This is a genomic window from Paenibacillus sp. SC116 (assembly GCF_024733555.1).
Lineage (GTDB): Bacteria > Bacillota > Bacilli > Paenibacillales > Paenibacillaceae > Paenibacillus_B.
Genome location: NZ_JANIOF010000001.1, coordinates 909,225 through 966,895 on the forward strand (window position 1 = coordinate 909,225; position 57,671 = coordinate 966,895).

At 41.8% G+C, this 57,671-nt stretch carries 58 protein-coding genes, 1 pseudogene and 1 riboswitch (1 of these 60 only partly in view); of the genes and pseudogenes, 11 read left to right on the forward strand and 48 right to left on the reverse strand.

The genetic code is table 11. The features are described from left to right. Positions 1-817 (reverse strand): collagen-like repeat preface domain-containing protein (locus NQ117_RS24010; protein WP_309137844.1); only part of this gene is annotated, 817 nt, incomplete at its 3' end. Positions 818-1,089: 272 nt separating this feature from the next. Here NQ117_RS24010 and NQ117_RS03660 point away from each other — a divergent pair. The 3 genes from NQ117_RS03660 to NQ117_RS03670 are packed head-to-tail and all read left to right on the forward strand — an operon-like array spanning position 1,090 to position 4,370. Next, a complete protein-coding gene (locus NQ117_RS03660) occupies positions 1,090-2,688 on the forward strand; it encodes a glycosyltransferase family 2 protein (RefSeq protein WP_258276645.1) in 1,599 nt (532 codons plus the stop codon). 20 nt (positions 2,689-2,708) lie between these two features. Continuing rightward, complete coding sequence (locus NQ117_RS03665; RefSeq protein ID WP_258276646.1) at positions 2,709-3,581, forward strand: glycosyltransferase; 873 nt, start codon at positions 2,709-2,711, stop codon at positions 3,579-3,581. 30 nt (positions 3,582-3,611) lie between these two features. After that, positions 3,612-4,370: a class I SAM-dependent methyltransferase gene (locus NQ117_RS03670; RefSeq protein ID WP_258276647.1), complete on the forward strand. Its 759-nt coding sequence runs from the start codon at positions 3,612-3,614 to the stop codon at positions 4,368-4,370. A 121-nt stretch (positions 4,371-4,491) separates the two neighbouring features. Here the strand turns inward: NQ117_RS03670 and NQ117_RS03675 are convergent, their stop codons facing one another. The 7 genes from NQ117_RS03675 to pdhA all read right to left on the reverse strand — a co-directional run bounded on the left by NQ117_RS03675 (position 4,492) and on the right by pdhA (position 12,640). Further along, positions 4,492-5,979 (reverse strand): glutamate synthase subunit beta, encoded by a 1,488-nt coding sequence (locus tag NQ117_RS03675; protein ID WP_258276648.1) that lies wholly within the window; start codon positions 5,977-5,979, stop codon positions 4,492-4,494. Between the two features lie 214 nt (positions 5,980-6,193). After that, positions 6,194-6,679: a dihydrofolate reductase gene (locus NQ117_RS03680; RefSeq protein ID WP_258276649.1), complete on the reverse strand. Its 486-nt coding sequence runs from the start codon at positions 6,677-6,679 to the stop codon at positions 6,194-6,196. Between the two features lie 39 nt (positions 6,680-6,718). Next, complete coding sequence (thyA, locus tag NQ117_RS03685) at positions 6,719-7,513, reverse strand: thymidylate synthase (RefSeq protein WP_258276650.1); 795 nt, start codon at positions 7,511-7,513, stop codon at positions 6,719-6,721. Positions 7,514-7,768: 255 nt separating this feature from the next. Beyond that, positions 7,769-9,178, reverse strand: a complete 1,410-nt coding sequence (lpdA, locus tag NQ117_RS03690; protein ID WP_258276651.1) for a dihydrolipoyl dehydrogenase — start codon at positions 9,176-9,178, stop codon at positions 7,769-7,771. Between the two features lie 2 nt (positions 9,179-9,180). Beyond that, entirely contained in the window at positions 9,181-10,467 is a 1,287-nt protein-coding gene (locus NQ117_RS03695; RefSeq protein WP_258276652.1) for a dihydrolipoamide acetyltransferase family protein, read from the reverse strand. 39 nt (positions 10,468-10,506) lie between these two features. Further along, positions 10,507-11,484 carry an alpha-ketoacid dehydrogenase subunit beta gene (locus NQ117_RS03700; protein WP_258276653.1) on the reverse strand — a complete coding sequence of 326 codons (978 nt, stop codon included), beginning with the start codon at positions 11,482-11,484 and terminating at the stop codon, positions 10,507-10,509. A gap of 88 nt (positions 11,485-11,572) precedes the next feature. Continuing rightward, positions 11,573-12,640: a pyruvate dehydrogenase (acetyl-transferring) E1 component subunit alpha gene (gene pdhA, locus NQ117_RS03705; RefSeq protein ID WP_144991751.1), complete on the reverse strand. Its 1,068-nt coding sequence runs from the start codon at positions 12,638-12,640 to the stop codon at positions 11,573-11,575. Between the two features lie 325 nt (positions 12,641-12,965). On the opposite strand from pdhA, the gene NQ117_RS03710 reads away from it, so the two are divergent. Next, on the forward strand, positions 12,966-13,700 hold the full coding sequence (locus NQ117_RS03710) for an alpha/beta hydrolase (protein ID WP_258276654.1): 735 nt from the start codon (positions 12,966-12,968) through the stop codon (positions 13,698-13,700). Positions 13,701-14,007: 307 nt separating this feature from the next. Here the strand turns inward: NQ117_RS03710 and NQ117_RS03715 are convergent, their stop codons facing one another. Then, the gene (locus NQ117_RS03715) at positions 14,008-14,481 is read right to left on the reverse strand and encodes a low molecular weight protein-tyrosine-phosphatase (protein ID WP_258276655.1); all 474 of its coding nucleotides are present in this window, start codon (positions 14,479-14,481) and stop codon (positions 14,008-14,010) included. A 164-nt stretch (positions 14,482-14,645) separates the two neighbouring features. Between NQ117_RS03715 and NQ117_RS03720 the strand changes: the two genes are divergently transcribed. Next, complete coding sequence (locus NQ117_RS03720) at positions 14,646-15,332, forward strand: thiamine diphosphokinase (protein WP_258276656.1); 687 nt, start codon at positions 14,646-14,648, stop codon at positions 15,330-15,332. 255 nt (positions 15,333-15,587) lie between these two features. Here the strand turns inward: NQ117_RS03720 and NQ117_RS03725 are convergent, their stop codons facing one another. From NQ117_RS03725 to metH, 28 genes are all read right to left on the reverse strand, one after another. Then, positions 15,588-16,280 (reverse strand): polysaccharide deacetylase family protein, encoded by a 693-nt coding sequence (locus NQ117_RS03725; protein WP_258276657.1) that lies wholly within the window; start codon positions 16,278-16,280, stop codon positions 15,588-15,590. A 520-nt stretch (positions 16,281-16,800) separates the two neighbouring features. Next, positions 16,801-17,460 (reverse strand): thiamine phosphate synthase, encoded by a 660-nt coding sequence (gene thiE / locus NQ117_RS03730; RefSeq protein WP_258276658.1) that lies wholly within the window; start codon positions 17,458-17,460, stop codon positions 16,801-16,803. A gap of 2 nt (positions 17,461-17,462) precedes the next feature. Further along, a complete protein-coding gene (thiD, locus tag NQ117_RS03735; protein ID WP_375163017.1) occupies positions 17,463-18,422 on the reverse strand; it encodes a bifunctional hydroxymethylpyrimidine kinase/phosphomethylpyrimidine kinase in 960 nt (319 codons plus the stop codon). After that, entirely contained in the window at positions 18,419-19,192 is a 774-nt protein-coding gene (locus NQ117_RS03740) for a thiazole synthase (RefSeq protein WP_258276659.1), read from the reverse strand. Before NQ117_RS03740 ends, thiD begins: the two co-directional genes overlap by 4 nt. Positions 19,193-19,197: 5 nt before the next feature. After that, positions 19,198-19,401, reverse strand: a complete 204-nt coding sequence (thiS, locus tag NQ117_RS03745; protein ID WP_258276660.1) for a sulfur carrier protein ThiS — start codon at positions 19,399-19,401, stop codon at positions 19,198-19,200. 62 nt (positions 19,402-19,463) lie between these two features. Continuing rightward, a complete protein-coding gene (thiO, locus tag NQ117_RS03750) occupies positions 19,464-20,618 on the reverse strand; it encodes a glycine oxidase ThiO (RefSeq protein ID WP_258276661.1) in 1,155 nt (384 codons plus the stop codon). Positions 20,619-20,639: 21 nt separating this feature from the next. After that, on the reverse strand, positions 20,640-21,290 hold the full coding sequence (locus tag NQ117_RS03755) for a thiamine phosphate synthase (protein ID WP_258276662.1): 651 nt from the start codon (positions 21,288-21,290) through the stop codon (positions 20,640-20,642). Between the two features lie 333 nt (positions 21,291-21,623). Next, positions 21,624-21,730: riboswitch (TPP riboswitch) on the reverse strand. Positions 21,731-21,835: 105 nt separating this feature from the next. Then, a complete protein-coding gene (locus NQ117_RS03760) occupies positions 21,836-22,807 on the reverse strand; it encodes a hypothetical protein (RefSeq protein WP_258276663.1) in 972 nt (323 codons plus the stop codon). Then, entirely contained in the window at positions 22,794-23,345 is a 552-nt protein-coding gene (locus NQ117_RS03765) for a hypothetical protein (protein WP_258276664.1), read from the reverse strand. Before NQ117_RS03765 ends, NQ117_RS03760 begins: the two co-directional genes overlap by 14 nt. An 11-nt stretch (positions 23,346-23,356) precedes the next feature. Next, complete coding sequence (locus NQ117_RS03770; RefSeq protein WP_258276665.1) at positions 23,357-23,737, reverse strand: hypothetical protein; 381 nt, start codon at positions 23,735-23,737, stop codon at positions 23,357-23,359. A gap of 55 nt (positions 23,738-23,792) precedes the next feature. Beyond that, entirely contained in the window at positions 23,793-24,263 is a 471-nt protein-coding gene (locus NQ117_RS03775; protein ID WP_258276666.1) for an ABC transporter permease, read from the reverse strand. Between the two features lie 48 nt (positions 24,264-24,311). After that, positions 24,312-26,408, reverse strand: coding sequence for a GTPase SAR1 (locus tag NQ117_RS03780; protein ID WP_258276667.1), 2,097 nt, complete (start codon positions 26,406-26,408; stop codon positions 24,312-24,314). Further along, positions 26,395-28,347 carry an ATPase, T2SS/T4P/T4SS family gene (locus NQ117_RS03785; protein WP_258276668.1) on the reverse strand — a complete coding sequence of 651 codons (1,953 nt, stop codon included), beginning with the start codon at positions 28,345-28,347 and terminating at the stop codon, positions 26,395-26,397. Before NQ117_RS03785 ends, NQ117_RS03780 begins: the two co-directional genes overlap by 14 nt. Beyond that, a complete protein-coding gene (locus NQ117_RS03790) occupies positions 28,335-29,258 on the reverse strand; it encodes a hypothetical protein (RefSeq protein WP_258276669.1) in 924 nt (307 codons plus the stop codon). Before NQ117_RS03790 ends, NQ117_RS03785 begins: the two co-directional genes overlap by 13 nt. Beyond that, positions 29,245-29,979 (reverse strand): hypothetical protein, encoded by a 735-nt coding sequence (locus NQ117_RS03795; protein ID WP_258276670.1) that lies wholly within the window; start codon positions 29,977-29,979, stop codon positions 29,245-29,247. Before NQ117_RS03795 ends, NQ117_RS03790 begins: the two co-directional genes overlap by 14 nt. A gap of 18 nt (positions 29,980-29,997) precedes the next feature. Beyond that, positions 29,998-31,323: an RcpC/CpaB family pilus assembly protein gene (locus tag NQ117_RS03800; protein ID WP_258276671.1), complete on the reverse strand. Its 1,326-nt coding sequence runs from the start codon at positions 31,321-31,323 to the stop codon at positions 29,998-30,000. Next, positions 31,280-32,803, reverse strand: a complete 1,524-nt coding sequence (locus tag NQ117_RS03805) for a serine/threonine-protein kinase (RefSeq protein WP_258276672.1) — start codon at positions 32,801-32,803, stop codon at positions 31,280-31,282. Before NQ117_RS03805 ends, NQ117_RS03800 begins: the two co-directional genes overlap by 44 nt. A gap of 200 nt (positions 32,804-33,003) precedes the next feature. Continuing rightward, complete coding sequence (locus tag NQ117_RS03810; protein ID WP_258276673.1) at positions 33,004-34,098, reverse strand: SAM-dependent methyltransferase; 1,095 nt, start codon at positions 34,096-34,098, stop codon at positions 33,004-33,006. Between the two features lie 22 nt (positions 34,099-34,120). Next, positions 34,121-34,888, reverse strand: coding sequence for an ABC transporter ATP-binding protein (locus tag NQ117_RS03815; RefSeq protein ID WP_258276674.1), 768 nt, complete (start codon positions 34,886-34,888; stop codon positions 34,121-34,123). After that, positions 34,872-35,255, reverse strand: coding sequence for a thioredoxin family protein (locus NQ117_RS03820; RefSeq protein ID WP_258276675.1), 384 nt, complete (start codon positions 35,253-35,255; stop codon positions 34,872-34,874). The genes NQ117_RS03815 and NQ117_RS03820 overlap by 17 nt, the downstream gene beginning before the upstream one ends. Next, positions 35,256-35,591 (reverse strand): cyclic-phosphate processing receiver domain-containing protein, encoded by a 336-nt coding sequence (locus tag NQ117_RS03825; protein ID WP_258276676.1) that lies wholly within the window; start codon positions 35,589-35,591, stop codon positions 35,256-35,258. A gap of 103 nt (positions 35,592-35,694) precedes the next feature. Continuing rightward, positions 35,695-36,603 (reverse strand): deoxyribonuclease IV, encoded by a 909-nt coding sequence (locus NQ117_RS03830; protein WP_309137845.1) that lies wholly within the window; start codon positions 36,601-36,603, stop codon positions 35,695-35,697. Next, positions 36,566-37,408: a DNA-formamidopyrimidine glycosylase family protein gene (locus NQ117_RS03835; protein ID WP_258276677.1), complete on the reverse strand. Its 843-nt coding sequence runs from the start codon at positions 37,406-37,408 to the stop codon at positions 36,566-36,568. Before NQ117_RS03835 ends, NQ117_RS03830 begins: the two co-directional genes overlap by 38 nt. After that, positions 37,409-38,266 (reverse strand): HAD-IIA family hydrolase, encoded by an 858-nt coding sequence (locus NQ117_RS03840; RefSeq protein WP_258276678.1) that lies wholly within the window; start codon positions 38,264-38,266, stop codon positions 37,409-37,411. It abuts the gene before it with no gap. Then, complete coding sequence (locus tag NQ117_RS03845; RefSeq protein ID WP_258276679.1) at positions 38,226-39,161, reverse strand: DMT family transporter; 936 nt, start codon at positions 39,159-39,161, stop codon at positions 38,226-38,228. The genes NQ117_RS03840 and NQ117_RS03845 overlap by 41 nt, the downstream gene beginning before the upstream one ends. Positions 39,162-39,197: 36 nt before the next feature. Next, a complete protein-coding gene (locus tag NQ117_RS03850; RefSeq protein ID WP_258276680.1) occupies positions 39,198-40,286 on the reverse strand; it encodes a Gfo/Idh/MocA family protein in 1,089 nt (362 codons plus the stop codon). Between the two features lie 257 nt (positions 40,287-40,543). Next, positions 40,544-41,485 carry a ribonuclease Z gene (gene rnz / locus NQ117_RS03855; protein ID WP_258276681.1) on the reverse strand — a complete coding sequence of 314 codons (942 nt, stop codon included), beginning with the start codon at positions 41,483-41,485 and terminating at the stop codon, positions 40,544-40,546. A 146-nt stretch (positions 41,486-41,631) separates the two neighbouring features. Further along, the gene (gene metH / locus NQ117_RS03860; protein ID WP_258276682.1) at positions 41,632-45,069 is read right to left on the reverse strand and encodes a methionine synthase; all 3,438 of its coding nucleotides are present in this window, start codon (positions 45,067-45,069) and stop codon (positions 41,632-41,634) included. Positions 45,070-45,246: 177 nt separating this feature from the next. On the opposite strand from metH, the gene NQ117_RS03865 reads away from it, so the two are divergent. Further along, on the forward strand, positions 45,247-45,786 hold the full coding sequence (locus NQ117_RS03865; protein ID WP_258276683.1) for a 1,2-dihydroxy-3-keto-5-methylthiopentene dioxygenase: 540 nt from the start codon (positions 45,247-45,249) through the stop codon (positions 45,784-45,786). 76 nt (positions 45,787-45,862) lie between these two features. Here NQ117_RS03865 and NQ117_RS03870 read toward each other — a convergent pair whose 3' ends face one another. From NQ117_RS03870 to NQ117_RS03890, 5 genes are all read right to left on the reverse strand, one after another. Continuing rightward, entirely contained in the window at positions 45,863-46,300 is a 438-nt protein-coding gene (locus NQ117_RS03870) for a FixH family protein (protein ID WP_258276684.1), read from the reverse strand. Between the two features lie 241 nt (positions 46,301-46,541). Beyond that, entirely contained in the window at positions 46,542-47,357 is an 816-nt protein-coding gene (locus tag NQ117_RS03875; RefSeq protein ID WP_258276685.1) for an HAD family hydrolase, read from the reverse strand. Positions 47,358-47,371: 14 nt separating this feature from the next. Then, positions 47,372-47,887 carry a methyltransferase gene (locus NQ117_RS03880; protein ID WP_258276686.1) on the reverse strand — a complete coding sequence of 172 codons (516 nt, stop codon included), beginning with the start codon at positions 47,885-47,887 and terminating at the stop codon, positions 47,372-47,374. A 74-nt stretch (positions 47,888-47,961) separates the two neighbouring features. Beyond that, positions 47,962-48,177: a DUF896 domain-containing protein gene (locus NQ117_RS03885; RefSeq protein WP_258276687.1), complete on the reverse strand. Its 216-nt coding sequence runs from the start codon at positions 48,175-48,177 to the stop codon at positions 47,962-47,964. A 120-nt stretch (positions 48,178-48,297) separates the two neighbouring features. Further along, positions 48,298-48,660 carry a LysM peptidoglycan-binding domain-containing protein gene (locus NQ117_RS03890; protein WP_258276688.1) on the reverse strand — a complete coding sequence of 121 codons (363 nt, stop codon included), beginning with the start codon at positions 48,658-48,660 and terminating at the stop codon, positions 48,298-48,300. 238 nt (positions 48,661-48,898) lie between these two features. Here NQ117_RS03890 and lexA point away from each other — a divergent pair, with 238 nt between their 5' ends. From lexA to NQ117_RS03905, 3 genes are all read left to right on the forward strand, one after another. Continuing rightward, complete coding sequence (lexA, locus tag NQ117_RS03895) at positions 48,899-49,528, forward strand: transcriptional repressor LexA (protein ID WP_258276689.1); 630 nt, start codon at positions 48,899-48,901, stop codon at positions 49,526-49,528. 361 nt (positions 49,529-49,889) lie between these two features. Continuing rightward, positions 49,890-50,177: a phosphatidylinositol kinase gene (locus tag NQ117_RS03900; protein ID WP_258276690.1), complete on the forward strand. Its 288-nt coding sequence runs from the start codon at positions 49,890-49,892 to the stop codon at positions 50,175-50,177. Between the two features lie 663 nt (positions 50,178-50,840). Beyond that, entirely contained in the window at positions 50,841-51,338 is a 498-nt protein-coding gene (locus tag NQ117_RS03905) for a DUF4352 domain-containing protein (RefSeq protein WP_258276691.1), read from the forward strand. Positions 51,339-51,783: 445 nt separating this feature from the next. Here NQ117_RS03905 and NQ117_RS03910 read toward each other — a convergent pair whose 3' ends face one another. From NQ117_RS03910 to NQ117_RS03920, 3 genes are read right to left on the reverse strand one after another with little or no spacing between them, the layout of a single operon-like run. Then, entirely contained in the window at positions 51,784-51,912 is a 129-nt protein-coding gene (locus NQ117_RS03910) for a hypothetical protein (RefSeq protein WP_258276692.1), read from the reverse strand. Then, on the reverse strand, positions 51,909-52,430 hold the full coding sequence (locus NQ117_RS03915; RefSeq protein WP_258276693.1) for an accessory gene regulator ArgB-like protein: 522 nt from the start codon (positions 52,428-52,430) through the stop codon (positions 51,909-51,911). The genes NQ117_RS03910 and NQ117_RS03915 overlap by 4 nt, the downstream gene beginning before the upstream one ends. Then, entirely contained in the window at positions 52,378-53,073 is a 696-nt protein-coding gene (locus NQ117_RS03920; RefSeq protein ID WP_258276694.1) for a hypothetical protein, read from the reverse strand. The genes NQ117_RS03915 and NQ117_RS03920 overlap by 53 nt, the downstream gene beginning before the upstream one ends. Positions 53,074-53,242: 169 nt before the next feature. On the opposite strand from NQ117_RS03920, the gene NQ117_RS03925 reads away from it, so the two are divergent. Continuing rightward, the gene (locus NQ117_RS03925) at positions 53,243-53,551 is read left to right on the forward strand and encodes a hypothetical protein (protein ID WP_258276695.1); all 309 of its coding nucleotides are present in this window, start codon (positions 53,243-53,245) and stop codon (positions 53,549-53,551) included. 1,517 nt (positions 53,552-55,068) lie between these two features. Then, positions 55,069-55,182, forward strand: a pseudogene (locus NQ117_RS03935) (excalibur calcium-binding domain-containing protein); the annotation flags it as partial. A gap of 472 nt (positions 55,183-55,654) precedes the next feature. Here NQ117_RS03935 and NQ117_RS03940 read toward each other — a convergent pair. The 3 genes from NQ117_RS03940 to glnA form a co-directional block, all read right to left on the reverse strand. Beyond that, on the reverse strand, positions 55,655-55,942 hold the full coding sequence (locus NQ117_RS03940; RefSeq protein WP_375163018.1) for a sigma factor-like helix-turn-helix DNA-binding protein: 288 nt from the start codon (positions 55,940-55,942) through the stop codon (positions 55,655-55,657). Positions 55,943-56,248: 306 nt separating this feature from the next. Next, complete coding sequence (locus NQ117_RS03945; RefSeq protein WP_258276696.1) at positions 56,249-56,710, reverse strand: hypothetical protein; 462 nt, start codon at positions 56,708-56,710, stop codon at positions 56,249-56,251. Positions 56,711-57,165: 455 nt separating this feature from the next. Continuing rightward, positions 57,166-57,671, reverse strand: partial view of a type I glutamate--ammonia ligase gene (gene glnA, locus NQ117_RS03950; RefSeq protein WP_258276697.1) — the final stretch only. Its footprint extends 823 nt past the window's final position; only the last 506 of its 1,329 coding nucleotides appear in the window; the start codon falls outside the window, past its right edge; it ends in the stop codon at positions 57,166-57,168.

Below are 57,671 nucleotides of genomic sequence, written 5' to 3' on the forward strand. Positions count from 1 at the left end.
CCGTAACTCCGGTCGGGCCGGTTAACCCCGTAGCTCCCGTTGGACCCATCACTCCAGTGGCTCCTGTCGCCCCGGCTCCCGTAACTCCGGTCGGGCCGGTTAACCCCGTAGCTCCCGTTGGACCCATCACTCCAGTGGCTCCTGTCGCCCCGGCTCCCGTGACTCCGGTCAGGCCGATTAACCCCGTAGCTCCCGTTGGACCCGTCGGACCCGTGGCCCCTGATGCTCCGGTAACGCCACGAATTTTACATTTATTCTCAATTTTTTCAAGTATCTTTTCTAAAACAATAATGGCTGATTTTATAACACTAATAAGTTCTTTATGACATCCTTTTAAACATGCAACTACTGCAAGTAATTGTTCGAGCAGAATCAACAATTTTTCAATTAACGCCTTCACGGAAAAACAATCCTGATTAATTAATGTTTGAATGATTCTAATCGTCTTTCGTAAATTAGCCTTTAAGGCGTCATGTATACACAAGTCGATGACAAAACTGTTTAATCTATTCAGTAGGTGATTCAATTGCTCTACGTATTTATTTTCGGGATTCAATATGCATTGTTGGATGTAAGATACCAAACTTTGAAGTTGACTTATGAGAACAGAAGATTGTTGAGGTGTCAGCACACCATTACAACATTTTTTATTTCGCAAAACATGCTTTCTTTTTTTCTTAGTTGTCTCTTTCCTTTTCCTTACTGTTGTCTTGCCTAAGCGCTTTAACAATTTTCTTTTTGCATATTCAAATTGCGTAGAGCCTTCTGACAATTGCTCCTTCGTTCTACTCCCTTTATTTTTAGCTATGTGAATCACCTCCTCTACCTACACCATATGTAGTTATTCCTAATATGGATTGTAAAAATGGAGAGATAGCACTCGTCCAGTGTAAAAATGAGCTCTGAGAGCTTTTTCAAGCCAACAAACGATGCTTGATTCATAATTCAGTATCTTTTGCAACATGATCTTCATAAGATGCTGTATAGGCATGTGATTACACAAAAGCTCCTCTGTCACCTCGCTATTTCCAAATGATTTAACACATTAATTTTTCACCCCGCTAAATAAAAAAGAACAAGGTGAATGTGATGAACAAACATAACTACCGCATATTAATCGGCAGCCCCATACATCAGAAACCTCAAATATTAACAGAGTTCCTCCAATCGTTACTTCAATTAAACGATCAGAAAATTGAATTTCATTACTATTTTATCGATGATAATATTGATCCAAAATCCCAAGAACTTCTTATCGAATTCCAGCAAAAAAAAGAACATTCTCGTATCACGCGTTCTGATGAGCAAAAACATTATGAATGCAATGATACGACCCACTATTGGCATTCTGATTTAGTCTGGAAAGTAGCTGCGTTCAAAAACAGTATCATGCAATACGCAATTGATTATAAATTTGATTACGTGTTTCTTATTGATTCCGACCTGATCCTACATCCAAATACGGTAGAACAGTTAGTCAAAGCCGATAAACCAATTGTCTCGGAAATTTTTTGGACGAAATGGGTACCCGAAGCCGTTGAGCAGCCGCAAGTATGGCTATATGACGAATACACCCAATGGGAACACCACCCCGATGAGCTGCATGTATCTGAAGAAGAGCAGGTCAATCGATTCTCGCAATTTACGAATAAAATGAAAATACCCGGATTATACGAAGTCGGCGGGCTCGGAGCCTGCACATTAATTCGTCACGATGCATTGCAAGCTGGAGTATCATTTACTCGCATCCCGAACATTTCATATTGGGGTGAAGATCGCCATTTTTGTATCCGTGCTGCAGCATTAGGTATTCCTCTATATGTAGATACGCATTATCCTGCCCTTCACCTATATCGGGAGTCCGATCTTGAGCAGTACCTTCAAAGTAAACATCAAACAAACGTATCCCATACAAAATACGAAAACCCTCCTCCCATGGAAAACATCAGTCATATCCCATCTTCTACTATGAGCGTTCGTGAGCGTCCAAAACTTACGTTGACTATGGTTATCCGAAATGAAGCCAATCGTTATCTCCACCAAACGTTAAGTGAACATCAAAAATACATTGATGAGGCTGTCATTATTGACGATGGCAGTACCGATAACTCTTTAGAAATTTGCAAGGAACTGTTAACAAACATCCCACTTCGCCTCATTCGAAACGAACATTCCAAATTCAGCAACGAAATTCAGCTACGGCAGCAGCAATGGGCAGAAACGATCCAGACAAAGCCTGATTGGATTTTGAATTTGGATGCCGATGAGCAGTTTGAATCAAGTTTCGGCGACGATATTAACGATATGCTCAAAGCCAATTCTATCGATTGCTATTGTTTCCGTTTATTCGATCTATGGAATGAGACACATTACCGTGAAGATCAATATTGGCATGCACATCTCTATTACCGTCCATTTTTGATTCGCTATCGTGAAGACTTTCAACCCGCATGGAGAGAAACACCGCAGCATTGCGGCAGATTTCCGATGAATGTACTAGAGCTTAGACATCAACTTTCCCCTCTTCGGCTGAAACATTTTGGCTGGGCAAAACATGAACATCGAATAGAGAAATACAACCGCTACTTGGAATTGGACCCGGGTGCACGATATGGCTGGAAAGAACAGTATGACTCTATCTTAGATCAGAAACCCCTGCTCATTCCTTGGGACCAATCTCAATTTTAGAGAAATGGAGACTTACTAATATGTCAACAATCATTCATACACTTCCACTACTTATTCGTAGTTCACCATATGATGAACTTGACCGCAGCATGTTAAAGCAGTGCTTGCAAAGCTTAAGCTTCAGTGAACAGCCAGTTGTCGTCATATACAACCAAGGTAGTATGAGCAATAGTGAAGTGGACCAACTTTGTCAATCGATTGGACTGCCCTTTCATCTTCTCGGCTCGGAAAATAATATTGGTATTGCACAAGCTCGTCAGAAGTGCTTTGAATTTATATGGGAAAATTACCCTGAAACTGATTTCATTTCTGAAATTCACGTTGACATGATTTTTCCTCCTAACTGGTATCAACCTCTAATCAATTATTTAAAAGAGTCCGAAGAACCCCTTATATCTCCAGGAATACTTACTGCAGAAGGAGTCCTTCAACCACTTGGTACTCACTCAGAAGTTCCCACTTCCTATGATCAAATGTGTTCGCTGCTGCATAACTGCTCACAAACTGGCGTAATCAATGCTTTTGTTCATCCTGTTATACATCGTGCAACCGTTCTACGCACAATTGGTGGGTATGATATTCGTTTTCTCCGTGGCAAGCAAGGGTATGAGGACGATAGTCTACTACTAGGGTATTTGTATTACATGGGTCTCCGGAGCAATTGGCGTCCAAAATGCTGCCTGGCTTCATGGGTGTATCATGCTACCTTGGCTCAGCGTATGAGTTTACCTGATAAACATTTGCATTTTTCACAGAACGAGCAAGGTTTGATCGAACAATACGGAGCAAATGGTTTGCAGCATCTCCAACGTATATACCCTGATTCAACCATATTTCAGCAGCTACTAAATACATGGCTTGAAGCGAGAGATAATACACCCACTACAAGATGATCATTACGGACAGAAATAGGAGTTGTGAAGATGAAACAAGATCAGAAAGAAATATGGGATCGATTATGGTCACACGAAGTGTCCTATCAATGGGATCCATTAAGCCAAACCATTTTAGAATCCCTAACGAATTCAATGGGAACCGTATCTGGACGCTCTATGTTTGAGGCGGGATCAGGAACAGGAAAAATATCTCTCCGACTTTGCCAACTTGGAGCAGATGTGACTTTAGCAGATTATTCCCAAATTGCATTAGACAACAGTCGAGCTGCCTTTGATCAGCATCTATGCAAAGCTAACTTCCTATTAACAGACATTAGGAGTATTCCATCTGAAAATAATAGCTATGACGTTGTTTGGAATGCAGGTGTACTTGAGCACTTCACTTACGAGGAAAAAGTACAAATACTGAAGGAAATGCGAAGGATTACGAAGCCTGATGGCATGGTAATTATTTTCACACCAAATGCACAATGTCTTCCATATCGCGTAGGGAAACATTACGCAGAACAATCTGGAACATGGATGTATGGTGTGGAAGAACCTGTCTTGTCTTTGCAAGACGAATTTCAGGACAGTAATATTACGTTGCTGAATGAGCATTCTATTGGCTTTATAAATAGTCTGGACTTCCTTGATTTTGTACCTAATGCAGGTATTCTTAAGACGCAATTACGAATATGGTACGAGCAACTGGATAGCGTGGAACAAAGCTGGTTTCCAGGTTATTTACTTGCAAGTATTGGTAGAGTAACAAAAAGTAACAAAAAACTAATCGATGTCATCTAACTTAACCTGACCTAATTTAAAAAAGCTGCGACTAGCCAAACTAGTACGCAGCTTTTTATATTTTATATTTATGAATTGATCCACCAAGCTTATTATTATAATGAAAAAAGTGCAAACTTGATTATGGCAACATGGATGAACCCATCAAATACTTATCTACTTCACGCGCAGCTTCACGACCTTCATTGATTGCCCATACTACCAAGCTTTGACCACGGCGCATATCACCAGCTGTAAATACTTTATCTACATTTGTCTTGTAAATTCCATATTTCGCTTTTACATTCGACCAACGATCTGTTTCCAAGCTTAATTGCTCTGGGATCGTCTGCTCTGCTCCATCGAAGCCGATAGCGATCAGTACGAGATCTGCCTTGAATTCACGTTCCGTTCCCGGGATTGGCTGATAAATTTTACGTCCTGTCTCATCGACAATACGTTCAATTTGAACCGTTTCAAGTGCAGTAACACGACCGTTCTCACCACCGATAAACTTGGTTGTCATGATAGAGAATTCACGCGGGTCACGTCCGTAAAGAGCCTTTGCTTCTTCTTGTGCATAATCAAGCGTATATACGTTCGGGAATTGCGGCCAAGGGTTATTTACTTCATCGCGCTCAAGTGGTGCTTTGGCATGTGTACCAAACTGAGTAACACTTGCGCAACCATGGCGGAGTGCTGTTGCTACACAATCTGTACCGGTATCACCACCACCGATTACGATTACATTTTTATCTTTAGCATCAATATATTGGCCATCTTCTAAATTACTATCCAGATAGCTCTTGATCGTTGAGTTCAGGTAATCCATTGCATAATGAATACCTTCAAACTCACTGCCTTCGATCTTAAACTGACGCGGTCTTGTAGCTCCACCACAAAGTACAACCGCATCATAGTCATTTACAAGTTGATCAGAAGAAATATCCTTGCCTATTTCCGTATTAGTAATGAACTGTATGCCTTCTGCAGCTAACAAGTCAACTCGACGCTGAACAACACCTTTACTCAGTTTCATGGTTGGAATGCCATAAGTGAGCAATCCGCCGATCCGATCCGCCCGCTCATATACCGTTACGAGATGACCAGCTTTATTCAACTGTGCCGCAGCTGCTAGACCAGCAGGCCCTGAGCCAACAACCGCTACCTTTTTGCCTGAGCGCTTCTCTGGTGGTTGTGGAGTAACCCAACCTTCGCTAAAACCTTTGTCGATAATCGCTTGCTCGATCGTCTTAATCGTTACTGGCTTGCCAATCAGTCCTACGGTACAGGAACCTTCACATGGCGCCGGGCACACACTTCCCGTAAACTCTGGAAAGTTATTTGTCTTATGCAAACGGTCAAGTGCTTCTCGCCATAATCCACGATAGATTAAGTTGTTCCATTCAGGAATCAAATTATTAACCGGACATCCTGAAGTTCCGCCTGTAAGCTCTATTCCAGTATGGCAATAAGGTGTACCACAATCCATACAACGAGCGCCCTGTGTACGGAGCTCTTCTTCGGACATATGCTTATGGAATTCTTCCCAGTCTTTAATTCTCTCTAGTGGATCACGATCAGCGGGAATCTGTCGTGTATACTCCATAAATCCTGTAGGTGTTGACATGCTAGCTCCTCCATCCGTTCGTATGCGTATCTATTTATTGAAATTTTATACATCAATATAATACGTAATCCCTAACACATGCAAGAAGGAAATACATTGTCCGACAAATAATTATGTAAAGTTTAGCGTAAATAAACAAAAAACCATATAGAGAAAATATCGTTTAGTTTGCACTGCTTTACACTAATAAAGGGGCATATGAAATAAGCCCCTACTATTTGTTACGCTCATATACGCTGAAACGATGAGGAACAGGATTTTTCTCATCCACTGTTCCTTCTGTTTCCTCAACAAGCAGCCAATCAGTCTGCTCAAAGTTAGGAAAATAATCGGTTCCTTCATATTCAGCATCAATAAAAGTAATAAGCAATCGATCTGCATGCGGCATAAAGAGGTGGTAGATCTCTGCACCGCCCATAATCATTACTTCTTCCTGCTCTGCAAGTTTCAGGACAACTTCCAAATCAGTAATCGTTTCTGCACCTTCAGCGCTCCATTTTGCATTGCGCGTCAGCACAAGATTACGCCTATTGGGAAGCGGACGTCCGATAGAATCATACGTTTTGCGCCCCATAACGACAGTCTTTCCGCTCGTTACACGACGGAAATACTTCATATCATTAGGCAGGTGCCACGGCAAAGCATTATCTCGGCCAATAAGGTTGTTTCGATCCATTGCCCAGATCATATTGATACTCATTCCGGCATGCCTCCTTACTACTAAAGAATCATTAAAGTATTAAATAGCTACGGTTGCCTTAATTCCCGGATGATACTCATACCCTTCGAATTCGAAATCCTCATAGCGATAGTCAAAGATGGATTCTGGCTTACGCTTAATCACAAGCTTTGGCAATGCAAGCGGCTCTCGAGACAATTGAGTCTGTACTTGCTCCATATGGTTAGAATAAATATGCACATCGCCGCCAGACCAAATAAACTCTCCCACTTCCAAGTCACATTGATGCGCAATCATATGTGTTAGCAAAGAATAACACGCAATATTAAATGGAAGCCCTAAGAACGTATCTACGGAGCGCATATTCAACATACAGCTGAGTTTACCGTCTGCTACATAGAACTGAAATGCATAGTGACATGGCGGCAACTTCATGTTGTCAACTTCGCCCACATTCCAAGCCGATACAAGCAAGCGACGGGAATCCGGATTCGTCTTAATCTGTTCGATCACCTTTGTAATCTGATCAATAACACGTCCGTCTGTTGCTTCCCATTTTCTCCATTGAGAACCGTATACAGGTCCGAGATCACCGTTCTCATCAGCCCACTCGTTCCAAATTCTAACTCCGTTCTCTTGCAAATACTTTATGTTCGTATCGCCGCTAAGGAACCACAACAGCTCATGAACAATGGACTTCAAATGCAAACGTTTCGTCGTAACAAGTGGGAATCCTGCCTGTAAGTTAAAACGTAACTGTCGCCCAAAGACAGATACTGTACCTGTACCTGTACGATCTTCCTTTTTAACACCGTTATCTAATACTTCTTGTAGTAGGTCTAAATAATTTCTCATGCTGATTAATTCCTCCGTTCTTCACCTAACTATCTTAACAGTGTACCACTGCAAGGCAAAAAAATCACCATTGCAACACTTTACTTGCCATACGAAAAATTTCTCAATCCTAATAAAGATTCCTATCATCATCGAACTGAACTATTGAGTCGCAATAATAAAAAAAAGTCCCTGTTATCCATAAGACAACAGGGAAAAACAAACCATATAGAACCGTAACAAATAAAACAGAAATTAATTAGAGAATAAAGTTACTTAACTGTGGATCGGATGACCCAATACAACCTCAGCAGCTTCCATTACGATCTCACCCAAAGTTGGATGAGCGTGAATAGTCAATGCCAAGTCTTCCAATGTAGCTGCCATTTCAACAGCCAAGCCCAATTCTGCAATCAAGTTAGACGCTTCAGGACCCACGATTTGGGAACCTAGAACGATACCTGTCTCAGCATCAGCAACGATTTTAACGAAGCCATCAACGCTTCCGCCAAGGGACAACGCACGACCGTTAGCTGCATATGGGAACTTACCAGATTTAACGTTCAAGCCTTTACCTTTTGCTTCGGATTCAGACAAGCCTACGCTTGCGCACTCTGGATCTGTGAAGCAAACAGCTGGCATAGCTTTGTAGTCAACAACGCTAGGCATACCTGCGATTGCTTCAGCAGCCACTTTACCTTCGTAAGAAGCTTTGTGAGCCAATGCAAGACCAGGAACGATATCACCGATAGCGAAGATATGCGGGATGCTAGTGCGACCTTGGTGGTCAACTTCGATCAAACCGCGGTCAGTCATTTTAACGTTGATCATGTCAAGGCCAAGCTCACCGTCAGTGTTCGGGCGACGACCAACTGTAACAAGCAAGTACTCTGCCGTTACTTCTTTCGTCTCTCCGCCAACTTTGAACTTAACAGTTACATCATTGTCTGTTTGCGCAGCACTTTCAGCTTGTGCACCAGCAAAGATTTCAACGCCTGTTTTCTTCATGTTTTTGGACACAATTGTAGTCATGTCTTTATCAAATCCAGGAAGAACCATGTCTGCGCCTTCGATGATTGTTACTTTTGTACCGAACTTGGAGTACATTTGGCCAAGCTCTGCACCGATGTATCCACCACCGATAACGATCATGCTTTTCGGAATTTCAGGCAATTCCAACGCTTCTGTGGAAGACAAAATGCGTCCGCCGAACGGGAATGCTTTCAATTCGATTGGGCGAGAACCTGTAGCGATGATACAGTTTTTGAACATGTAACGAGGTGCTTCTTGATCGTTGAACACACGTGCTTCGTTTTCATTGATGAACATTGCTTCACCTTTGAATACTTGTACTTTGTTCTTTTTAAGAAGCGCACCAACGCCGCCTGTAAGCTTTTTAACAACGCCGCCTTTGAATTGCTGAACTTTGGAGAAGTCAACTTTAACGTTCTCTGCAGTAATACCAATTTCAGAAGCGTGTTGTGTTACTTCATATTGATGAGCTGCGCTAATAAGAGCCTTGGAAGGAATACAACCACGGTTCAAGCACACGCCGCCAAGCTCAGACTTGTCGACGATCAATACGCTTTGTCCTAGCTGAGCAGCACGAATTGCTGCTACATAACCACCAGGACCTGCCCCGATTACTAGTGTATCAATGTTTAAAGACGCGTCTCCTACTACCATTGTTATACCTCCATGACTAGCAGTTCTGGGTTAGCCAACAACTGCTTGATATAGTTCATAAAGTTTTGAGCTGTAGCGCCATCGATTAGACGGTGGTCGAAGCTCAAAGACAATGCCATAACAGGTGCTGCAACAATCTCGCCGTTCTTCACAACTGGCTTCTCAGAAATACGTCCTGTACCCAAGATCGCAACTTCAGGGAAGTTGATGATCGGAGTGAAGAACATACCGCCTGCGGAACCGATGTTAGTGATTGTGATTGTAGAGCCTCTCAATTCGTTAGGAGCAAGCTTGCCATCACGGCCGCGAGCTGCCAAGTCACGAATATCGTCAGAGATCATCCAGATGCTGCGGCGATCTGCATCCTTAATAACAGGAACGATCAAACCGTTGTCTGTATCTGCTGCGATACCGATGTTGTAATACTTTTTGTACACGATTTCTTGTGCTGCTTCGTCGATCATTGCGTTCATAACAGGGAATTGACGTACCGCTGCTACCAACGCTTTCACGATGAATGGCAAGTAAGTAACTTTCTTACCTTTTTGCTCCATAACTGGCTTCAAGCGGTTGCGGAATGCAACAAGTTCTGTAACGTCCACTTCGTCCATGATTGTAACGTGTGGTGCCGTGTAAGCGGATTTAACCATAGCGTTGGAAATCGCTTTACGGATACCTTTGAACGGTGTGCGCTCTTCTTCTTGTAAGCGATCAGCTGCTGGTGCTGCTGCTTTCTCAGCTTTCGCTGCTGGTGCTGCAGTAGTTTCAGCTGCTTCTGCCTTAGGAGCTGCCGCTGGTGCGCCGCCTTTGGAGAATGCTTCAACATCTTCACGAGTGATTTTTCCGTTGTTGCCTGTACCTGGAACATCAGCGATGTTTACGCCAAGTTCACGAGCGAACTTACGAACGCTAGGTGTTGCCAACACTTCACGGCTAGGAGCTGCTGGAGCTGGAGCCGCTGCTGCTTCTGCTTTAGGAGCTTCAGCTGCTGGTGCCGCTGCTTCTTCCTTAGCTTCTTCAGCTGGAGCAGCTTGCTCAGGAACGTCGCCTTCAGCATCGATAATAGCTACAACTTCGCCCATGTGCATTACTTGACCGTCTTTTGCAAGAACTTCAAGTACTGTTCCGTTCACTGGACAAGGAACTTCTACGATCGCCTTGTCATTTTGTACTTCCATGATAATGTCATCATCTGTTACTTTGTCGCCTGGCTTGATAAGTATTTTGATAATTTCGCCTTCATGCAAACCTTCACCAAGCTCTGGGAAACGATATTCAAACTTTGCCACAGGTAGGTACCTCCTTCACTCATATAACGGTTCTATCTATTAGAAATTCAATACTTTTTTAACATTAGCAATGATGCGCGCAGGAGATGGCAACCATTGGTCTTCGATCTGTGCAAATGGATAGATCGTATCAGGACCTGCAACGCGAAGCACTGGTGCTTCAAGGTGAAGAATTGCTTTCTCGTTGATTTGAGCAATAACTTCTGCTGCAACACCGGATGTTTTTTGAGCTTCTTGAACAACGATAGCACGGTTTGTCTTCTTAACAGACTCAACGATTGTATCGATATCAAGTGGCAACAAAGTACGAAGGTCGATAACCTCAGCTTGTACGCCTTCTTTTTCAAGCTCAGCAGCTGCTTTCATTGCTGTGTGAACCATAAGTCCGTAAGCCAAGATTGTTACATCTTTACCTTCGCGAACAACTTTAGCTTTACCGATCTCAACTGTGTACTCACCTTCAGGTACTTCATCACGGAATGCATGATACAAGTTCAAATGCTCCATGAAGAATACAGGATCGTTTTCACGGATTGCAGAGATTAGCAAACCTTTTGCATCGTACGGGTTGGAAGGTACGATAACTTTGATACCTGGAGATTGAACAAGCAAACCTTCCAAGGAATCAGTGTGAAGCTCAGCTGCTTTAACGCCGCCACCGAAAGGTGTACGGAATACGATTGGCGAGTTGTAACGTCCACCAGAACGGTAACGCATACGAGCTGCTTGAACAACCATTTGGTCAAGTGCTTCATAGATGAAGCCTACGAATTGGATCTCAGCAACTGGACGGAAGCCAGTTACACCAAGACCTACTGCCATACCACCGATTGCAGATTCTGCAAGCGGTGTATCGAATACGCGCTCTTCACCAAATTCTTTTTGCAATCCTTCTGTCGCACGGAATACGCCGCCAACATGACCTACGTCTTCACCGAAAACAAGGACGTTAGGATCTCGTTTCAACTCAACGCGCATTGCGTCGCGAATCGCTTCTTTCATATTCATTTGTGCCATTGATTCGTATCCTCCTTACATCGTCGCAAAGAAATCTTTGCCTGTCCGCTCATCGAATTATTTCGAATTCATCTATAGTAATGAAATCTTATTGAAAGTCTGCTTTTTGCTCTTCAAGGTGCTGTGGCGTTACTTCGAACATTGTGTCGATTAGGCCAACAACAGTCATTTTCTCTGTTTGCTCTGCACGCTTGATTTCTTCGTTTACTTTCGCTTTTGCTTCTTCTTTTACGCGAGCTGTATCTTCTTCAGTCCAAAGACCTTTGCTCTCAAGGAATTTACCAAAGCGAACGAGTGGATCTTTAACAGACCATTCAGCTTCTTCATCTTTAGTACGGTATTTAGAAGTGTCATCCGCCATGGAGTGTGGACGGTAACGGTATGTCAACGCTTCGATCAATGTAGCGCCTTCACCGTTGCGGCCACGCTCAGCTGCGATTTGAACTGCTTTAATAACTGCCAATACGTCCATACCGTCGATTTGCATGCCGTGGATACCAGCTGCAACCGATTTGTGAGCAATAGACTTAGCAGCCGTTTGCTTCGAGAATGGCGTTGTAATTGCATAACCGTTGTTTTGTACAAAGAAAATAACAGGTAGTTTGTAAGCACCTGCGAAGTTCAAACCTTCGTAGAAGTCACCTTCGGAAGAACCGCCGTCACCTGTGTAAGTAATTGCAACATTTTGTTGCTTTCTAAGTTTGAAGCCTTTAGCGATACCCATTGCGTGCAAAATTTGTGCACCGATGATGATCTGTGGCATCAATACGTTAACACCCTCAGGAATTTGTCCACCGTGTTGGTGTCCGCGAGAGTACAAGAATGCTTGATAAAGTGGCAAACCGTGCCATACGATCTGTGGCATATCACGGTATGCAGGTACTACGAAGTCTTCTTTGTTAAGTGGGTATACACTACCTACCATGGAAGCTTCTTGACCAGATACCGGCGCATAGAAACCAAGACGACCTTGACGACCAAGGTTGATCGCACGATCATCCCACGCACGAGTAAATACCATACGGTACATAATTTCTTTCAGTTGGTCATCGCTCAATTCCGGCATCATGTCCGGGTTCACGACTTGACCTTCTGGTGACAAGACAGATAGAGTTTGGACATCTTCCGTCTGAACTTCAAATGGGAACTTGCTCATCATATTCACCTCAATAAAAGTTTGAAGATTTTGTTTCTCTGTTATAGAATTATTATACACCTGTTCTACTCGATTGGTCAAAAGAAATAGCGGAAAAAGTGAATATTTTGTTCTCTTGTAGCTATAACAGTTTCTTTTAACTACTATAACAGGATAAAACAAATCAGTCTAGTTCCAGCGATATTCAGCACATACATTTCGATATGTATTGTGTTCAACTTCTAGATCCATTACGCTCGATACTTTCAAGAATAATGAATAAAGACAGTTGATTCGTTCTTAGTGTTAACCAATTTCGATAAAATTTTGCATGGTGGTGTTGTGAATGTCAGATTCCGCATATTTTAAACGCACTATTGTTAAACACGATATCTCTTCATCTATATTGCCTACTGGTAGTCGCTCGTTGCGAGTCTATTTGCCTCCAGGTTTCAACGAGATTGTCAGCTACCCTGTCGTTTACTGTCAAGATGGCGAAGACTTCTTCAACTTTGGCCGCATCGCTACAATAGCTAACAAGCTGATACTTGATGGCGAAATTGAACCTATTATTATTGCAGGTGTGGATGTGGACAAAAAAGTCCGTACCGAAGAATATTCACCAGATGGAGCATTGTTTGAAACGTATACACAATCATTTATGGAAGAAATCGTTCCTTTTATAGAAGCGACATACCCTGTACGCACAGATTGGAACGACATTGTATTAGCAGGAGATTCATTAGGCGGCACGGTGTCTTTGCACATTGCTCTTAAGCAACCTGAGAAGTTCAAGCAGGTCATTTCTTTATCAGGTGCGTTCTATTCCGCATCCTACGGAATCTTAGCTGCTCAACCAGATTTCAGTTGGCTGCGCATCTTTATGATTGTTGGCTTGCAGGAGACTGCTTATGAAACAGATCGTGGCGTGTTTGATTTCTTACAAATTAATCGCGACACCCATCAGCTGCTTTCCGAGCGTGATGCTCATGTTCATTATGAAGAACATGATGGACAACATCTATGGGGCTTCTGGCAAAAACATATTCCAGACGCGCTTAAGTATTATTTTGAAGTCTAAAACAGCTATCAAACTGTACCAGACTGAACGGCACAGGACTAGCTGTTTCAATACAGTTATTCGTTATTCAATAACTGCTTTTACCTAATTGCTCAGAACATAAAGAAAGAAGTGACATCCAGATAGCATGTCACTTCTTTTGTACTATTTACTGCTCTATAAGTTTCTTACCTTAGCAGCATGATTTGCAATTAAATCAACCAAGCACTTCCGGCCCTTGCCTCCGCATTTATATACCATGAAAAACAATGAAGGTAGCTCTCGCAAATATGCAGATAAATCGCACTTCTACCTCATTTGAAATATATTACAATGAGTGATCTGCGCGAATTCGCTGAAGCAATCGCTCACAACCTACTTCAACTAAACGATAGACCTCCTCGAAGTTACCCGTGTAATACGGATCAGGTACGTCAGCAATCTCTTCCTCAGGCAGCATTGTCATAAATCGCAACACCTGTCCTGAAGCGTTCGACGCGCCCTCCCAAGCGAGTACATTCCGTTCATTGCTTGTATCCATACAAACTATATACGTAAATTGCTTAAAATCTTCGGCTGCGATTTGTCGCGCTTTTTGACCTTGATAAGAAATATTTCGCTTATCTAATAACTGGCGAGTACCCTCATGAGGTTGGTGGCCAATATGCCAGTCACCAGTACCAGCACTATCAATGGATATCACATTAGATAATCCTGCTTCAGATACTTTCTGTCGCATAACAGCTTCCGCCATCGGTGATCGACAAATGTTGCCCAAACATACAAACAAAACAGATACCATAATCCTATATCCTCCTTCTCTTGCTACAATTGTAGCCGCATCATTTCTTCATTTCAACAATTGTCGACTTTGAAGCTAACAGCTTGGTCCAAATACAACTTTTCGATATACTAGTTATAGAAAATACATATCGATATTTGAGCATTCAAGAAGGAGATAAGAAAATGGTACAACAAAAGCCGCAGCTTTCTCAGGAAAATAAAGAAATAGTACAGGAGCTGCACGCTGTAATCGTTGCTGGCGGCGAACAGCCGGCATGGATTATAAATGAACTTCAAACAGCAGATATCATTATAGGGGCAGATCGTGGTGCTTTATTTCTCGTAGGGAATGGTATTAAGCCAACTCTCTCGCTCGGTGATTTCGATTCCGTGAATGAGCATGAAAAGCAATTCATAAAAGAAAACAGCAACCGAATGTTGGGTTTTGATGAAATAGACAAAGATTACACAGATACGGAGTTAGCTCTCCAATATGCCATGCAATACGGGGCAAAAACCATTACGATATATGGAGCAACAGGAACACGACTCGACCATACACTCGCCAGTATTCATCTGCTCCGCCAAACCTATGAAGCAGGCATACGTACGAAAATTGTCGATGAACACAATTCAATCCAACTGACTGGGGATTATTTGGAAATATCTAAAGAAAGATATACGTACATGTCACTCATCCCTTTAAGTATGAGTGTTACTGGTATTTTTCTGGAAGGATTTGTTTATCCTCTAACAGACGCAACCTTAACAATAGGACAATCTTTGGGTGTAAGTAATAGATGGGAAGCAGAGTGCGGCACGATAAAGGTAAAGAGCGGATTAATTCTCATTATTTGCAGTCGAGATTAATGGCAAAATAATAATATATATGAAACGAACCTGTATACTCACCAATCACCTACTATATACAGACATGCGGTCTTTATCTTTTGTTCAATTATATAATCAATTACCTAGATAACAAAAATAGCTCTTTGCCGTAACTCACCACAGCAAAGAGCTATACTAGGAATTGATAACCCAAGTGTTACTTCATATCATTTACGAACCTCGTAGTACCACATTTTCTTACTTATTAATGATAAGCAATCAAGACTTACCTAATTAATTGCGTTCCGATAATTCTATCAACTCACTTATAGTAACAAATTTATACCCTTTTTTTAATAGAATAGGAAACATTTGCTTTACAGCCTCTACAGTTTGCTCCCTATCTCCGCCCCCATCATGAAGCAAGACAATAGAACCGTTCTTCATGTTGTCCAACACTCTTTGTACGATAACATCTGCCCCGGGATACTCCCAATCTCTTACATACATATCTCTTGACCAGAGTGCAAATCGATAACCCATTTGTTCAGCACGCTCTACTGTCTCCATACGAAATACACCATAGGGAGGTCTGAGAATTTGACTCCGTGTTTTTGCATGAGTCGTTATGGCTGCTTCCGTTATCTTTATCTCTTTCTCCGATTCTTCAATAGTTAGCTTTGATAAATCAGGGTGAAAATAGGTATGGTTGCCGATTTGGTGACCTTCTTCCACAATACGCCTTGTAATGTCGGGAAATTCGTCTACAAATTCTCCAACTACAAAAAAGGTTGCTTTCGCATCATATTGCTTAAATAAGTCTAGTAGTAAGGAAGTATATTCCGTTGGACCATCATCAAATGTGAAGCAAACGTATAATTCGCTCTGATCAGGAAGTCTCACATCTCTTATAATTCGATGATCAAGATTGTCTACTAATTCTGGATTTTCACAAAACTCACGAAAGTCAATAATATTCTCTGCCATATACGCTCACCTTCTCATGTAGATTAGGATTACCTACGATACAACATTCACTCCGTTAACGGCCTACTTATTAGCTGTGCAGACCTGTTCACGTTATTTCGTTACATTTATATAAGACGAATATATAACTAATGATTCACACTTGATGGAATAAAAGATATTGGGCTTTCTACTGAGATTTATGAAATAGAGTTTAAAGAAATTCATATGCTCTAAAAGGCTCTATGCAGAAGATATTTTTTTATGAATGAGGGTAGTTCGTTCTGTGGAGTCAATCTCTGATGTATATCCATACTATCATACCCAGGGTTTGGAAGTCTCTTTTTTGTTTGTATATTTAGGCATTTTTAATAATCATAAAACCTGCACCACAACAATAGTACTGCCCATCTCTTCTCTGGGATTTTGAGATTGCGATATTATGTACTCCCAATAATCCTCAATATAGGGCTAAGAAAAAACTCCTACGGGTTGTAGGAGCACAGTGACACAACGATTTGATATGAATCCGTTATATCACTTATGATTTCTCGTACCAAGGAGCTAGTTGCTTGTATATATGAACCGCTCCTCGCTCAGCACCTAGCTCGCTAGATGCAATAGCATGGATGACTGCTACGCCATCGGCTCCAGCCTTAACAACCGGTGTAACCCGTTCTGCATGTATTCCCCCGATACCTACAATTGGAAGTTTAATACCAGCACGACGCATATCCATAATTAAAGAAGGACCAATGACAGGATGCAGATCCTGTTTTGTCTGGGTGAAGAACATCGGTCCTACTCCGATATAGTCTGCTCCTTCATACTCTGCATCGAGAGCTTCTTCCACGTTATGAGTGGATTGACCAATAATCGTCCCATGAGGAAGAAGTTTGCGCGCCTTTGTCAACGACATGTCCTCTTGCCCCAAATGGACACCATCTGCTTCCAACTGTGCAGCAAGCTGTACATCGTCGTTCACTATAAATAATATATCTTGCTGACGGCATAAATCTCGGAGTCGTGTACCCAGTTCAATCCGTTCATTTTCCGTGAGAATAGATTCTCCAGATTTCTCTCTCCATTGAAAAGAGGTAATTCCACCTCTAATTGCACTCATTAAAGTCTCTTCAATGCCTTTAAGACAATTCACTGAACCCGCTACGAACATGAACCTCAATTGTTTATGTAATGACACAACTACTCCTCCCTTCTATCCAGCATACGTAAAGCCCAGTGATTAACTGGGCCATGCCCATTTCCAATAGCAATAGGATACTTAATTGCCATATGAATATACTGCTTTGCTTTTATAACTGAGTCAAGTACAGAATAGCCCTTTGCCAAGTAAGCCGTAATCGCTGAAGATAAGGTGCACCCTGTTCCGTGGGTTCGGATCGTATCATGTCGTGGTCCTTCAATCCACCATCCTTCTGCACCATCATAAAGTAAGTCAGCAGAAAAGTCCTTATCTGGTCCGTGCCCACCTTTTACAAGTACATGTCCTGATCCTAAATCATGCAATCGTTTAGCTGCTTCCAATTGATCCGCACGACTCTGAATCGCGATCGACGTAAGGGCGGCTGCCTCAGGAATATTAGGCGTTACCACTGTAGCAATAGGCAGTAAACGTGTTCGCAATTGTTCAACCGCGTTTTCTTCTAATAGGACTGTCCCACCTTTAGCAATCATGACAGGGTCCACGACAATATTAGGCCAACGATAATTCTCCAAACGTTCTGACACAAGATTTATGATATTGCTATCTGCAAGCATCCCCGTCTTTACCGCATCTGGACGAACATCTTCTTCAAGCGCATCAAATTGAGCCGCAATATGCGCAGCCGGAATACAATGAACATCATGCACACCAAGCGTATTCTGAGCCGTAATTGCTGTTATTACACTCATACCATAGGCTCCGCACTCTTGAAATGTCTTAATATCTGCTTGGATGCCTGCTCCACCGCTGCTATCTGATCCTGCAATTGTAGCGGCGCGAGCCGGTATCCTTAACGATTCGGTGGCAAGATGGATATCATCAGATTCAAAAGAGAGGTTCTTAGCCCAATCCCATGACATTTTATCAGAACTTTCCGTTAGTGAATTAAATGTCTCACCGCTTAGTGTATAGATTTGAATAGAATGCTCAGCACTCATGTTGGTATACCTTCTAATGGACTGCTCGCTGAAGCATAGCGCTTCATCGGAATACGGCCCGCTTCATAACCTAGTCTACCTGCCTCTACCGCCCACATCATAGCTTCAGCCATCCTGACAGGATCTTTTGCTCCTGATACAGCTGTATTTAATAATACCGCATCCGCGCCAAGCTCCATTGCCTTCGCAGCATCGCTCGGCGTTCCTATGCCAGCATCAACAATGACTGGTACATTTGCTTGCTCAATAATGAAAGAAAGATGGTGTGGATTTAACAGCCCAAGTCCTGTTCCAATCGGAGATGCACCAGGCATTACGGCATGTACGCCAAGCTCCTGCAATCTTCTCGCCAAAATAACATCATCTGATATGTAAGGCAGTACGATAAAACCTTCATCCAATAAAATCTCACAAGCGCGATATGTTTCTAATGGATCAGGCAAAAGGGTTTTAGCATCACCGATGACTTCTACTTTAATCATATCGCATAGTTCAGACGCCTTTGCCAGACGAGCAATACGTACGGCTTCTTCAGCTGTTGATGCGCCAGCTGTATTTGGCAAAAGTGTGTATTTATTTAGATCTAGGCTCTCTAAAAAGTTAGGTTGGGTTGGCTCAAATACATTCATTCTTCTGATAGCAAATGTTAATATTTCCGTCTTAGACACTTCGACTGCCTGACGTTGAATATCAAAGTCAGGGAATTTCCCTGTCCCTAACAGCAATCTCGATTCAAATGTATGTGGTCCGATACATAAAGGTGATTTCATTATTTTTATCCCCCTCCAACAAAATGAACAATCTCGATCCGATCCCCATCCGACAATAGTGTTGTTTCATATGCCGACTTGGAAATGATATTTCCATTGAGCTCCACAATCACGATTCGCTGTTGCATCTGCAAATGAGATAGCAACTGAGAAATGTGGCCTTGTTTTTCTGCGAAAACAATCGGGTCTCCGTTTATGATAAGCTTCAATTTCATCCTACCTTTCTACATGACAAACGATGACATAATAACTCATCTATATCACCAAAGATTCAATGAACAACCTGTGGCATAGGCGTATGGCGAAGTGGATCAAAGGTACTCATCCAAGACCATGGCATCTTACCTGAATGAATCCAGGAAGCGACACCTATTCCTGTGGCTGCACTTAATAGTATGCCATTGCGGTAATGGCCTGCCGCCAACCACAATCCTTTAATATGCGAGACCGGGCCGATATATGGAAGACCATCAGAAGTGGCCGGCCTGAGCCCTGCCCATGCAGTGACAAGTTCTGCTTCATATAAGCTTGGAATATACGATATCGCGCTTTGAATCAAATTGGTGATTGATCCAGCGTTTACTTTCCGGTCATAGCGATGAGGGTGAGAAGTGGCACCTATGTATACATGACCACCACTTTTCGGGACTATATACGTTCCATTACCATACAAGATCGAATCAAATGCATGGTCCATGCGCACAACCGCCAGTTCTCCTTTAACGGGATAAAAATGGGTACGAACATCCGTCTGCTCATTAAAGCTATTGCTGTCTACACCAGCACATATAACGACATGCTCTGCGGTCCATGTACCCTCAGCCGTTTGGACACCACGAATGACACTATTTTCATAAATGATTTTTTTTACTTCCTGATACTCCTTAAACTGAACGCCTCTTTTTCGTGCTCCTGCTATCAATGCTTCCATCAATTTTACAGGTGACACATGTCCTTCATGGGGCACTTCATATACCCCATATACCGTCGGAGAAATATATGAATACGTGTCTCCTTCAGCTAGTAGGTTTCGCCAGTGTATATGTCTGCACTCACCTGAATCTAACTTCTCCGCTGTATTTTGAAGAGCTGTACCGACTAGGCTTTGTTCCTGTTGTGAATGCACAGGGATCAGCAATCCATTTCGTCTAAGTTCCAAATCTACCTCACTATCGAGCCATAGCTGCTCCGCCCAACTAGAAAACAATTCGAGACTCGTATAAGCAAAATTAGCAAGAACTTTATTTTCAAATCGCTCAGCAGTTGGTGCCAGCATACCAGCCGCAGCTCTAGAAGTGCCATGACTCAATATTCCTCGTTCTAGTACGGTTACGCTCAGCCCAAGCTTTGCACATTCATAAGCTACCGAGCATCCAATAACACTACCGCCCACTATCAATACATCCGAATGTCTTGAATGGTCCATGTCTCCCCCATCCTTTCCATGCTATTCCCTTGAATAACTTCTTTCATGAACCGCATATTGCACACTGCTCAGTAATGCTTCCCGATAGGTACGAGCAGCTATTTCAGGTGATTCTGCGTTCCAAATACCCGACATAACAGCAACGCCTGAACCTCCAGCTCTTACAACTCTCATCATATGATCCGGCTTAATGCCTCCTATCGCAATAATAGGAATATCAACTACTTCTCGGCACGCCTGCAAACCGTCTAATCCACGCTCTCGAACCCCCGGTTTGCAAGAAGTTTCAAACACATGGCCAAACAATAAATAATCGGCACCATCTTGTTCTGCAATCACAGCCTCATCTTCGTTATGTACAGATACTCCTACAGTTAATTGTGGGTACATACGTCTTACGACTCTACATGGTAAGGAATGATAGGCGAGTTGAACCCCTTTCGCTTGAATAGCTGCTGCAACATCACATCTGTCATTAATGATCCATTTTTGTGTAGGTATGCCGGAATGCCTGCAACTTTCAATTACCTCCCACAACTTTCTCGCTGACCATTCTTTCTGTCTTAGGTGTATGAAATCTACATGGTCTGCTATCTCAATAGCAATACGTATGACCTCATCTACCTTATGCGTGGGTGGGGTTATTACATGAAGCCAAGGTACAATCATCATTCGTTATGCCTCCTCAACCAACGTTTGCTTCACTTTCTGAGTAAAGGAATTTGAGGAAGTGCTGATGAAATACAAGACAAAAAGGACCACTCTATAGAAAGAGTGGTCCTTGGTCTGAGCAATCCGATAGCTATAACGTATTAAATACACGTAATAGGCACATGTCATCCGCTCACGATATCGTATCTACTGGCTACGTATGTCGTGCAACTTATCGTAAGGGCATACTTACATATATGTACGCTTAGATCAGCATATTGTTAAAATCAAGCTGGTACGCTGTATGCTGAGCAAAGGATACACATGCCCATTCGTTAGACATGCCGGTCTTCATCATCCCAATCCACACTTCCCTACGCTGGTATAATCCAGATCAGGTCGTTAAGAGTCCGAAGCCTATGCTTCATCTCAGCCGATAACCGGCCCCCCTAGTGTTGGATAGTTCTGGTATGTTTTTGCATCGTAAGTGTACCATGAATAAAATGTTTTGGAAAGAGAGGAATCACATCATTATTTACTGCTACGAATCATTTGCTGACTCCTCATCAATAACATCTCTTTACATAATATCCTTTACTGGCAGCTTCACGCTCACTCGCAAAAATTTCAATATAGGTGGAAGGTGCACAACGTTCTGGATAAGCGACCTTAACATTGTTTTGAATCGAAGCATACCATGAATCACGCTGCAAAATCCGTGAACCTCCCAGTGCATAGTGATTATACGTAAATGCACCCATCGACATCCCTTGTATGAACGACATAATACTTATATCGTTAATAGTGTTATTCCACTGTTCAGTAGGTATCGTTGGCATCGTAAAAAGGTACGATACCCCATTACGTCGCGCCCACTCATTGTGCCGATTTATATAGTGTGCAAGTTTTTGTTGAATCGTTTGAATAATCGTCATCCGCCGGACATCATCAAATCTCACATCATCTTGAAGAAGAGACAGACTTGAGCGTTGCTTCAGCTCATGCTGATAACCACGTATCCATTGACGTGCTGATGCATCATACACGGTCACATAGCTATCTAATGTAAACGTATATACGTTACCCTGTTGATCCACATAAGAATAAGGCTCTACAGGCTTCCACACATGCTCAATTCTCTCATCCCCCTGCATTGTCGCATAACGTTCATTTACATAGAAGTAGGCACCATCGTAACCAACTATAGTAATTGCAGGTATGTATAAATATAGGGCCTGTTGAGCAACCACATCGTCTTCGATATTCAAATTAACGTAAATAGACTGAAGTAAAGTAGTTACCGATTGCTGTTTATTAAGAATTAGCTGCTTGTTCGATTCATAGGAGTCATCTGTCGCTTTCCAAGTAGCAGTCTCTTTTAATACATGAGCTGCATCATCCACTGCTGTGTTCATCCATCGATTATACTGTTCTTCTACAATAAGTTTATGGCGATACTCCTTAACTTGCTGTCGATGCGTCCAACTAAATGGAAGTATGATGCATACGAAAAAAATGGCCCACTTAATGAGTCTCATTCCGCACCATTCCCCCTATCGGTATACTGAAAGCAGCCGCTGGATCTGCATCAAACGTAAGCCAACGAGTCAATCTACTTGAACGAGTTTCATCAAGTCTGTTTAATGAAACTTGAAAGTAATCCCCTGCCTTTAAGCGATACAAACGAGATGAGTCAGAAATTCCAACCGATGTGTTAGGAAATAGCTTATTCATCATATTGTTATGATGTACCAATTGATAGTGCATCATAAATTCATTTTGAAAGGAATTGTGCTGCAACGGATCATTATATACTGGAACATAATGTTTCTCGTAATGCTCCATCTCAATATCATAAGCGTATCCTGTCCGATGAAGATCTTCCATCAACGAGTTCCACATTTGAGGGGTTATTATCCCTCTATCACGAATAGCATCCACATAAGCAGTTGCAACCTTCATAGCAGCTAGTTCACTCATTTCATCATGACGTTGAAACGTATCTCGTAATGGAAAAATAAATAACAACAACATGACTAACATAAGAGCAAGCCAGACACGCATAGCATCAACCATATACTCACCTCTTATCTGTATTGAATCCGAAGCAAGCGGCCAGATGCATCACGGTTATGCTCAGGCACATACATTCGATTAACATTTATATAATGAACCGGCATATCCTCGAGATCCGTCTCTGGGATAAAAGAGTAACCATCTACTTCGATGACCACATTAGAATCTTTCAAGTGTGTCAACATAGAAACAATATCAGCTCCTTTTATCATAGGTGGAGCAGTGATTTCAAAGTTCTCCTGGATCGTCCGATCTTGCCTCCTCGCATCTAGCAGCAATGCATTCAACAACCCACCAGAGCTCTGATAGTAATTGACGGCCATACTTAAAGCACCTACAAATATAAGGATAGCGCAGGAAAAGGCGATAAGTTCTCGAACATTTTCGTTCATATTGTTTAGTCAACTCCTGCGCATTTATATACATTCATAAACCATTATCCTTCTCTTACTGTTGTTCGAACACAATCGCTCTTGTCACATTAGAAGAGTCTACGATTAATTTTGCAAGAAACTTCCCGCTCGGGTTGACATAAGTGTCTAAAGATTCCTGCATAGCCAGTTCAATTTTATCGTTACGAGTAGTATTTGAAATCTTCCCGTCCGCATCAACGTTAGCTCCATAGAACATACCAGCTGTATTCGAAGCCTTGTCCTTACCTGTTTTTACCCAAATACCAAACTGGTCTTTCTGGTGAAACTTGCGAATCGCATTTATAACTTGAGAGCCACTTACAGTGGTGTTGTCATACACGGTGAAGGATGCTTTGCTAAGCTCTGTTTGAATAGCTGAAAACTCATTCTGTGCTGTTTTGGTCGCTTCTTGAGCAGATACAAATAACAGGACAACAATAGTAATTAGAGCAATAGTTAGAAATATTCCTGCGGCTACCTTTAACGCGGATTGAGCATTATTCATTGAACATATCCCCTTTTATAAATAAATTTAAGTTAAAAACATATTGAATTACATCCTCTGAATTTGACTAAATGAGTGATGCATTTGTTGAGCACTAAGCCAAACTAAAGGAATGACAAGATACAAAAATACAATGGCATACATAGGAGCAAATCCAAACCACCGCCCCCAAACCGCTTTTGATTCAATTATTTTTTCTTCTTCTTGCTTACGCATATCTTGCTCATACCACCATGATTGCTCAGCATCGTCAAATGCTTGCTTGATCGGAATTTGATCGAATCCTAGTTCCAGCTGATCAATGAAACGTACAAAATCAGGGTATGGTATATCCTCTCTCAATTGCTGTAATGATTGCTCAGGCCCACTATCCCAATGAAGCAAACATCGATGAATAGCTTCTTTGCAGCAAACAGAGCTTCGCATCATCCAATCGAGCATCTGCTCAGAGGTCATACGCTCAAACGCACGTAGCAGAAGTGCTAAAGAATAGAAATGGCTTAATTCTAAACGTATTTCCATATTCCGTAGTCTCTTTTTAAAAAGCATCATACCCAAGGGGGTATAGTACGCTAAAGCACTTAGCGCAAAAGCCACCAACAGCTCCCACCACCATAGCAAGCCTATCTCCTGCTCGTAAGCCAGATTAAGCAAATGTTTGCTTAATTGCGCCACTCGCTCCTGCGACCAGTCCGGATATATTACTGAAGCTTGCTCTTGAATGAATAGTTCTTGTTCTACACGATTCGAACTTATTGATAGAACATCACTCACCCATTTCTTATGTAGCTCGGCCTGTTCAGTGTTCCATTCAGAGTTTATGGACTGGCTATAAGAAGAGCCGTCCCATTGTACAGTGCTTTTTGCATCCCCTCTTGGAAGTACTCCCCAGAGGGGAGAAAGTGACTGCTGTTGCTGTATAACGATATGGATAATAATTGCCAAACTAATCGATAACAGCATTGTTGCAGTCGCATAAACTAATCTTTTCGCATACCATCGCTCTAGAGATAACGACTCATTGGCATCCTTAAGTAGATATGCGTTTGCACTTAATCGTGATGAAGATATACCTCTCATCCAGCGGTATACAATGGAGCGTACGAACTTTAAACGTAAAATATCGATATGCTTTCTAGCCTCTTCGATTTTAGATTTTTCAGCGATGCTTTTTCTCCATTGAAGCTGCTCTAATAACCAGTGACTTACAATAACAGTCAAAAGGACAACCACTTGTACATACCATCCAATCCTACTATCGTAGAACTGCGCCATATCAGGAAAATAGGCTCTCCCCCATTGTTCGATAGGATTCGCAAACAAGATTGGAATGACAGCAATAATTTTCAATCCCTTTAAGAAAGTATCCAGCCTCATTCGCATTAGATGTTCTGACTGCATATCACGAATCATCATCGACAACCCCTGTAAAAATGAGGAGCGATTATCCTCTTTAGGGTCTCCATACTCCGTTACTAATCGAGCTAGTCGTGCAAATAAGCGATAATGACGATTTGGAGCTGCATCATCATACTTCACAAGGGCTTCATCCGTGTCATACTCATATATACAAGCTAGTAATCTTATCAGATGAGGCCTTATTAAGGGTGAAGAACGTTCCAGCGCTTCTTCAACAGCGAGTTCGACCATTTGATGACGCTGGTAAGCATGTCTAATTGTAGAAAAAGCTTGCGCAGATTGGCTAAGTACCTTTAACTCGGCTTGCTGAGCAAACATCTGTATACATAGATCATCAGCTACGCGAAGAACGAGTATAAGCATGAGTAGGGAAATCCAATCTTGTTTAAAACTAATAAATACGAGTAAAATTCCACTCAGAACAATGATGATGGCCCATATTACTACAGCAACCTTCTCTCGTAACAATCGTTCATCATACCCGTATATCACTAATAACTGCTGATAAATTTTTGCTCGCTTATGCTTTAATCCAATTAATCGGCCGAACCAATAGTAGCTGCGCTGTAAAAATATTTTAATTAAATTTGTCTTTTGGTTTCTGCTCTTAAAAACGAGTTGATTCATCCATGGCTGACGCATCATACGCTGGGATAACTTCCATAGTAGTAGGCCAATAAGCGCGAAAACAATTGCTACTAACAGTAACGAATTAAGCGACAACATACTCCCTCCTCGATGCTATCCATTCTCTAAATGACTCTTGATCACAGTCTGTCATCTGCGATAGCATCGCCTGTACATGTACGTCAGATATTTCATTTACCCAAACATATCTGCCATTTTGAAACTCAATAATGTTTTTGTATGTATAAGAGCTGCTGTTAATTTGATCATCATAATACTGAATAGCTGCATTTCTGTAATCCATCCAAGAATTTGGCGACGGAATTGACACGTCCTGTTGATTATTATCCTCCCTGACTGACTGTGCCTTGTATGATTGAATGCCTTTTGTCATTTCTGAGGGAACACATTCTGTAATCCGTTCAACATAACGCATCCCATTCGCATTTCTACTTAAATGGATATTAAAATGTATGACTTGCACAACCTGTTGCTCTGCAATACGTTCATTATGAAACATTCCGGTCTTCAACAAGGAATTGCGCAAGGCACCAATTAAATCGGGAAATGTCTTAGCATGGTGTGTAAATATTGTAAATAGACTCGCCACTTGCGCCATTTGAATCATCCATGCTGCTACTGGATCAGTCGCCACTTCTCCGAGAATGTGAACAACTCCATCTGTCTTCTTTTGTACATCCAAACCTGATTGTCCCGAAATACTTTCTGTTTCCCTCAGTGTTAAAATATTTCGATGTGGATATAGCTGCCTTAAATGAAGCTCAAATGCCTGCTCCTGAACTCTCAAAGGATAAAAAGCGTAGATGGATTGAACTAATGCCATTAAAAGTGTTGTTTTGCCAGACCCTTGAGCGCCAGTAACAGCAGTAATACGGGCTCCTTTCATCAAAAATTGGAGCAGACGAATTACATCTGCAGCACCATTAGCTGTAATAAGACGCGATAACGAAGGTTGTTCTCTCTCAAACTTACGCACAAAGAATGCCCAAGACTCTGAAAATGGCGGTCGCATAACAACTACGCGGGAACCATCTTTCATGTCATTAACACGATAACCATCCACTTCTGTCAACGGCCCTGGTGCGCCATGTTTGTAAATGGTTTGACATACACGCTTCAACTCTCTTTCACTCTCGAAGCTAAGAAATCCGAGACGTATAGACTTACCTTGATAAAACATCCATACACTGTCATAAGAGCGTGGAATTTTTAAAGCTTGAGCAACACCTCTAGGAGCTCCATAATGAGAGCCCGCAGATGAGCCAGTAGACATGAGCGGAGCAGCTTGGATCAAGCCATTCACTCCTCCTGATACCCCTTCAATTCTCATATCACGCAATTCATCGATAACAGACAGCCCTTTATATCGCTCATAGATACGTTGAGCAATAATCCTAATCCGCTCTTCATGCTTCACAACCGGACGTTCTTGGCGATAAGCCTGACTTATATCATCCTCGTCTATGGCATAGCTTTGCTCCTTTTCTCCTTCTGTACCAGGCAAATCCTTAATTTGCTCCCAACCGTAACGCTGTACAAGCTCATGCATAGCTTCTAGGCCATATCGTTGGAAATAAATATATAGTAAAATATCGAACTTATCTTTCGCCGAAAGCTGAATGGGATCATCAAATGGGACAAGCATCTTCCAACAGTCATTGGAAGGTTTCAAAAATGGTCGTATAATCTCTACAATAATGTCCTTCACATATTCCTTTTGTAAGCGATCCCCGCTATGACAAGAGCGCAATGATTGTCTGATCATAGATCTCCTCATTAGCTCCCTACGATATGTCTCGTCATTTGAGAAGTGATCCAAATAAGGATCAGATGTCCATTTTTGAAGTTGATCACGAACGATTTGATCGATCTCCTCCCAATTCAGTGCAGATGGCGCAGTTGCTTCCTTGCTAGATTCTTTTTTTACACGAAGCCTATACAGCATCCATATCACAAGAAGCAACACAACACCAGACGACATCAATAACTGTATAGAGTAATCACTTATCCATTCCATCTTCTTCCCCCTTCATTTGCTTTGCGATTAGGGAGAACTGCCTCCAATAATAATTGTTCTGCCAGCTGATCAACATAATTTAGCAACCTTGAAGCTCCATGCTTGTTATTACGATACTGCTGCTGCAGGACGTAATGGACAAGATGGCCCTCATTCGCGTAATGTCTTAGCTGTGCATCGTATGGAACCGCATAAATCAACATCCCTCGCATATGCTTTTTAAGGTTGGCTAGATTTAAATGCGCCTCAGGATCATAAGAAGATACAACCCAAATCTTCTTTTGCTCGAGCCCACTATTTCCATGACGGTACTTGGGATCACGCCATAAATTCACATCTCTAAGATCCTGAGTAAATAACGTAATGGTTCCAGCACTATAGACTTGCTCAGGGTCGTGCATTCCCATCTCTCTATCACTTTGCGCTTCTAATTCGGCGGCCTGCCTTGGAAGTGGCCGGTTCCAATCCCAAAGAACGATATCATAGGCATTAGCGGAATACTGCATAAGAGTACGCACGTCACGTACTGAGCCGAATCGTTCATTCGTTATTCCTCGTTGAGCCATATTCTCACAACTATCTACTATGCGAAGTACGTCTAGCCCAGGAATTATTGGAGAGGTACAAGCCACAAACATAGGTATATCCATCAATTCATTTTGAACGAGTCTTTTATATTCACCCCAACCATCCGGCACTGATAATTGAGTTAGCCTCCCATCACTACTTCCTGTATGCATAGAAGAGCGAATGAAATATTCAAGTCCATCATCCTCGTCATCTTGGTGAATAAGCAACACCTTAAGTCCAAAACGTGTAACTAACTCTATTCCCAGCAGCACCGTCGTTAACGATGATCCTAGCGCCCGTCGCGAACCGTTTTTTATTAACCAATGTTTACATGGCTTCATGCCACCATCGCCCTTTCTTATCGCTTCGCAGCAGTTTTCGCCAGTTACGATCAGATATTGGCCCGCAACTGCGTTCTAACCATATGCGCCATACAGAACGTGCTGTTTTCGTGTACTTGGACAAATCTGTCCTCTCATGCACTTCGTTATAGAGGTATGCTGCCCAGTTTTCTTCGTCAAAAGGTATAAACGTGGCTTCTTCTTTAGGAGTGACATATATAGATTGCAAGTGTTCCATGATATAAGCGACTTCTTTAGCGTTATCCACTGTATTTAAAATAAGTAGTCGCAGTTCACGATTTAAATCTACTTCATGAAGTAGGCGGAATGACTTTATCCATTCCATATTGCGTTGGATGGCATAGGACTCTACCGTTTGTACCATGACACGTTCACGAGCACTCATAAAGGTAGTGGCATCGCAGAATGTAAGTCTATCCGTATCTATTAATATGTCATCATATGAATCAAGATCAATTTCCTGCTGTCTGCTAATCTGAATCAATTCTTCCCAATGAAGTATGCCCGATATAGTGTCCATTCCGTTCCAATGACACCATTTCTCCTTATTAATCCAAGTTTGATTTCGATAAGTTAGCCATGGCATGTTCATCGCATCAACCAGGAGCACACGTCTTCCAGCTCGTGTAAGTAGAGTGGCTAATCCAACTACAAAATCTTGCTTACTACACGAACCTATGAAAAAGCTAATATTAGACATCTATAATCACCCCTTGATTCACGGTGTAACCGGCAAGTTGGAGTTGAATCTCTCATTCTGATATCCTTCATCTTCAACCAATTCTTTATATGTCGAGGTATTGCTTTGATTGACAACTGGAGTCGTGTAGTTGCTGGTTGAATCAACACCATTCATTGACTTTACAGGAAGTTCATTTTGCTCAACTCCTACTTGGTTATTTGAAGGATGTTGATTATGTAAACCCTGCTTCTCTGCCTGCTGTCCTTGTTGATGCAGCTCCGTCTGCTCCCCCTGTTCTGCAGGAGTAGGTTGTCCAACAAATGGAGCTTCACGGTTCGGAGACTTACTTTGTCCAGTAAAAGGAGATAAGGTTGAGGTGCCGACTCCGTTACCGCCACTTGATACTGCTGTGCTATTTGTTCCGAAAGTTGAAGCAATTGCTCTTGAATCTGTGATCATACTAGTACCTGATTGGGATTGGCTATGCTTAACTAAGTCTCCCTCCAAACGCTTTCTTGCTTGTGCTGACATTACGATGTTCGCATCCTTGATCAAATTCGGATTATTGTTTATTAATTGTGTTACATGTTGATTTACTGGATAATTAACGATTGCTCGCTCCTGTACATAGGCATCGACATAGCGAACAGCGTATATTTGACCTCCGTTCAAGTAAGCATCCACACAAGCGCTGGACATTGTCAACAATTCATGCTCTGACATATGAACCCAAATAGTCGTACCTTGAATACGTTGTACTTTCTTATGAGACAGGACGACATAGTCTTGTCCATCAGGGTAGCGAATCCGTACATCAATCACCTGATTGGATTCAAGTGCGAGCGGCAACTGAATTACTGCGGTTTCAATCCAGCGGATATCTTGACCAATCGTTTCTTCACTGCCAACCATAGAATCTATTAAAGGAATATTAGCCTCTAAGTCTATTTTTGCAATGCTTCCTTTCAAATCTTTAGGTTCGAGCACATGCTTCGGAATTAACCTTTTTGGCAACTCTATTTGTCTTAAATCCGATGCATGCAATCTTGAACCTGCAACTTTGGATTTTGCAAGTACCCAGACTTGCTGTTTTTCTTCTTTCCCGTGTCCCTGAATGATTTGTTCACTTAACTGAGCTTTCTGAATCCAATCCTGTCTTTCTATGTGCCATTTACGTTCAATCCACAGAATATAACCTCCACTAGCTGTGGCCATGATGGAAGCTGTGACTACTACACTAATTGCGACCTGTTTCGTTCGCCTTGACCATCTGCCAATCAAGCAAGAACCCCCTTTCAATGAATCCCCAATTAATCTTTTATTTCCTTTTGCGCCAAGAGAACCATTTTCTCTTCTGTTCATGCACCTTCATCCAAGATTGCAGCCATTCTTCTAAATCCGCTGTACCCTTAAATGGGTTAGAACATGTTGGAACTGAGATAATGCTATGGCATTTCAACTGCAAGCGAGGAGAGCGCAATTCTTCCTCTTTGGCATGCGGAAGTGCAAAAATCCATTGTTGATAATTTAATTCAAGTAGATTGCTCAAAGCTGCTTGAGTATCATCATCCCTCCATGGAGCAGTTGAACCTATTAGTAAACTGTATGAAGCACGAACAAATTCCTCATCTAATCTGCGCTTCGCTCCAATTACACCTAGATCCATGACAATAAAATCATATTCCATCTGCAGCTGTGTTACCGAAGATGTTGTTAACCCTCCAGAATGTTCACCTAGTTCAATGTAAGAAACTCCTTGCCACTGCCAAACTCTGTTATTCCAATCTTCCGCACAATTTCCTTCAACTGATGACAGGATAGAATGGACCACAGAGCGGTTCGACTCTACATTAGAAACATAAGCAACTTTCCCACGGTTACTTCTTGCCAGTCGATGTGCAATCATTAAACTCATATGAGTACAACCCAATCCTGAGGCTATCCCAGCAATTGCAATCGTGACAGCACGCTGTAAACCATTATTGGCGTTACCGTGTTGATTCCGTTGTCCCTTATCCATGAATTCATAAGCTGCTGGAAGTACTTTACTATTGGCGTGCACCGCTAGCGCTCTTTTTAATTCATCCGCTGACTGATATCTTGCATTAGGATTTACTTCCATCAACTTGGTAAGGATTCCATAAAATTCTTTAGGTACATCCTCATTAAGCATTAGTGTACGAAACGGCTCCATTCCACGCCAGCGCCCTTCAGTCAACACGTATGCCAACAATGCACCGATGCCATATAAATCAGTACGCGCGTCACTTTGCTTGCCCTCGTGCTGTTCAGGTGCTGCGAAGCCAACTGTTCCTAACTTCATCGTATCTGCTAGCTCAGAAGGCTTTACTTGTCTAGCAATTCCAAAGTCAATCAGCTTTATTCGATGCTGACCAGCCAACATAACATTAGAAGGCTTCATATCCCGATATATAATCGGTGGTGTACATCCATGCAAGTAACTTAATGCGTCACACAGCTGGAGACTGTACGCAATCATCTCATCAAATGAGATAGGAGTTCGCTTCAGTCTCTCAGCAATTGTTTCCCCTTCAATGTACTCCATGACCAAATAGGCATGCCCATCTTCATCAGGTGAAAAAAAGTCAACGATAAGCGGCAAATTCGGATGTCTAAGTTCAATGAGCCATTGTGCCTCCCTAATGAGATGTTCACGATCATGCGCAAGAGGGATTGATTCTTTAACCGCCCAATACTTTCCCATCAAACGCTCATCTGACGCCAAGTACACATAACTCATACCGCCAACACCAATAAGGCGCTTAATTCGATAACGCTCGTGCAACAATGCACCTGCCATTAACTTCGTAGGAGCACGCACTCCACAAACCTCCTTGAAGTAGCCGTTGTAAGATGATTGAACTCAATAAATTAGTTGAAAAACGCAAAAAACCCGAATACGGCCATGTAGGCGTATTCGGGATGCTTTCCCTGAAAAGGTTACGTTTATATTGTTATTGATGTCATTATAGATTTAATTCCATCATTTGTCTATAGCTTGTTTGTAAAAAATAGTACCGTTTAATTTTTAAGCATATACAACGTGATTTCATCACGGTTATGGAACAATTGCTTCGCACGGACGATCGTTGCATGCTTCTCGAACATCTCCATGCAATCACGTATCGTTTGCAGCGGCTTCTTATGCATCAGCTTCACAGTAACAATTAATGTACCACCATATACAAGAGAATCAAGCAATTGAATAACCAGCTGTGCAGTATGCTTCGGACTCCAACTCATGTCACATACAATTAAATCAAACTCATTTGGCTCAAAAACAACCTCAGCAGCATTGCGTCCATAATAAGTGAAGTTCGGGTGATCCATTAGAGATGGATGCATTTTAGCCGGATCCACAGCTGTTACCTGAATTCCACGCTCTAGCAACAAGCTGCTCCAGCCTCCTGGTGCTGCACCTACATCCAAACCGTTCCGATAAGCAGAGAAGTCCAATCCAAATACACGTTCTGCTTCTAACAGCTTAAATTTTGCACGAGAAATTTGTCCATCTTCACGGCGGAAGCGAATAGCTCCACCTGGCCAATCTGACTGTTGATCTGCAAAAGTTGCTAATCCTGCGTATACTTGTTGCTCATGTTCAAACAAAGTTAAGATGAAATCCGGTTGTTGAACGGCAGCAGTAATATTTTGTTTTGACCACACTGATTGAATAGCAGAGCGCCATTGGTATACATCTTCTTTATCACTAGCATCTTCTGTTTTCACTTTCTTAGGCGACGTCCGTACATGAACAGCCCCAGTCGATACACCTTGCAAAGACAAACCGCTTCGCTCTATAAGCGTCTCCCATAATTGCTCTGCATCTTCTTCATTGGAGACAGCATCAACGGGAAGAATAATATGGACTGGATAGGCATCACGAATAAAGATCGCTGGCTCACGACGGAGAAGATCCCATACCGCTCCTTCTGATTCAGGAAGTTCCATGAAAGCAACTTCGCCAGAAACAAATATCGTACTCTTCAAAAAACTATACTTCCGACGCAGTTCTTCCTGCGCATATGGGATATAGCCATGATTAGCTGTAACGATCCAATGGGATCCTAGTTCATAATTACGAGTTGGGTGAATTTCTTTACTAATAACTGACAACTTATTTTTCCTCCAAGCATTACTACGTCTTTATGCGCGCCCAGGGTCGGCCATCCATCCAATTCACTGCAATAGGCAGATCAAAGGTTTTGGAGAGCTTTTCTGGAGACAGCACTTCTTCTTTAGGGCCAGCCGCTACAAGTTTTCCTTTGTGCAGCAAAGCTACATGTGTAAATAATGGTACGATTTCTTCAAGATGATGAGTAACATGAACGAGATGCACATCTTTTGCGAGTAAATTTGACAGGTCTGCAAGCCACATCTCTCTTTCATAGAGATCGAGGCCTGCACAAGCCTCATCCATAACAAGTAACTTAGGATTATTCATCATGACACGAGCAAGCAAAATCTTCTTGCGTTCCCCTTGGGAACACAACCCAAAAGGCTGTTCCGCCAAATGAGCAAGTCTCACCATCCGAAGTTGTTCCACTGATCTTTCCTTCAAGATATCTGTTTCCTTATCAAACAAACGCAAATGTGCTTGCAAGCCTGTAGCCACGATCTCCCACACAGGATCACGCATTGTTAATTTTTCCACGAGCGATTGACTTATATAACCAATCTGTTTTCGAATTTCCCGAACGTCACAACGACCATATGTATGACCAAGAACACGGACTTTGCCTGTGGTAGGAAAATGGTATCCTAGAATCATTTCAAGCAGCGTTGATTTTCCGGAGCCATTTCGGCCAAGTATCGTCCAGTGTTCTCCGGCTTTCATTTCCCACTGTAACGGATATATGATCATGCGATCTTGACGTTCAAATGTTACGTCATCGAGATGAATCATCCATGCCGCCTCCTCTTAGCCGCTCATACAGATAAGGGATAGAATGAAAAGCATATATTTTCTGCGGATACACGAAGGCATTGTGTAAAATCAAATCTTGTTGATTTTGTTTCACTTCAATTGTACGCCAAATTATAAGACAAGGCACACTTTCAACCTGATACTCCTGTGCCAAATCAGGCGCTTCATTAACATTCAAACGTTCGAATCGCAGTTCGGGCAGTAAATGCTCAACAACATCCAACATTCGACTAGCTACATGACATGTCCCACACAATGGACTGTACATATATAAAAGATCGATTTCAGACGGAACTTTTCCATTCATTATGGCTTCACGGAGTTGTTGAATAATAACTATGCTCATTTAACTGTGGCTACGAACTTGTTCGAGTAAATGAAGAGGCATAGGCCCACTATGCAGCTCAACATCTTGCGGCTTGTTCATATACAGCATCTCATACATACGACGTCGCCCTCTATCACAAGACGTGTGCAAATAAATCCGTTTTGCATATAAACCGCGATTGACCATCTCTGCAACTAACTCTGTACCTGTCGGTTCATCAGGGCCTAAATCGTGATCCAGCGATAAAATATCAACTTCTGCACCTTCAAGGAGCAATATGCACTCCTCCATATTCCGTGCTAATACAAATCCATCCGGGCATTTTCGCCAATCATCAAGATACACATGGATCATCTTCGCACCCTCTCCATTTTACAACGATTTTCAATATTTCGCGCGATTAATTAACATCATTAACTATACGAAGCAAATTAATTACGTAGTTCGTACATACAACTTAATTTGAATAATGCAGTTGCCTCAAGATTTCCCATTCCGCATGATGAAGCGACACATCGCTCGCAGGTGTCTCCAATACATTCATTACACCGTTCAACTGTGACGCAGATAGTAACTCCTTCATCGCTGCCAGTGATATATGCCCTTTACCAAGCTGAGCATGACGATCTCTCATAGAGCCGAACGGCTCTGCTGCATCATTCACATGAACAACTTCAACATCATCCCAGTAGCCTAATTGCTCTCCATGTCGTATGAGTTGTTCTGTACCTAAACAATCATCTGCATGCCATAGTCCACTCACATAAGCATGACATGTATCAAAGCAAAAGCCAACACGATCCGGAGCGATGCATAATTGTTTGATTTGAACATGTTCTTCTAATGTCGAACCAATACCGCCATACAGACCCGCCTGGTTTTCTAATAAAATAAGCGCTGGCCCCTTATACATAGTCAGCACGGTATTTAATGTGGTTAATATATCGCGATATCCTTCTAGGCGATTAGATTTCTTTACAACTCCAAAATGCACAACGACTCCAATTGCGCCTGTTGCCTCGGCAATTTCTAAGTCATTACACAGGCTGTGAATATGTTGTATAGCCGCTTCCAGCTGATCATGAATCGATGTCGCCAAGTTCAAAGGGTAAGCAGAATGAATAACCGAGCGCAATCGGTAAAGTTCCATCAATTGACGACAACGCTCGGCTTCTGTTGCTATAAAATGTTTCACCTGCAGACTTCGTGGGTTCTTTGCAAAAAACTGAAAGCTTGAACACCCTTCCTGTTCATATAGAGCAATCGCTCTTTCTGCCATACGAACATATCCGCCACTTAACTTAATATGGCAACCATAGCTAAGCTCATTAGCCATGTGTACAGGCAATTTCAGGCGCATGTTCATGCTGACAGGAAGAACAATATACAGATACTTTTCCGCTGATTAGTGTATCAGACAACTTCGTCCGACATGTACCGCATGCTTCACCTTGTCGACCGCTAACCACATAAGAAGGAGCTCCTGGTTGTTCAATAGCTTCTTGAAGCCATTGAACCATGCTATTGTATACCGCTTCCCAATCACAGGACGACAACGTCTCTGTTTTTACAGTTGGCATTATACCTGCTCTAAAACAAATCTCATCAGCGATTGCAGGAGAAATGCCAGCAATCAAAGCTGGATTCGTTAGAGCTGTGCGAAGTGCTGTACGTCGTTTGGCGAACCGATTTTGGAACAAAGTTGCGTTTAAATTGCGACTAAGAGGCTCAAGCCCCCATTCCTTCGCGATATCGTCCATTTCTTTGGCACTCAACCACTGTAGAGAAAGAGTACGTGCGCCAGTCACATTCCAGTTTCCTTGATCAAATGAAATACGCAATTGTGGTTGGACAAGCGCATTTCCATTTACAGCTATAGAGTCAGCATCCTCTTTCACTCCAGCTTCTTCCTCTGCTGAAGACGTTGTATGAAACAGCGCGCCATTCCCTGCCGTTACTAATAATCTTCTGCCATCGTCTAGATGAAACACAATACCTTTAGCACGACGCTCCACGTATAACAGCTGTCTTCCTACTAAACCTTGCTGCAATTGCTCTATAGATACATTCGCCCATGATTCCTTAAGGAGTGAGATTGATCTAAATCGCTGCCCTACAAACAACTGATTTAACTTTTTACGTTCTCGCTCTAATTCTGGTAGTTCTGCCATCTATTCCAACGCCCTCTCTGTATCATTATTTTCATGAATTTGTTCGAACAGCAACCTAACTTGCTCAAGATTATCAAATACGTAATCCGGAAGGTCATTACTGCTCTCTCTATACGATGCATAAGATGACTTTGAGGTCACTCCTGTAAGCACTAATGCCGTAAGACATTTTGCTCGGATGCCCGCCTGAATGTCTGTTAGCAAATTATCTCCAACCACAATCGCCTCAGAGGCTGTACACTCAAGTTGTTTAAGCGCTACCTGCATGATGATTGCTTCTGGCTTCCCGATACAAACAGGTTCTACCCCTGAAGCAGCCTGTATAGCCGCAGCAATTGTGCCCGCACCAGGAGAAATTCCTTTGTCTGAAGGCAGCTGTACATCTGGATTCGTCACAATAGAAACTGCGCCTTTGCGTATTGCTATCGAAGCAGCTTCCAGCTTTTTATAAGTAAACTGCCGATCAAGTCCTTGAACGACAACATCAATTTGCTTCTGTTCAGCCACTAAAGGATCATTTGTCCATCGGATATTACAATCCGATAATGCCTGCTGCAATCCTTCTTCACCTATCATAAAGACAAATGGATCTGTATAATGATCTCGAATAAACATGGCTGCCGCCTGCGCAGAAGTTAGCACATCCTCTGTTCGTGCTTGTATGCCCATTTCTCCCATAAGCGCTGCTATTTGCTGCGGGGTACGAGTTGAGTTATTGGTCACAAACAAATAAGGCACTTTCCACTTTTGCAAGCATTCAATTAAGCGATCAGCCCCGTCTATAGCTTGAGATCCGTGAAACATCGTCCCGTCCAAGTCAATGAACGCATGAACTTTGTTCGGCATGGTTTTGCTCATGTCGCCTTTGTTCCTCTCTAGTTGTTTTTATTCCGATAACGGTGAAAGCAAATACCCCACATAGCACAATCATTGCACCGATCCATTGCTGCATGGTCATCTGCTCATTCAATATCAAGTATGCAAACACCCCTGTAAATATAGGGTTTAAATTTAAAAACATGCCGGCTTGTGTTCCTCCTACACGCTGTACTCCAATGTTCCAAAACATCATAGCTGCAACTGTAGCACCAACACTTGTATAGGCAATACCTATCCAGAACCAGATATCCCCAGTCGTTGAGATCATGTTCCGCCACTCCAACGGCAGCATTAAGAATACACCAATAATGCCTCCCCAGAACGTGGACAAAAACGGTGATATGTACATCATAGCCCATTTTGATGCAATTGAATATATGCCCCAGATGAGTACAGAGCCTAGCATCCATAGATCTCCAATATTAAACGACATTAACCATAAACGTGATAAATCACCTTGCAGGATGAAGTAAATAACCCCGCTAAAAGAAACACACATGGCAACGATTTGCAGCGTATGTAAACGATCACGATAAAAGATAAAGCTCAAGAGAGCAATCATAATGGGATTTAAGGCTGAAATTAAACCTGTATTTGTAGCTGTTGTGTGCTCCAGTGCATAGAACATGCATACATTGAACAGCAATACTCCTGTAAGCCCCATTAACAGAAGCGGCAGCCATGCTGCTCGAGGAGGCAATATATTCTTTTCTTTTTTCAATACGATAGGCAGCCATACGATAACCGCTATTCCCCAGCGAAATAAGACGAGCGTCAGCGGCTCCGCATGATCGACAAGTAATTTACTCGCTACAAAATTGCCTCCCCACAGCATGCTTGTAAAGATAAGAAGTGTGTAGATGAATCCTTTCATACGTATCCTTCTCTCTAAGTCGTATGCCGAACCTAATTAGTCCGTTTGTTTGGAAGAAGCAATCACTTTGTCTACCCACCGCTCTACCGTATATCCATCTGACAAGGTAGGTGCGATATCAGCCCAACGATTATCTCCCGTCATTCTCAAAATAAAATGATGAAGAGCAGCAAAATGGCTGTCTTGAAACACACCAAGTGTAGCCTTCTCATCCGGCAGCAACTCTAAGCTATCTGGTATCGGCAGACTCGGCACAGCACCACTTATTAAATGCACATCGGGCATTCGATCTTTTTCCAAATCACATGTCATACTTCCCTTGGTACCGACAATATGAATACGGAAAGCATCTGATCCGTATGCAATGCGAGATACTTCTATCGATCCACGCACGCCCGTTTCTGTTTCTATATGCATAGAGGCCCAATCATCTACATTCACTTCAACTTGTTCCGAAGAATGCATAGATATAGGTCTATTTTTAACAAACGTATGCGTACGACCTTCCACATGTTTATAATTCCCAAACCAATGACGAACTAGATCAAGCGCGTGGACACCTATATCCGTGATCGCCCCACCGCCAGATAGTTCATCACTTAATCGCCAACTGAATGGACGATCCGCATTCAAATATCCTGAACGCATGTACGCAATATTACATTGTAACACATCACCGATCATTCCTTCTTTGAGGCACTCACGTATCCGCATTACAGCTGGATGATATCGGAATGTAAAAGCTAATTGTTGCGGATAGTGTGCTGGAACAGTAGCTAACAACTTAGCCGTTTGTTCAGCTGATTCCGTTACAGGCTTTTCGCAATACAGTGCTTGATTGAAATTCATTGCAGTCTTTACCTGCTCAGCGTGAAGTGCATTGGGTGTACAAATACTCACAGCCTGCGATTGACCGCGTTCTAATGCAGTTTCCAATTTATCTGTCACAAACTGAAAGCCAATTTGCTTCGCTTGTTCCGCCAAAGTCTCTGGCCTTCTTGTTACTAACGAATCCAATACGGGAGTGACAGGTAATCGTTTAATAATAGGCAGCGTACGCAGCGCCACAAGATGTGTCTTCGCAATCGTACCAAACCCAACAATCGTAAATCCAATATGATGCATGGTGTATCCACCTTTCTCTTCTGTACCATATGTAACTTAATTCATTAATGGCCTCATGTTGTAAGTTGCTTCATTCATTGTAAATAACGTAAAGCAGCGTTGCAAGCAAGTTCTACACCCAACACTTCGACATCATGAGATATAGCAACCTGTCGAAATGATGCACGTGTTTATTTATCAAGTCGCTTTTTCATCTATCTGTCGCTTCCTGCGCTTTCCCGGAAAATAATCCGTATTTGAGATATGAAAAAAACGGCTTACGCCGTTCCTTCCGCGTCTTCTGCAATTGTAACGACATGATGTTCTAATGCAAGTACAGTGTTGGGAAATACATTCTGTGCTTCCGCTAGAAGCTCATCCATCTGCTCCCCTTCTTTATATCTGGAACTGAAATGATTCAACGCAAGCTTCTTGGCACCAGCCTCCCTTGCAATCTCTGCTGCTTGCTGTGCCGTACTGTGACCGTATTCATTCGCATTATCAGCCTTGTCGTGCATATAAGTAGCCTCATGAACAAGTAAATCAGCATTCCGAGCTAATCGCACTGCATGTTCACAAGGTTTCGTGTCTCCTAAAATAGCAACCGTTCGTCCTGGTATTGGTTCACCCAACACAGAGGTAGCAAATAATAATTCCCCATTCGGCAGCTGCACATCTTTGCCTTGTTTAAGCTGTCCGTATACCGGCCCTGGTGGAATCCCTTTATCGCGCAGCAATTCGAACTTAAGTTTACCAGGACGGTCCTTCTCCACAATACGATAACCAAGTGTAGGAATTCGATGCGCAAGCTGCATCGCAGTTACAACGAATTGATCATCTTCCCATACTACTCCAGGTTCAATCTCCTTAATAAGCAGCGGATAGGAAACCTCGGTTCGGCTTACTCCAAAACAAACTTTCATGTAATCGCCAATTCCTTTAGGCCCAAATACTGTTAATGGAGTCTGCCCTCCTTGATAAGAGCGGCTTGAAAGGAAACCCGGGAGTCCAAATAGATGGTCACCATGTAAATGCGTAATAAATATAAACTCACATTTGCTCATTTTTAATGGCGAACGTAGAACTTGATGCTGGGTACCTTCGCCACAGTCAAACAACCAAAATGTTCCCCTCTCCTCTGTCAAGCGAAGTGCGAGGCTGCTAACATTTCGCGTTGTCGATGGCATACCTGCACCTGTCCCCAGAAAATAAATGTCCACACTAACACCCCTCTCAATCTTATGAGCCTCATTGCGTATCCGTTTGACCCACGTCTTAACTATAAATATATTCAGTTTGTAATAAAGCCCCTGCACCGTAATGACGGACAGAGGCTTCTTATCCTAATACTATTATGATTCCTATATCACGCTTTATCTACATTAAAATATTGAGCTTGTGGATGTGCAAACACCATAGCACTTACAGATGCTTCTGGCTCCATCATAAATCCATCAGTTAGTTGTACGCCTATATCTTCCGGCATCAAAAGCTTAAACAATGGCTCTTGGTCCTCTAGATTTGGACACGCTGGATAGCCAAAGGAAACACGAATTCCTTGATAGCGAGCGCCAAAACGCTCCTTCATTGTCATGGTATCAGGATCTGGATAGCCCCATACTTCCCGCATCATATGATGAATCCGCTCTGCCAATGCTTCCGCCAATTCTAATGCTAAGGATTGCAATGCATGTGAACGAAGATATTGCCCCTCTTGCTTCCACAGCTCAGCTTGATCTCGGATTCCTTCACCTGCAGTAACAACAAGGAAACCAACATAATCCATTACACCGCTATCTTTCGAACGAAGGAAGTCCGATAGACACAAATACGGCGCTACCTTCTGACGAGGGAAAGTAAAGGTATGAAGCACTTCATCTTGACGATCTGGATTATAGATATGGATCGAATTCCCTTCAGATTGCGCCGGGAAGAAACGATACATGGCATTAGCACGTAATTGCCCCGTTTGTTCACCATGTATAAGAAGTTCGTCGATCGTCTCCTTTAATTCCACTGCCTTTGGATCTTTAGCAGCTAGAAGCTTGTCTATGGTTCCCTTTAGACCCAGATGGTGCCCTAATAGCATTTGCATATTCACATAAGGTACAAGTTGCTTTGTTGGAATATCTCGAATGACGTGACGGTTCAAATCAGGCGGCAAATATACCTGCGCCTCTCCAATAGCAGATCGTTCCACTCTCGTTAATTCAGGCAGCGTCTGTTCTTCTTCCGTCTCACGAGCTAATCTTTCCTTGTGTGCTCTTAGTTCTTCCACCAATATAGACCGTTCATTCGTGTTCATTAGTTTATTAGCCAAGTCCAATCCATCCATTGCATCTTTTGCATAGAGAACAAGACCATCGTATTCTGGACTGATGCGATTTTTCGTGAACTTCCGTGTCAATGCGGCTCCGCCAACTAAAATAGGAACATCGATTCCAGCACTTCGCATATCTTGAGCTGTAATAACCATCTGTTGTGCCGATTTTACAAGCAAACCAGACAGCCCGATTGCATCTGGTTTCTCCTTGCGATAAGCTTCGATCAGTTGATCAGGCGGGACTTTGATACCTAGGTTCACGATCTGATATCCATTATTGGATAGTATGATTTCCACTAGATTTTTACCAATATCATGCACATCACCTTTTACAGTCGCCAGCAAAATCTTACCCTTTACAGCACTCTCATTCTTCTCCATAAAGTTTTCCAGGTGAGCAACAGAGGCTTTCATGACTTCAGCACTTTGCAATACTTCCGCAACGATAAGCTCGTTGTTATTGAACAATCGGCCTACCTCTTCCATGCCGGCCATCAATGGACCATTTATGATCTCAAGAGGCGTGTACTTTTCCAATGCCAATGTAAGATCTGGTATGAGACCCTCTTTTGTACCTTCTACTACGTAGGATGCAAGGCGTTCCTCCAACGTAAGGTTACTAATCTTCTCTTTCTTCTCCACCTTACGATTGCGAAATGCCGCTACGAACTCCGCTAAAGTCACATCATTTGTGTTATACAGTAGCTCTTCAGAAAGCTTCCGTTCATGTTCAGGAATCGAAGCATAGCGCTCAAGCTTTTCTGTATTTACGATTGCGTAGTCCAAGCCTGCCTTTGTACATTCATATAAAAATACGGAGTTGAGCACTTCACGGCCAGCCTCTGGGAGACCGAATGAAATGTTACTTACTCCTAATATAATTTGACATTTTGGCAACGATTGTTTAATTAATCGGATACCTTCAATGGTTTCTTTGGCAGAGCCAATATACTGTTCATCGCCAGTACCTACGGGAAACACGAGTGGATCGAAAATAATATCTTCGGATTGTATTCCAAAATCATTTACGAGAATATCGTGAGAGCGTATTGCAACTTCTAACTTATCTTCTCGTGTAATAGCCTGTCCACGTTCATCGATCGTTCCAACAACTAACGCTCCTCCGTAACGGTGGACGATAGGCACCACTTCCTCAAATTTTTCCAAACCATCTTCAAGATTAATAGAGTTAATGATTGCCTTTCCTTGCGTATGCTTCAGAGACATCTCGATTACTTTCGCATCGGTCGTGTCTATAACTAGAGGGACTTTTACTTTCTTAACGACTTCTTGTAAAAAGAGAGCCATATCTGTTTCTTCGTCCCGATCAGGATCCTGCAAACAAACATCGATGACATGCGCCCCATTTTTAACCTGCGCACGGGCAACTTCAGCTGCTTCTTCAATTTTACCTTCGGAAATCAATCGCTTAAACTTGCGCGAACCTAGTACATTCGTTCGCTCTCCAACCATATAAGGGCGACCGCTATCTTCAATGTACACCGTCTCAATACCGGAAACAGCCGGGGGATGATCACCATATACTCTTCTTGGTTCATAATTTGATAACGTTTCTGCAAGCACACGAATATGCTGCGGAGTCGTACCACAGCATCCTCCAGCTATGTTCAGCCAGCCTTGCTCAGCAAAGGCAGCAATTTTTCGAGCAAGTGATTCAGGAGATTCGTGATATAAGCCATTTTCGTCAGGTAAGCCCGCATTTGGATAACAGCTAATCGCTGTCTTCCCAATACCAGCTAACGTTCTTAAATGATCACGCATAAACTCTGGACCTGTTGCACAGTTTAGACCTACCGAAATTGGCTGCAAATGTTCAAGAGATATGTAGAAGGATTCTATATTCTGCCCAGCCAACGTCGTACCCATTGGTTCGATCGTACCGGATATCATTAACGGCAGTTTCGTTCCTGTAGCCTCCATAGCACGCTGGATACCAATAGAACCTGCCTTAACATTCAATGTATCTTGGGATGTCTCTAACAGCATCACATCAACACCAGATTCAATAAGCGCCAGCGCTTGATCATAGTACGTTTCGATAAGCTCATCGAACGTAACTCCACCTGTAACAGATAACGTCTTTGTCGTTGGCCCCATCGCACCAATTACATAACGTGGATGTTCAGGTGTCGAATATTTTTCCGCCGCCTCAACAGCTAATCGAGCAGCTTCTAAGTTCAGTTCTCTTGCACGATGTTGAATATCATATTCAGCTAGTACTAGACTTGTAGAACCAAACGTATTTGTAGATATTAGATCTGCACCAGCAGCCAAGTATTGTTCATGAATATCTCGAATTACATCAGGCCGAGTCACAACTAATATTTCATTACAACCGTCCAAATCCTCTCCGCCAAAATCATCAGCCGTCAAATTAGCTTGTTGAATCATCGTGCCCATAGCACCATCTAATATTAGAATTCGCTCTTGCATACGCGCGGTTAATAATGGTTTCGTCATCCGCCTGCCCACCTCTGTCTCAAAACGTTAGAACTAAGTGTAGCAGAAGTCCATCCAATAGGAAAGAATAGGTTTTCGGGTATGAATAAAAATGTTTCTTGCCCAATCATTTCCTCTGTACTATAATACCAAGTAAACCTAATGGAATAATACAATTGGAGAAATGAGGGATCGGCTATGGCACAAATTCGAATCCGCAATACGAATGAAACGATAACCGGAGTAGAGAAAATACGTGAGTATTTGAATAGTGTTGGAGTTTTGTATGAGCATTGGGAAGGAGATAAACTTCCTGCTGTGCTTAAGGATAAGTTTATTCTCTCTGATGAAGAGAAACAACAAATCCTATCGGTATACGATGAAGAAATTCGCGATCTAGCATCCCGTCGTGGCTATTTAACATGGGATATAGTCGCATTGTCAGATGCTACTCCCAATATTGAAGAGCTATTGAAGAAGTTCGAACAAGTTCATACTCACACAGAGGATGAGGTTCGTGCCATTACAGCAGGTGAAGGCTATTTCATTATTAAAGCATCTGAAGAGATCGGTTATATTGATGTGCTAGTAGAATTAGGTGATGTCATCTCTGTACCTGAAAATATTCCTCACTTCTTCACACTAACGGATAAACGTCAAATTGTAGCTGTCCGCCTATTTATTGAAACAGAAGGATGGATTGCTCATCCTTTTGAGGATCCTGCATTTGTAAAATAGGTAACCGCCCCTAATACCCTCGTGGTATAGGGGCGTTTCTATGTAACATATAGGCATATTATTTTTATCTCACCTATTACTTGACCTTAAATTCTTTTTTAGGCATAGAATGGAGATCTCTTGCATCGACGTGAGAAATGACAGTATACGTTCCTGGCTTATCAAAAGTGTGTGTAAACTCATACTTTCCATCTTCGCTCCATTTCCCTTCATTGCGCAGATGTTCTTCTCCATCTAACCACCACTCAAACACTACCTTTGCATCATCTACTGCGGCTTCCTTTTGCGTAACACGAGCAATAATGGTTACTTCTTCATTTGCCGTCACGGTTTCAGGTACTGTGAGGTCTACTTGTATAGGAATAAGCTTAGCTGCTGGCGCTGATGAGTCTGCTTGCTGCTTAGCATGAGCACTGTGGTCCTTCTCCTTGCTAGCCCCATCATCATTTGCACACCCAGCTAGCAATGTCATTGCAACGATAAATAAAGCCATAACTTTGCGCAAAAGACACACCTTCCTCGTTCTACAAAATCCATTCATATGTAACTACGTTAACATACCCTACTATAACAAAATATGGATAACCTTATATAGCTACTTCTGAGTACATATGTGAACAGTTTATGACATAAATCATTTTACTTAAAAATGGAACTAATCCAAAAATTATGAAGCAGTCTTGTATTTTACAACAGGCATATTCATATTAATATTGCTAGCAACAAAAAAAGCCCGCCATAAGGCGGACTTCCTATTAATTAACGATTTCCTGCTGCTTGTTAATGGATTCAATTACATCGAACAAGTCATGCAAAGATTGTATGGAATACTCGGGTTTAATTTCACCCGTCAATGGCTTATCATTTCGATTCAACCATGCATTATGCATTCCTATACTAACAGATCCTTGAATATCCGTCGTCAACTTATCTCCTACCATCAAACCTTCATGAGGACGTATATTCAATAACTTCATAGCATGTTCAAACACAATTCTCGACGGCTTCCCTTCAGAGAAACGCCCAGAGATGACTACATGATCAAAGTAACTCGATATAGCAGGGACGCCATCCAGCTTTTCTTGTTGTAGACATGGAGCACCGTTTGTTAATAACAAGAGTGGATAATCGGCTTTGAGCTTCTTCAGAACCTCGAAAGTATCCTCATAAACATATGGTCTTTTTCGACGCTCTTCCATAAATCTCTCCGCGCAAGCTTGTCCTAATTGCTCATTATCAACACCTAGGTTTCTAAGCCCCTCTGTCCAAGCCGCTACACGATACTGTGGTGCCAGCTTCTGTAGTATACGGAATTCTTCATGCTCTCCGCCAGTGAAATGAGCCCACAGAGCTTCAAATGGATTAATTCCAATATTCTGTGTAAACGCATATGTCTCATAAGTAGCATATAATTGACGTGCAGCAGCACGAACGGCTTCTTCCAACTGCTTCGGATCTACACCTGACTGTTCATTTGCATACTGGCACGTTGCATCAAACGCTTCTTCCACACTACGTTCATCCCACAATAACGTATCATCTAAATCAAACAATACCGCCTTAATCGTCATCGTTCCCAACTCCATTACTTCGACAATTTTTCGTATGCGATACCATGCTGCTCAGCAAATTTAATTAAACGCTCACCCATTGCGTCAGTATCATACCGATTCATAACGCGCGAAAACACCCAATTTGCACCTTTTTTCTCGGGCCAAATCAGTATATAACCAGGCTGGATCGTAATTTTCTTAATGTCTTTAGCCGAAAGGACGCGAAGACGGTTCCACTTTGGAGTAGAAAGATAGTCTTTCGCTACTTTTAAATACGGTCGACGCACAAACAAAATAATCCCGAGTGCGACATAGGCTATAACGGTCACCCAATATAATGTAGGAGACTGAGCCATTGCCACTGCGTTACCAAGGAATGCATATAATAAAGATACAAAGATCAGAGTAGACGGTAAAATAAAGTTACGACCCTTAAACTCATCGTATTGTTCGCTGCCTACTATAATCTCTTTCTGGCCTGATTTTTGACGCTGCTTGTTGAGTGCAGAGCTATTTTTACGTACTTTTCGTTCCCAACTGCGAGACATTGCGGTCCGACCTCCTACTATAATCACTATAGCATATCAACTTAAGCTGATTCTTCAATTAAGGACGTAAATAATTAATGTACGATATCTGATGAGGAGCCGTTACCATTTTCCTCTTCATCTTCTACCCATTTTACAGTATCCAAATTGTTACGAACCTGTTGACGGAATAGTACCAAGTATTCTTCGCGTAATTTCGCACGCTCAGCAGTTTCTTCTTCAGTCAAACCAATTGTCTTATGTTTGCGAGCCAACTCATTAATGCGCGCAATCATATCATCGATGTTCATTGTATTACCTCCGTCTTTACTAGCATATCCTTTACTTTGACACGGTAGCTGATTAATGTCAAGCAAACTGACGCTAATGCGGAAGGTGTGTAATCATACATTGCAGCATTAGACGATTTATCAACGATCTAATGAAGAAACGAATGGAATTTCGATTACTTCACCCACTTGCAAGTGCCTTCCAACCAAATTGTTATGATGCATGATATCATATACATTTTGTCTTATATCTTCCCCATCATTCATGTGTTCCTTAGCTAGACCCCATACCGTATCCCCCGACTGAACGATTACTCGCAACATATTTTCTTGCTTCCCTGTTCCGTCCGACAAAGCCTGTACAATAGAACCAAATGCCACAGACAACACAAGTACTAGTAAAGCAAATAATCCAAGCCTCTTTCCGTTAAGAAAATGACGTCTCTTTGGTGTATGTAAATAAGTCTCACGTTGACTATAAATGGATTGATAAGTTGTTCGCATAATAACATCCCCCAAACGCTTGTTCTTAATTTCAGCCAATAATGTAACACGAACATTTGTTTGAGTCAACGCTTTTTAAGAACCTACGTTCCCTTTATTTTTGACTGTGAAGACAAAATTATTACCATATCTTCAATTTGTATATTGAAATAAACGATTTTTTAGAACTTACGTTTGTACGAACGGTAGTTCTATGGTATAATTTCTGACAAAAGAGAACTCATTGGAGTTGATAACTTTGTCAAAAATATCGAGCCGTCAGCAAGCGATACTCGAATTTATAAGAAATGAAGTACGTCTTAAAGGATACCCACCATCTGTACGTGAGATTGGAGAAGCTGTTGGGTTAGCTTCTAGCTCAACCGTACATGGTCATCTTGATCGCCTTGAGAAGAAAGGCTTCATTCGTAGAGATCCAACTAAGCCTCGTGCTATTGAATTGCTCAGCCATGATCAATCGGAGCGCATGCATGATTTCTCGAACACTATCGCACGCGTTCCAGTTGTTGGTAAGGTAACTGCTGGGGAGCCTATTACAGCAACAGAGAATATTGAAGATTATTTCCCACTGCCTCTTCATATGGTAGGAGATGATTCAAATACGTTTATGTTGACTGTTTCAGGTAGCTCAATGATCGAAGCAGGCATACATAACGGAGACTATGTCATCGTTCGCCAACAGCAAACTGCTTCTAACGGAGACATCGTTGTTGCTATGACAGAAGATAACGAAGCGACTGTGAAAACTTTCTACAAAGAGAAGGATCATATTCGTCTTCAACCAGAGAACTCCAGCATGGAGGCTATCCGACTCAAGCATGTTACGATTCTAGGCAAGGTAGTTGGCCTATTCCGTGATTTCCATTAATATTCGTTTACTCACGCATCTGCTTCGAGTACTCTGCTCGAGAAACATCAATAAGAAAGGAGCTTTCCACAATGGGTTTTCACCATTGGGATAGCTCCTTTTTACTTACTCCTTTTCCTACCATTTAAATTTTAATCACACCTCACTACTATTCAGGATATAGCCCATTTTCTTTAACATCTCCTATTTTATTATATCTTTATCCACCCACCTACAACTTACTATTCCCTCATACTATTTGTCCTTAGGACAAAACTTGTTTGTACTATGTAAGGATTTAGGAATTAATAGGCAAATGCCGTGAACATAATAGGTAACAGTCCCATAGACTAATGTAGATTTTACGTTTAGGAGGACTAGAATGGATCAGAACTTTTTAAAACAAGCATGTTGGAACAGTATGAACAAATATGTTGGGATTCAGACCAATGACGGCCAATCACATGATGGTTTTATTGCTCATATCGATGAAAATTATGTCACTCTTGCAATCCCATCGAATGAAGTTTTAACTGGAAAAACCTCAGAAAATTCAATGTCGAGACAGTTCGGCTTCCATCCCGGCTTTTTCCCAAGACGTCGCTTCTTCTTCCGCCGCTTTCCTTTTCCCTTTGTTTCATCTTTATTTTTGTTACCGTTCTTTATCTAATAAGTTTATGGATAGCCATGGGATATGATTTATCCATAAACTATTAGCAAAGATTATTGTGCGGGGATACCTTATTTTCTAGGCTTTCCACAGTTTCTTCAGTCGGGAAGGCTATTGGAGCTGCGCCATGAAATGAAGGTGATCCAGGAGATAGCATTACTGAACAGAAATCGCTATCGCGTCACATGGGAACAGATACAGCAAAAGCTCTAGCTTGCTCTAGGGCTTTTATTGTATCCGGGAAATGTCAAAAATTCTTCTGAATCTATCGGTTATAAATTTCTATATCGATATCAAAATTCTACATATTGAAATTAAAACTAAAATAATGAAAAGTAGTAAATATAGATTTTTCTTGATGGTCAAGATTTAGCTGATGTGTAAACCAATTATAAGGAGGATAACCTTATGAAGAATACCATTATCAGTTCGCTCTGTTGACTTCTGCAGTTCCCGCGTTTGCATATATAAGAAAATAATCCACGACAAACTAATCAATTAGTCCTATGAGACAAAAGACCCGAATTTTTCATGGTACTATCTGTAACATTCTGATATTATACATATTTTATGTGAATATATCCAAATGGAAGTATACCATGAAAAAACCATTCTACAAAAAATGGTGGGTTTGGCTGATTGTTTTCATGATTGCAGCTGGTATTGCAGGACAAACAGGGGGGAAGCACAACAACAGGAACAAGCGGAAAAGGTATCGCAGATGTTAAAGCAGCAGAGAGCCAAAAAGAAAAAGAGCCTCAGCTTAAAGCTATAGGCGAAGAGCTTCAAGTGGGGGATGTTATATTTAAGGTAAATAAAGTGTCCACTACGAATGAGATTAAAGACGGCCAATTCTTGAGTTATAAACCTGACTCAGATGGCAGCGTATTTTACATAGTTAATGTAACAGTTAAAAATGCAGGGAATGAAATGATCAATACAGACTCATCATTTTTCCAACTTAAAAAGGGTGAAGTTACATATGCCCCAACAACCTTATTTACAACGTCCAAGGAATTCTTCTTGTTTGAAGGTATAAACCCAGGACTAGCTAAGACAGGTAACGTCGCTTTTGAAGTACCAAAAGACACTAAGGATTTCGTCTTGAACGTTCAAACTGGCTTTTTCGGAACAGAGCAAGGTCAATTTAAATTGAAATAATTTCAAAGAGAGCCTAGGAGCTAATCCTCAGGCTCTTTTTTGATAACCATCTTTTCTTCTCTACTCTCAAGAACATACAATAAATGTACTTAAAGTGTGTATAGATATGAAGTTTACTCAGAAAGGAACATACCCTAGTCTATGTTTCACTTGAAATTGAAATAAATTTGTAGTAATAAAATAGACCCATCTACTTGATGAGTCGTACCAGGTCTGAAAAATGTCTTAAATTCTTACGAGCTATTTCGACATTAACGTTTGTATTAGTAAAATGAACATACGCGGCATACTTGTGATCCACTATATATTCAATCTCTTTTGGGTTCATTTCGATTCATAACAATCTATAAATAATATATCGCCAATTCTAATAAAAAGCGACTTACTATAGCTACCAATCGGAGCTATCTCGGTTACTAAAATCTCTTTATCATAATCCACTGTTTCACTTCTTCTTGTCCTTCAGCTCTAACGGAATAGGAGCTGCGCCAACGTTGAGTTTTCTTTCTCTCGAATCTCTTTCAGCACTTTTACCTAAAAACTTGGATAGCAATTTTGCCAATTTCTCGTTCATTTCTTCCCCCCCTTCCACGGGATGAGTAACACAGCTTGTGCAAAAAATGCTAGACCTACTACTGGTGATTGAATCAATAAATTTGTTGACACTATAACCACCGATAACGGCTTGAGATACGGATCGATTTTCGATTCATTGAGATCTTCGAAATCATTGGGTGAAAATATTGCAAATATTATAATAGTAATAACTGAAATAAAAATTAGTTGCTTACTCTCTAAATCAATTAGTGGGATCGCCGAAAATAACAATGCTGATACAATCGCACATCCAGTTAATGAAGCCATATGGTATCCACCCGAATATCTCCTTGCAGTACCGAATGCCAACAATGCTAGAAGTGATTGGAGAACATACCCTGTTACAACTCCGAATAGGATAGTCATTAATATCGTAGCAATCAAATTAAGCCGTACACCTAATGCGTATTCCATTACTTCGATGCTAACATCCCCATCTGGATCACTTCGCTTTATTTCTGTTGCGATGCGCCTCGACAGATACTCTAATTTCATCGTAGCTCCTTCTCTTTGATAAAAAGTATGAGCACCCAAAGCTTGCGGCTGCAAGTGCAACTAATGCCATTGGCGTAGATGCATATAGCAATAGTATGCTTAAACTTATTGTGACACATGAGAGTAGCGTCGCAAGTACCATAGGCATATCCAACGGACCCGGTTCTTCAAACGTATTTGTAACTGGAATAAATGTATATCCATATTTGAATAAGTAAAGAAAACATGCAATAGAAAGCGTAATAACTTGAGTACTCGCTTGTAATAAAAATACAAACAATCCTTCAGTACTAGTTAATACACTGGAATCTAATATTCCTGAGTATAAAAAGATGTAATACATAATCATTTGAATAAGAATAAAAGCTGTTGTTCCACCAGCTGCGACAAATGCAGCATGATGAAGACGTATATCCATGAACCCAATAAGAAATAGGACTATTAATAAATATTGACCAGGTAAATCGTATTGCGGGAACTCAAGCACAATACGCATCAAGTACGAAAAGAGAGCTGCAATTAAAACAAATGCAGCAACTTTATATTTGTGCTTAAACAGAGGCAATCTATACATTTTAAAAGACAGAACCAGAACAGCCAGCACATCGACTGCTCCCATTAATAAATACGATAGTACATCCAACTTGCGCACCGCCCTATTCTCTACTACTTTTAGACTATTATATTGAAAGCACCAAGAAACCATGCGAATCTTTAAATTCTCCACTAATCTTAAATTTCTACACACTATCATGGTACTACTTGTAACATTTTGGTATGATATAGTCAAACAAAAATTGGGGTGATTATACATGAATATGTCAAAAGTACTAAAAGCTTTAGCTATCTTGGCTCTAGTCGGTGGTATCTTTTTAGGTGTCAACGCTGCAAATGCAGTCGATGAGTTGGCGCGGTCGATGCGCGCAAGAGATAAAAGTTATGTATGGAGCGTTGCGCTGAGCTGGTGGATTGGCGGAGTTGTATCAGGAATACTTTTCTATGCGCTTGCTATGATGCTGGATCACTTGGAAAGCATTAAGAGATCTTTGAACACAATGAATAACGACCCGTCCCCATCTGCAAAGAAAAGTCTGGCCTCTCTTAATCGGTACAAGTCCTGAAAATAGGAGTACATATGAAAAAGAAATCCGTATTGCCGCCTTGGTGGGTATTAGTAATTATCGTCGTTGTCTGTGTGGCGCTTAGTATTCCAAGTGAGTGATGAAGCTAAAACAAGTACGGACCAATCGAAAGCAGTTCCTGCAGCAACGCAAATCAGCAGCTAACCGCTGCAAAAGCTAATGATAGTTCAAAACGAATTAAAGCTAAGGTAACAGAAGTTGTAGATGGAGATACTATTGAGGTAACGTTTGACGGAAAGACAGAAAAGGTATGCTTGCTGCTAGTTGATAAACCCGAAACTAAGGATCCTAACAAGCCTGTCCAACCGTATGAAGTCGAGGTATTTATCTGATTACGTTAAGGAAATGATCGACGGAAAATGTTCAACGAATCATTGTTAGAACAAGGTAATCCTCCCGTTTGATTGGCTATTTCTGCTGCTTTATAGACCGTTTGCCATCGAGTGCCGTATTCTTTCTGATTAAGCTACATTTTGTACGTCAGCAAGAGCCACCCACTACCATACTTACTCCATTTGTCAGCTACTTCACCGCTTCCTACAAATGTAGGGTTTCCGTGTATCCAACTTGTATGGCGCTTTTGGGTAATTGATAGCCTGCTAGCAATCTTTTCAGCTATTAACGCATGCCCTCAGGACTTGGGTGCAGCCAATCTATAAACAAGCCGCTTAATGTCTAACCTGCACTATCGATAAACAAGAAATGAAGAACCACACAAATGTGACCAGCTGCCCGGCAAAACAAGTAATACGCTTCGTTTACTGCGTAAATGTTGTTCATCAGCTAGGGCCTATCTACAGCGGCAACACATCGATAGCTAATTTCATTCTCATTTATGCAAAATAAAAAGCCCCATAAGGAGCGGCTGAGAGAATAAAACTTATGAGTGTTGACCTTTGCTCTACCTGATTACCAGTTGTATGTGTTCATGGTATATAAGAAATGTGATTTAGCTGGAAACGGACCTTACTATTCACGAGTTGGAAAATTTATAGAGAATGGAAATGTGGATAAATTCGGATTTTATTAGTTAGGCATTTGTTGGGCACCGGGCAATAAACGGCATCAAATCTGAAAATACCCAGCAACACAAAAAAACCCAAAGCCTTGCGACTCTAGGGGTATGGATTTTTAACTCCTGATATTGATTAACCTATAATTGTTCCTATTATTACAGGGGATGTTTGGGGGATTCAAATAATCCCCGCATAACACTTGTCCCCCTATTTTAATGAACGAAAGAATATACATATATAATTGAAGAAACAAGTTTAAGCTTCTAAAATCTTCAACAATCAATTGTCCCTATTCAAGTGAAAATAGACCCAATATTAACACATTATATTCAAACATTTTGGTAATCTAGTTGAGTGCCAATATAAAATAAAAGGGGTCAGAATAACTCTGAACCTGAATCCAAATCAGATGAAGATGATAATGACGAAGACACCAAGCCAAAGAAGCCTGCTCCCAAGCCAGAACCGAAAGAAGAACCAAATTACAAAAACTGTATATTCACTAAAACAGCAGGAGCTGCACCGTTGTACTCAGGAGATCCAGGATACAGTACCAAGTTGGATCGTGACGGCGACGGCGTAGCGTGCGAATAGGTAAAACAAAAGCCCCAATTAAGAAGCTTTTGTTTTTAGGTGAAATGTTTATTCGTTCATCAACTTGTCGAGCGCTGCAGGTATTAATTCTCCATCTTTTATTTCACCCAGTTTTATGAATTCATGTGCTTTTTCTCTACTTACATATTGAGGGACGAGTATCAAATACAAATCTTTTGCTTTTGACATTTCGTCATTTGCAATTTTGATTCACAGCTCCCTTGGCTTTCGATACCGCTTGCCAGTCTCCAATGCGCTTATACGCTAACAAGTTTCCGCCGCTGCAGTACCTCTACCAACCTGTGGCGATGTCCGTTCCAGCAGAAAAACTAGGATTAGGTACAATTGTAGACTGGTCCCCCGTGGGGCTGCAGCAAATGCCTTGCCGGTAGAAATATGTCGGTCAATCGTCTCGGCTATTACACGCATCCCTAATTGGCTGGGATGAATGTGCCATACATATCCAACGAGTTCAACTTTTCAGCCAAATCAAGTAATTCGCGTGTCTCTGGATCATCGGGAAAGGACTTTCTGAACAAACAATGAGATACCGCATTAGAACTCCCTTGTGGCGCCCCGCCTTCGTTACCCACTGCACTGCATTGCGATTTCCTTCGGGTGCACCCTTGTTGCGCTGCCAACCGTGGCGCTGCTTCCATGACTTGACCGTGTTGAGGCTGACGTCATGTTTATCTGCTATCTCCTTATACTTCAAACCTTGGATGTAATCTTGCTCGGCTAATACATGCTTCTCTGTCATCTCACATCACCCCGCCCACCTCCATATTTTGGGTAGTGTTGTTTTGTGAAATAAAAAAAACACCCGAAAGGATGCTTACTTTATCTTAAACTTAACATTATTGAATTTATTAGTGATTCCACAATCGGGACAATCCACAACGACCGATACATCAGCGAAAAATTGATTTCCTGATACTATACCTCGATTGAAGTTATGGGAACAGAAGGAATCGAACCTCCCCGTATAGTTTGCAATCTAGATACGTTACCCCTTGGTTGTTTCCATGAAGAAAGCCGCTGAATGTTCAGCGACTCTGTAAGTTATTTAAGGAATAATCTCTATGTCTACTTCAATTGGGAAATCAGCTTTATTCTCAATGAGTACGGAATGAGGACCACCCCAACAGTAAACATCGTATAAGTCAGTGGCGCTTGATATCGTTCTCCGACTGACCTCCCCATATTGAACATGACGTACAACAATGGTTGTATTAAAGGGTTTATTATAATCGGCTGGATTAGATGGTCTCTGAGTAACTTTCGCTTTAACGATCTGTCCCAGATTTAAAGAGAATGGTGTTCCAATCTCTTGTAAATTGTCCGTTTTGTAAAGCCCTTTGACCGAATAAAGCCATCTGAAATATAAAGGCTCTAATTGCGAGGACTGTGTGACTGATTTCTGAATATCAACAGTTGTTTGTGCAGGTGTCTGAGCAAATGCGGTCGGAGAAACAACACTTAGGCTTGATACTGCGATAAGTACAACAAAAAACTTTTTCAATTTCATAGTAACCCCTCCATAAATAGAAAACTTTCCCTGCAAAGCCTATTATTGATCGTATTCTATCAATTTACAAGATCATTTCTCACTATTAATTATTTCTTTTTGCGTTATCGTGAAACAAAATACCGCCCCATAAGGAGCGGCTAAGTTGGAGTCGAACCAACTATACCCGTTAGGTCACGATCCGTCCGGAGAAGGCGGAAAGTATAGTTAGGTTAGATGTTATTTTAGTAGCCATATACAACTGGCTCTATCTATAGGTGGCAGTCGTAAGGGAAAATTTTTAATGTAAGCAGGAACATGGATAAATATGAAGACAAACTCAATACACTATTTCTTGGCTCTCATAAAAAGTAGTTGGGCATTTGTTGGGCATTTAGAAAAAAACTGCTTTATCCCCGAAAACGACCAACAACATAAAAACCCCCAAAGCCTTGCGGCTCTAGGGGTTGGAATGATTAATATAAGGTCATGTATTGATCGCGTTCCCATTGGTGAACTTGAGTTCTGTACATATCCCACTCGATTTCTTTCAGTTCGAAGAAATGCTGTGTCGCATGTTCGCCAAGCGCACTAGTAATGACTTCGTCTTTCAACATTTCATTCAAAGCTTCCTTCAAGTTTGCAGGCAAGCTAGGAATGCCTTCTGCTATACGCTCTTCTTCTGTCATAACGTAAATGTTACGGTCTGTTGGAGCCGGAAGTTTCGTATTTTTCGTAATACCGTCAAGACCCGCTTTCAAAATAACTGCCAATGCCAAGTAAGGGTTAGCAGATGGGTCAGGGTTACGAACTTCTACACGTGTACTCAAGCCACGGGAAGCAGGAATACGAATCATCGGACTACGGTTGCTCGCAGACCATGCAACATAACAAGGAGCTTCGTAACCAGGCACGAGACGCTTGTATGAGTTAACTGTAGGATTCGTGATCGCTGCAAAGCCGCGTGCGTGGTCAATAACGC

Bases quoted from the DNA above. Each gene is read 5' to 3' on its own strand.
- NQ117_RS03885 (WP_258276687.1), bottom strand. From the start codon at position 48,177: ATGAACATCGATGATATGATTGCGCGCATTAATGAGTTGGCTCGCAAA.
- NQ117_RS03770 (WP_258276665.1), bottom strand. From the start codon at position 23,737: ATGAACGAAAATGTTCGAGAACTTATCGCCTTTTCCTGCGCTATCCTT.
- thyA (WP_258276650.1), bottom strand. From the start codon at position 7,513: ATGAGAAATTATTTAGACCTACTACAAGAAGTATTAGATAACGGTGTT.
- NQ117_RS03850 (WP_258276680.1), bottom strand. From the start codon at position 40,286: ATGCATCATATTGGATTTACGATTGTTGGGTTTGGTACGATTGCGAAG.
- NQ117_RS03755 (WP_258276662.1), bottom strand. From the start codon at position 21,290: ATGATGATTGTACCTTGGCTTCATGTAATAACCCCACCCACGCATAAG.
- NQ117_RS03890 (WP_258276688.1), bottom strand. From the start codon at position 48,660: ATGCGAACAACTTATCAATCCATTTATAGTCAACGTGAGACTTATTTA.
- NQ117_RS03925 (WP_258276695.1), top strand. From the start codon at position 53,243: ATGAATATGTCAAAAGTACTAAAAGCTTTAGCTATCTTGGCTCTAGTC.
- NQ117_RS03835 (WP_258276677.1), bottom strand. From the start codon at position 37,408: ATGGCAGAACTACCAGAATTAGAGCGAGAACGTAAAAAGTTAAATCAG.
- NQ117_RS03665 (WP_258276646.1), top strand. From the start codon at position 2,709: ATGTCAACAATCATTCATACACTTCCACTACTTATTCGTAGTTCACCA.
- NQ117_RS03815 (WP_258276674.1), bottom strand. From the start codon at position 34,888: ATGATTCATCTCGATGACGTAACATTTGAACGTCAAGATCGCATGATC.
- pdhA (WP_144991751.1), bottom strand. From the start codon at position 12,640: ATGAGCAAGTTCCCATTTGAAGTTCAGACGGAAGATGTCCAAACTCTA.
- NQ117_RS03715 (WP_258276655.1), bottom strand. From the start codon at position 14,481: ATGGTATCTGTTTTGTTTGTATGTTTGGGCAACATTTGTCGATCACCG.
- NQ117_RS03915 (WP_258276693.1), bottom strand. From the start codon at position 52,430: ATGAAATTAGAGTATCTGTCGAGGCGCATCGCAACAGAAATAAAGCGA.
- NQ117_RS03790 (WP_258276669.1), bottom strand. From the start codon at position 29,258: ATGAAGCCATGTAAACATTGGTTAATAAAAAACGGTTCGCGACGGGCG.
- NQ117_RS03800 (WP_258276671.1), bottom strand. From the start codon at position 31,323: ATGAACAGAAGAGAAAATGGTTCTCTTGGCGCAAAAGGAAATAAAAGA.
- thiO (WP_258276661.1), bottom strand. From the start codon at position 20,618: ATGGACCATTCAAGACATTCGGATGTATTGATAGTGGGCGGTAGTGTT.
- NQ117_RS03765 (WP_258276664.1), bottom strand. From the start codon at position 23,345: ATGGTTGATGCTATGCGTGTCTGGCTTGCTCTTATGTTAGTCATGTTG.
- NQ117_RS03840 (WP_258276678.1), bottom strand. From the start codon at position 38,266: ATGAGCAAAACCATGCCGAACAAAGTTCATGCGTTCATTGACTTGGAC.
- NQ117_RS03940 (WP_375163018.1), bottom strand. From the start codon at position 55,942: ATGACAGAGAAGCATGTATTAGCCGAGCAAGATTACATCCAAGGTTTG.
- thiD (WP_375163017.1), bottom strand. From the start codon at position 18,422: ATGAGTGCTGAGCATTCTATTCAAATCTATACACTAAGCGGTGAGACA.
- NQ117_RS03760 (WP_258276663.1), bottom strand. From the start codon at position 22,807: ATGAGACTCATTAAGTGGGCCATTTTTTTCGTATGCATCATACTTCCA.
- NQ117_RS03845 (WP_258276679.1), bottom strand. From the start codon at position 39,161: ATGAAAGGATTCATCTACACACTTCTTATCTTTACAAGCATGCTGTGG.
- NQ117_RS03900 (WP_258276690.1), top strand. From the start codon at position 49,890: ATGGATCAGAACTTTTTAAAACAAGCATGTTGGAACAGTATGAACAAA.
- NQ117_RS03820 (WP_258276675.1), bottom strand. From the start codon at position 35,255: ATGAGCATAGTTATTATTCAACAACTCCGTGAAGCCATAATGAATGGA.
- lpdA (WP_258276651.1), bottom strand. From the start codon at position 9,178: ATGGTAGTAGGAGACGCGTCTTTAAACATTGATACACTAGTAATCGGG.
- NQ117_RS03780 (WP_258276667.1), bottom strand. From the start codon at position 26,408: ATGTTGTCGCTTAATTCGTTACTGTTAGTAGCAATTGTTTTCGCGCTT.
- NQ117_RS03670 (WP_258276647.1), top strand. From the start codon at position 3,612: ATGAAACAAGATCAGAAAGAAATATGGGATCGATTATGGTCACACGAA.
- NQ117_RS03775 (WP_258276666.1), bottom strand. From the start codon at position 24,263: ATGAATAATGCTCAATCCGCGTTAAAGGTAGCCGCAGGAATATTTCTA.
- metH (WP_258276682.1), bottom strand. From the start codon at position 45,069: ATGACGAAACCATTATTAACCGCGCGTATGCAAGAGCGAATTCTAATA.
- NQ117_RS03865 (WP_258276683.1), top strand. From the start codon at position 45,247: ATGGCACAAATTCGAATCCGCAATACGAATGAAACGATAACCGGAGTA.
- NQ117_RS03660 (WP_258276645.1), top strand. From the start codon at position 1,090: ATGAACAAACATAACTACCGCATATTAATCGGCAGCCCCATACATCAG.
- NQ117_RS03720 (WP_258276656.1), top strand. From the start codon at position 14,646: ATGGTACAACAAAAGCCGCAGCTTTCTCAGGAAAATAAAGAAATAGTA.
- NQ117_RS03680 (WP_258276649.1), bottom strand. From the start codon at position 6,679: ATGAGTATCAATATGATCTGGGCAATGGATCGAAACAACCTTATTGGC.
- NQ117_RS03825 (WP_258276676.1), bottom strand. From the start codon at position 35,591: ATGATCCATGTGTATCTTGATGATTGGCGAAAATGCCCGGATGGATTT.
- NQ117_RS03795 (WP_258276670.1), bottom strand. From the start codon at position 29,979: ATGTCTAATATTAGCTTTTTCATAGGTTCGTGTAGTAAGCAAGATTTT.
- NQ117_RS03830 (WP_309137845.1), bottom strand. From the start codon at position 36,603: ATGAACATGCGCCTGAAATTGCCTGTACACATGGCTAATGAGCTTAGC.
- NQ117_RS03910 (WP_258276692.1), bottom strand. From the start codon at position 51,912: ATGAACGAGAAATTGGCAAAATTGCTATCCAAGTTTTTAGGTAAAAGT.
- NQ117_RS03740 (WP_258276659.1), bottom strand. From the start codon at position 19,192: ATGAAATCACCTTTATGTATCGGACCACATACATTTGAATCGAGATTG.
- NQ117_RS03700 (WP_258276653.1), bottom strand. From the start codon at position 11,484: ATGGCACAAATGAATATGAAAGAAGCGATTCGCGACGCAATGCGCGTT.
- NQ117_RS03875 (WP_258276685.1), bottom strand. From the start codon at position 47,357: ATGACGATTAAGGCGGTATTGTTTGATTTAGATGATACGTTATTGTGG.
- NQ117_RS03945 (WP_258276696.1), bottom strand. From the start codon at position 56,710: ATGAAATTGAAAAAGTTTTTTGTTGTACTTATCGCAGTATCAAGCCTA.
- NQ117_RS03785 (WP_258276668.1), bottom strand. From the start codon at position 28,347: ATGGAATGGATAAGTGATTACTCTATACAGTTATTGATGTCGTCTGGT.
- NQ117_RS03725 (WP_258276657.1), bottom strand. From the start codon at position 16,280: ATGGCAGAGAATATTATTGACTTTCGTGAGTTTTGTGAAAATCCAGAA.
- NQ117_RS03710 (WP_258276654.1), top strand. From the start codon at position 12,966: ATGTCAGATTCCGCATATTTTAAACGCACTATTGTTAAACACGATATC.
- NQ117_RS03675 (WP_258276648.1), bottom strand. From the start codon at position 5,979: ATGTCAACACCTACAGGATTTATGGAGTATACACGACAGATTCCCGCT.
- NQ117_RS03880 (WP_258276686.1), bottom strand. From the start codon at position 47,887: ATGTCTCGCAGTTGGGAACGAAAAGTACGTAAAAATAGCTCTGCACTC.